Source organism: Methylocystis iwaonis (genome assembly GCF_027925385.1).
Classification (GTDB): domain Bacteria; phylum Pseudomonadota; class Alphaproteobacteria; order Rhizobiales; family Beijerinckiaceae; genus Methylocystis; species Methylocystis iwaonis.
In genome coordinates this window covers 172,468-230,138 of the sequence record NZ_AP027143.1, presented here as the reverse complement: position 1 = coordinate 230,138, position 57,671 = coordinate 172,468, and the positions used below count along the sequence as shown (strand labels likewise).

Here is a 57,671-nt window from a genome sequence, read left to right as displayed (position 1 = left end):
CCAAGCCAATCGAATGCGCTGCAAAGGAACGCCATCAAAGAGCAATCAGGCCCCTTTCTCAAGCTTCAATAACGCACGCTCATGCAGCCTTGACCCTGTTCTGGTAAATACAGAGATGAGCGTAGGCTGCGGAGAGGAGAGGCGCGTTGATCCCCACTTTTTTCCCACGACGCACCATGTCGCCGATAATCTCTTCCACCTCAATAGAGCGGCCACGCTCAATATCCCGATACATCGAAGAGGCCACCGACGAACCTTTGGCGATAATCTGTTGCCGTGTTGCCGTGAGGAAATTATCCGATGGGGCCTCACCCACCGCTCTGACAATCGCGACGATCTCATCTAGAATCTGGAGCGCAAAGGCTTTGCCCTCCGGGCAAGCTTCTACCTCGCCTATTAGCCCGCGCATTAGGCAAGTGACCGCTCCCAGGGCAGAAAGCAAAATCCATTTCTCCCACATTTCGCGACGGACGCAGCTCGAAAGCCGGGCTCCAATCTGAGCGCTTCGGAGGAACGCGTCCAGCGCCTGAATCCGCGGAGTCAGGCTGCCGTCGAGTTCGCCATAGGCCAATTCCTGCAGGAGCGAAAGCTGTATAATTCGGCCGTCCTCTTCGAGAACGGTCATAACTCTCAGAGCGCCGCCAATTACGTTGTGCGGAAATCGCTCCGACAAGATGTCCATATGACGCATTCCGTTGAGGACCGGCAGGATCATCGTGTTGCCGCCAACCGCCGGTGAAAACGCGTCAAGAGCGGCATCGAGCTGAAAGGCCTTTACGGTTACCAGGATGATATCGTAGGGCTTGGTAATAGTTTCCGCCGTAATGAATGTCGGGTGGAATATTGTATCGCCAAAGGGGCTGATAATCCGGAGCCCACTCTCTCTTATCTGTGCGGCGCGTTCAGGTCGCACAAGGAAGGTAACGTCACGCCCCGCCTGCGCCAACCGCGTTCCAAGATAGCCCCCCGTTGAACCGGCTCCGATGACAAGCAGCCGCATGATTCTCTCCTCCTCTCCTGCGCATGTCGGTGCGTTTGCTGTGCCTCACGGTCAGCAGCCAGCAACGAGCTTTTCGACCCGGCAAAGGAGATCCTTCTCTACTTGCGCGAATTTTGCCAAATCCGCACTCGCTTGCGCGCTCAATCGGCGCGCAGACGCCCCATATTCTGCAGCCATCGTTTCGACGACCCTGGGCGCGGCCCCACCGGCCGAGGACCGGCTGGCGACGATCTGTTTGGGATCGAGGATCGCCGCCAGCCTATCGGGATCGAGAGAAAGCTCCACGCCCGCCACTCGCTGCGCGGACAGATGAATCGTTTCTACATCAATATCTATCCCCCGTCGTCCGGCTCTGCTCGCCGCCTTAACCGCATCGCCGACGATTCGGTACGCTGTCCTGTAGTCGACGCCACATTCGAGCATGACGTGCTCGGCTAGGTCGGTCGCTTGGCTGAAACCATTTTCTAGCGCCTTCCATAGACGAGCCTCGTTGACCACCAGAGTGGCAACGACGCCTCTCGTTAGATCGCTCACCTTGCGCGCATACTCTAAGGCCCGCGGAATCTCACCGTAGGCGAAGATCAGGTTGTCGCTCCGAGCAGATGGGCTTTTAACGACCGCAAGGAAGCCAGCAAGACGCCCGATCAACATGCCACTTCCACCGCGTATGATCGAAAGCGCGTAGGGATTGCGCTTCTGTGGCATCAGCACTGACGAGCGCGTGTAGGGCCCGGCGAGATCGACATAGTCGAATTCCTGGCTTGACCAGATTTCCAAATCTTCGGCGAGCTTTGACTGGTTGGACAGTAGACTCACGCCCGTCCCCAAGAGATCGATAAACGTATCTGTCTGCCACATCGCGTCTCGCGTATGCTCGATCACCCTGTCGAAACCGAGAAGGTCTGCGACAAACGCGCGATCCCCAAGCAGACGGCTCCCGTTGACGCACCCAGCTCCCCCTGGGCTTTCATTGATTTGGCTAAGCGCCGTGCGCAACCGCTCGGCGTCACGCAGCGCCGGTGGAACGAAGCTTAGAAGATAATGGCCAAAGGTCGACGGCTGGGCCTGCTGCAGATACGTCTGATCGGCCATGAAGGTTTCGGCATGCCGCGCAGCTATATTGCTTGCAGTTTCAGCGAAATCGGCTGCGGATTTCAGCAACTCCGCGGTCAGGCGACGCAATGAAATGCGTAGAGCAACGCGCGCCGCCTCGCGGCGGGGTCTGCCCGCGTGGAGCCAGCCCGCGACATCTCCAAGCGAAGCTACTACGTATTGTTCGCGTGAGTTATATGCTTCGCCAAGCTGCGGATCGTAAGGAAACTCTGCAGCGTCCGTGTGATAGATTTTCAGCAGCACACCCAAAACCTGGCGCGCGACACTGTCCGAGATGATTCCGCGATGGTGCAGATCGATTACATGCCCGAAGTCCGCCATGTTGAGCCCGTGATGCAGAACCGCTGCATCTGCGATCTCCCAGGCGAAGCCAGCTTCGATCAGCTCCTGCGCCGGTCGATCAGAAGAAGGGCCTTCAATGCGGGCGTGGTAGTCGCGGGTCGGTGAGATCATATCATTCCATCTCGAGATTTGACGGGCGGTTGTGTGATTCGATTTGCGGCCCGGTCGGCGACAGCGAGAAATCCCCCCGTATGCCAGTAGACGACAGAGCCTGCCGGCCGGCTTAATGAATCTCCGAGCCAGATCATCGCCTTGCCGTTGTATGTCGTGTCGACCAGTAACCGGCTACGGCGCGTGATCTCGTCAATGAACATATCCTCGTGCCTGTCGCAGACTCCGAATCCCGCGCCGCGGCCGTCGACGAGTCGCCACTTGCAGTGAACGGATCGCAGTGCGCCTCGTCCACCTCCGCAAGCGGTCGCCATCGCGTTGATCACGGGCGACAACTCCTCAGGCGGTCGAGACACACAGACGCCGACGACTTCGATATTGAAAGCTCCAGCGTCATTTTCGTTTTCAAAATCGTGTGTGAACCCGGAGACAAGACCAGCAATCGTTCCGCCCGATCCCACCGGGATAACGACGGTAACGTCGCGCAACCCGACGTCCGCAAGTTGCCGTCTGAACTCTCCGGCCGCGTGGGCGTATCCCAACGCGCCGACGACGGTCGCGCCGCCACGAGGGACGAGATAAGGACGACGCCCTTTGACCCTGAGATCATTGACGCATTGTTTCGCGGCGTCATCCATGCTCGCACGGTTGGCCGATCCCGTGAACATCACTGTCGCGCCCGCGGCCAGGGAGAAAGCGAGCGCAATCGGTTCACGATGTGAAACCTCTCCGTAACACACTTGGTAGACCGCAATTCCATGCCTCGCGCATGCGGCCGCCATCAGCGCCGCAAAGTTGGATGTCGGTCCTCCACAAACCACCAGGCAGTCTGATTCCTGGGCAATGGCGTCTCCCAGGATGAACTCGATCGTCCTTACCTTGTTGCCGCCCCACGAGTAGCCCGTGAGATCGTCTCTCTTAATCCACAAATCGTCGATCCCGAGAATTTCCCCCAAATCCGAACCTCTCTCCAGCGGCGTGGGAAAGGCGCCGAGTTCGACCCGTGAAATTGGCCTCATTGCCAGCATTCCGATTCCAACGCCCTGCGGCGTCCCGCCGCCTCAACCACGCGATCGACCATCAACGCGCATGACCCAAAGTCTACCCTCGCAAGCCCCGAGAGTTCGTGTTGCGTTGCAAAGCCTTGCAGCAGGCTCGTGAGAGAAACTTTTTCCTCGGCACCCGCACGATAAGCCTCTTGAAGCAGCATTTGCGCACGGTGCTTGCCAAGACGAGCGGACATCACGCTCAGCAAATGCTCGGACGCGGGTACGTTGGACAGATTGCGTCGCATCGCGGCCATATCAATCTCGAGCCCGCAGACCAGCTCTCTGGACATGGCGGCTGCAGCCAGAACGGAGTGACATAACGTCGGAAAGACAGACCACTCGATTTTCCAGTGCCGCCCATCTCGCTCATGTTCATGGACGAGCGAGTCGGTAAGAATATTGGACTGGGCGCGTGCCAGTTGCGCGAGCGTCACGATCTGCTCGCTGCGTTCGGGATTACGCTTGTGCGGCATAGTGATACTCCCCACGGTCGCGTTTTGCGATCGTTCACGAAGCTCGCCGATTTCGCTACGCTGCAAGACGTAAATCTCATTGGCGATGCGAGCGAGGCTTGTCGCGGCCATGGCGGCTACGTGGGCGAATTCGGCAATGCGATCCCGACAAGATAGCCAGGAGATTGCCGGTTCGCGCAATGAGAGCCGACGGCAGAATGCGGCGCGCAGATCGAGCCCACGATTTCCGAAGAAAGCCAATGCTCCGACCGCGCCACCGAGCTGTCCGACGAGCCAGCGGCTCCGAGCGCCGCGCATGCGCTCGAGATGGCGGCCGATTTCGTCCGCCCATGAAGCGAGTTTGAACCCGAAGGAAATCGGCGCTCCCAACTGCCCATGCGTTCGGCCCGCCATGGGCGTCTCCCGATGTTGACGGGCGAGCTCTATCAGCGCGCCTTCCAGCATCCACAAGTCTCTCCAGAGCAACGCGCCGCCAGCTTTCATCTCCAGCACTTGCGCTGTGTCGGACACATCCTGCACCGTCGCGCCAAAATAGACATATTCAGACGACGTAGCGGGCAACAGCTCTCGCAGCGTTTGTATCATGCCAAGCGTAGAGTGACCCGTTGACCGCGTTCGCTCGGCGATGCGATCGAGTGGCAGCTCGGCGCCGCGAAGGGCGCCGATGTCTTCAGCCGCTGCAACCGGGATAATGCCGCATTCAGCCTGAGCCTCGGCAAGAGTCACGATCACTTCCAGCCATCGCGCTACCCGCGCGGTTTCACCGAAAATCTCATGGCTCTCGGGCGTGGACCACCGGTGACCGAAGATCTTGGAGTCGATCATGTGCGCGTCCATGGGACTCCGACCTTTCGCACGATCCGGTCGATCGCTTCCCGAACTTCCGCAAGAGACGCGCCCCACGGCACATATGTCGCTCGCGAACGCTCCTCGACGCCTTCTTGGATGAGGCAACATCGTGCGATTGTCTGCGCGCCGCCGAGTCGCCCATCCAAAAAGCGGTTCGGGCATATATCGACAATGGGCGCCGCGGAGCCATAAAACCAGCGATGGATCTGTTGGGAACGCTCGCAGCCGAGCAGTATCCAGTCTCGTTTAGAAGGCCTCTCATCGAGGAAGGAAGCATTTGCGCCGGTGATGTCTATGCCGGCCCCTCGGCAGGGCGCCAGCACTTCGGCGGGAAGTGGATTGCAAGCTCTCTCCAGCTCCTCTCGGCTGTCGACGAAACTGGGAACCGCCACGATGGGAGGTAAATCCTCCGCCATGTCCAGAACACGCTGGACCTGATCGAGCAATTTCGAGGGAAAGGGAGGGACAACATCGAAGACATTCAGCACGAGGGGCGCCGGATTCAGAAGGAAACTCACATGCGAATAGCGCCCCTCGACTACAATGCAGGATGCTCGGGGGTGCTCCATCGCCAGGCGCGCGAGCTGGGAAGGAACCGCCGTGTCGATCGCCGGCGCGACGACGTAACGGCAGGCGTTGGGAGGTGCGAGCACTCGCACCTCCCTAATTCTTGAGAAAAGCCCAGAATCCTCGGGGCGAGCAACCTCGAGGACAGCCGAGTCGCCGCCACATCGGGCGACGATGAAACGCGTCCGCATATAGGCTTCTCGGCCCGAAAAGTGTTTTATGAGCCAATCCGCGTCAAGGTTATCGACATTCGTGCTGAGCGCGACTTGGCGGTACCGTGTCGGCGTGACGTTGGGAGCAGACGGCTCAAATGCGAACATCTTTGCCTCTTTCCCCCTCGATTGCATAAGAGTTTGGAAGGATTCCCAGCGTGTCGGCGCGTAATCCTCGCCGAAGCGCCTCGAGGCTGATCAACTCGTCGACGAGAATATTGCCGAGATTGACGTCTGACCCGAACTGCCGAATAAGAAATGCCTGCTGTGCACGTTGCGGCGCCTCATAGATAAGGCGGTCCGCCCGGCGGCTTCGCGCGAGCGCGTGGAGCACATTGTGCCGGACCTTGCCGCAATCATCGTAGAGGCCGACTGTTCCGCTCTCTCGTCCTTCCACGACGATCCAGTCGGAACCGGCCATCAAGTCAGTTTCGATCTGGGAGATCCAGTCGACAGCCGATAGGATCTTACTGGGATCCTTGCTTCCAATCTCCGACATCACTTCGAACCCAAAAGACCGGGCGCGGGCGATAAGCATCTGCTTATCGCAGTATGGCATATCTGTCGCGCCGTCCGAGATTTCCACGCAATCGAAACCGATATCTTTTGCGAACGCGAAGAAGCTTTCAGTTCGCCCCTGAAGCCAGGCTGCTTCCAACAGCGTGCCACCGGTGCAAGTCTTGACTTGAGCAGCGCGCAGAACGGCGACTTTCGCTCGGGCGGTCGGATCGACGTAGGATGTGCCGAAGCCAAACTTCCAGACGTCGATGATCCGAGCCGCCGAAGAAAGGATGCTCTCCGTCGCCAGCAGCGTACAGCCTTTGTCGAGAACGTGCGTGATCCCTTTACAACGGGGTTTCGCCGAACGTGGGGGAAGATCAAGGAAGTTTGGAAGCTCACTACCAGGCATGACGCCGATCTCCCTGTGGCGACGCGTAGTATTATAGTGTATACGCTATGTCGCATCCGATAGAACGTCAAGGACGCGCGTGATCTCCCGCGCGATTCAGGGCGCCCCCGCAATGGAGGGCTCGCCTGCCGCGTCGACAGAAATTTCAACATCGGAGCGAAGAGTGTTGGTCACGTAGCACAGGCTCTCCGCACGACTGATTAGGGCATCGATCATCGAGGGGTCACATCCCATGCGAGCCGATATATGAATCGCGCGAAAGCGAGGGCCGTCGTAAGTCCCCGTCGCCGTCACCGCCAAGTGCTGCAACTCGACCGATAGCCTTTTGGCGCTAAAAGCGATTGCGAGCGTAAAGCAGGACGCCACAGCCGAAAGCAGAAGCTCCGTGGGTTGAGGCCCACTGCCATCTCCTCCGACGCTTTTCGGCTCATCCGCGACGAGAACGAAATTTCCTGCGCGTATGTCGCAGCGCAGCCCTCCGCGCCACGAACTCTCCACCGATCGTTTGAAACGCCCTGATGCCATACTAAAGACCCCCTATTGCATGAATTCATGAAGCGCATTGTCTCAGACAAACCCGACCCACGACAGATGCGCAGCAAGGGCCCCGAGGAGTGCTCTAAGGACGCATTCTCAAGGGTGGAGAAGCCCACTCCTTAGCAGATGCTGCCTTATCGCGGGCCGTTTTGCAAGATTTGTATCATACAATTTTTTATCTTGACCGGCAATTGAATGCATGATTGCATTGACACTGTAACCACATTGACTGGCACGATTAGAGTCAATCGAGGCCCGGCAACGAGTTGTAGCGCCGAAAATAAACCCGCGAGGAAGCGACGCCTCTCGGCAGGGAAGGAAAAGCGAATGGCTGAAAAACGAATTGTCAAAGTCGCCGCCGTGCAGATCGCTCCAGATCTGGACACCTCTGAAGGCACTCTAGATCGCGTGCTCGCGGCAATCGCGGAAGCTGCCCAAAAGGGCGTACAGTTCGCAGTGTTTCCAGAGACATTCGTTCCCTGGTACCCGTATTTCTCTTTCGTCCGTCCACCCGTTCTTAGCGGCGCGGACCACATGCGCCTCTATGAGGATGCTGTGGTTGTTCCAGGGCCGGTGACCGAGGCGGTAGCGCAGGCCGCTCGGCGGCACAAAATGGTGATCGTTCTCGGCGTCAACGAGCGCGATCACGGCTCGCTTTACAATGCTCAGATCATCTTCGACGCGGACGGGCGGATTCTGCTGAAGCGCCGTAAGCTGACGCCGACCTTCCACGAACGGATGATCTGGGGTCAGGGCGACGGGGCCGGGTTGAAGGTTGTTGACTCCGCAGTCGGCCGGATCGGCGCGCTCGCCTGCTGGGAGCACTACAATCCGCTGGCCCGCTATGCGCTGATGGCGCAGCACGAAGAGATTCATGCCGCGCAGTTCCCGGGTTCTCTCGTCGGCCAGCTTTTCGCCGACCAGATCGAGGTGACAATACGCCATCATGCGCTGGAGAGCGGCTGCTTTGTGGTCAACGCCACGGGGTGGCTGACGGAAGACCAGATCGCCTCCATATCGCCGGACGAAAATCTGCGCCGCGGTCTGCGCGGCGGCTGCATGACAGCTATTGTCTCGCCCGAGGGTAATCACGTCGTGCCGCCCCTGACCTCCGGCGAGGGTCTGCTCATCGCCGACCTCGACATGGGGCTGATCGTCAAACGCAAACGCATGATGGATTCGGTTGGCCACTATGCGCGGCCGGAGCTGCTGTCTCTGCTCATCGACGACCGCGTCGCGGCGCCGGTGCGCAGCATCAACGCCGCCCGCTTTTCATCCTCCGGCGAGTCATCCGAGGAAGCAGCCGAAATCTCGAGCGGGACGAACGATGATGGCGACTGAGCATCTTATCAATGAGCTGCAATCCTTCGGGATCCGGCTCGCAGCCCCCGGAAGCGCGGGCGTGACGAGACGCGGCGGCGCCGGACCATCGGACCATGTGCCGGTGACAATCGACGGGATGACGGTGATGGCGCCGGTGCATAATGCGCCGGCCTTCGAAAGCCCTTACCTGGCGGAAAAACCCAACGCACAGGGGCGCACCCGTCTGAGCCGCGACGGCGTTACGATCGGCGACATCTCATTTACCGCGCGTCCCCGGTTCTACGATCGCGTCACAGCCGACGGCGTCCCCTACTCCCACATCGCGACCTTGCATGGTCGCGATGTACTCGCCACGACAGTGCTGCAAACCTGCATCCGATACCAAAGCCGCGTAAAGACTTGCCAATTTTGCTCGATTGGCCACTCGCTCGCGGCCGGCCGTACCGTCGAGCGCAAGACGCCGTCACAACTTGCGGAGGTGGCAAAAGCTGCGGTCGAACTCGACGGCGTTCGCCACATGGTGATGACGACCGGCACGCCTCCCGGTCCCGACCGCGGCGCAGCAATTCTCGCCGAGAGCGCGCGTGCCGTAAAGGCCGCGGTCGACCTGCCGATCGAGGCGCAGTGCGAACCGCCGGATGACGACGCATGGTTTGTGCGCATGAAAGACGCCGGCGTCGACTCGCTCGGCATGCATCTCGAAGCGGTTTCGCCGGCGGTTCGTGCGCGCGTCATGCCAGGCAAGGCGCAAGTTCCAATCGAGCGCTACTTCTCAGCGTTCGAGGCCGCCGCGCCCATCTTCGGTCGCGGCCAGCTCTCGACCTTTATCCTCGCGGGATTGGGAGACAGCGCGGCGGAAATACTGGATATCTGCGAGCGTCTGACGTCGATCGGCGTTTATCCATTCGTAGTGCCTTTCGTGCCGATCTCGGGGACGCCACTCGAAAGTCACCCGGCGCCGACGCCTGATTTCATGCACGCCGTCCTCGAACCGCTGGCCGCCATGCTCGCCAAGACGGGTCTTCAGTCTAACGAAATCAAAGCCGGGTGCGGCAAATGCGGCGCGTGCTCGGCCCTCTCCACTTACGAGCGGAAAACCGGCAAATGACGGCTCCGCTCGACACTCCCCGCATCGCCTCGAGCCTTCAAATCAAATGGGCGACCGAGGAATGGGAAAAATCAGCCGCGATGGCGCTCCGGCGGCGCGTCTTCTGCGAAGAGCAACAAGTCTTCGAGCAGGACGACCGCGATGAGATCGATGTGCTGGCCATCCCGCTGGTCGCCGTTGCGCTCGTTCAGGACATTGCCGACGGAGTGGTCGGCGCCGTGCGCATCCATGAGGACGAAGCCCGGGATGGAACCTGGTGGGGGTCACGGCTCGCCGTCGAGAAGCGCTATCGCCGGTTCGGCGGCGTTGGCGTTGGCGCGGGGCTAATCCGCCTTGCGGTGTCCTCTGCGCATGCGCTTGGCTGCCGGCGTTTTCTCGCCAACGTGCAGAGCCAGAATGCGCCGCTGTTTCAGCGACTGCATTGGCGATCGCTCGGTGAGTTCGAATGCCACGGCCGACTCCATCACCAAATGGAAGCGGATCTCCGCTATTACCCGCCATGTGAGACGCCGACCATAGGCTTCTTCACCCGAGCGCGAGGCGCGGCATGACCATGTCAATCATCGCCAGCAAAGTCGCGCATACACTCAAGGAAAGCAAAAGTTTCGCGGCAAAAGCCGATATCGCCGACGTGATCGGCTTGCTTGGCGTTTCCGCCGAGGAAGCGATAGCGGTCGGCGACGACTGTGCGGCGATCCCAGACGGCGACAGTTATCTGTTAATTGCGATCGAAGGCTTCATGAATGAATTCGTCGCCGGAGATCCTTGGTTTGCGGGCTGGTGCGGCGTTATGGTCAATGTCTCCGACATCGCCGCGATGGGGGGCGCGCCGATCGCGGTCGTCAATGCCATCTGGTCGGACGGCGTGGGCTCGGCCTCGCCGGTCCTTGAAGGCTTGAGAGAGGCGTCACGCGCCTTCGGGGTACCTGTCGTGGGCGGGCACAGCAATCTCCGTACGGACCGCGCCCAGCTTGCGGTCGCAATACTCGGGCGCGCCAAAAAGCTTCTCACCAGTTTCGGCGCAGAGCCGGGCGACCAGCTTATTTCGGCGATCGATTTGCGCGGGCGCTTCCGAGAGCCGTTCTCGAATTGGGAAGCGGCAACGACCGCCCCACCTGAGCGCCTGCGAGGCGATCTCCAGCTCTTACCTGCAATCGCTGAAGCCGGGCTGTCGAAGGCCGCGAAGGATATCAGCCAAGGAGGCGTCGTCGGCACCGCGGCCATGCTGGCCGAATGCTCGAATGTTGCTGTCTCCATTGATCTCGCCGCAATTCCCAAGCCGGACTCGATCCCGTTAGAACGCTGGCTGACGAGCTTTCCCAGCTTCGGCTACCTGATCACGGCGCGTCCGAACAAGGTCGACGAAATCTTGGCACTGTTCCGAGCGCGCGACATCGCCGCGGCAGCGATAGGCGAGATCGCCTCGGGCGCCACCGTCGCAATTTGCAATCAAGGAAAGCGCGAAATCGTCTGGGACTTCTCCCAGAGAGCGCTGATCGGGTGCACCGCGCAGGGCGCGAATCGACGCTCGAATTGAGAGCTGCAACCAAGGCGAGTCTACAGGTCATATGACACACACCCCTTTTCTCTCAGGCTCATCATCCCGAGACCATCTCGGTTGTCCCATGAGCGCATTTCACCCGGCGCTCAGCGCCGCCGACACGCGGCGTGGGATCGAGATCGTCGCCGGACAACAATGCCGCTGGGGGCGTGCTGAAACGGATACGTATTTGCTGGGCATGCCCCAGCTTGGTCTGAACGGCCTCTCGGAAACCTGGCTCCTAAAAGAACTCGGCCATCGCCACTGGATGATGCTCGCGCGCCTCGCCGGGCAGGATGCGCCGCGTTTCACCGACGAGCGCGGCGCGCCCGTCTACGCAGCATTTTGTGCTCTGTCTATTTACGACGCCAGATTAGAAGCGGCGCGCGAGAACGATCATCTGGTTATCAGTTCAAAGCTGCGACGACTGTCCCGGACTCAGATGCTCAGCCGTCACGAGCTGAATCTGCCGGATGGCGACATTGGCGTGGTGGAAATGGTGTCCACCTTCGTGCGGCGCGGCGCTGAGGGCGGCAATCATTCGGTTTCACGCTTCGCCGCGCCGGGGTTGCCGCCGGTATCTCCCGGGCCGGAAAACCATTGGCTCGCCGCCCGCGCAGCAGCATTACGCGCCGGACGGGCGGATGCCCATATGGGCTTCTCGATTCATCAGGACCAACCGCGCACGGTGGCCTCCTTCGACCCCTGCCCTAGCCAGGATTTCAACGGCGCTGGCCTGCTCTACTTCAGCAGCTTCGTATCTTTCGCCGATCGCACGGAATGGTCGTTCGCGCGAGAAAAATCTCTCGGTGCGACAACGGTCAGGCGAGATGTGTTCTTCTCCGGCAACATAGATCCCGGCGAGACATTGGCGGTTAGCTTGGTTGAATTGCGGGACTATACGGAAACATTTGCTCATCACTGCCAGATCTTGCGCGAGCAAGACGGCGCTCCCTTGGCCCGCATTTTCACAGTCAGACGAGCGCCGACGAAACCAGAGCAATCCCGATGATTGTCGAGAGCTCGCAATGAATCCAAAGGCTTTTTTCCCTGTGAGGAGTCCAAGCCATGCCGAAGAGAGTACATGTGCCGCCTTTGTCGCCGTTACAGGCCGGTCTGCGGGGGCGATGCCCGCGTTGTGGACGAGGATCGCTCTTTAACGGCTTTCTTGAGCTTCATAAGCAGTGCGACGCCTGCGGCCTCGATTATTCCTTTGCGGACCCCGCGGATGGGCCGGCGTTTTTCGTCATGTGTTTCGCCTGCGTCCCCTCGGTCGCGCTCGCCCTGTGGCTGGAGGCCGTCTATTCCCTTCCGTATTGGGCGCACCTTTTCACAACACTTCCGTTCTTGTTAGTGACCTGTGTGCCGCCTCTGCGCCCGTTAAAGGGCTGGTTTGTCGCCCGCCAATATTACTATGACGCCGAAGAGGGCCGCCTTGCGCTCGAAGATGCGCGCGCCAAACATCAGACGACGTAACCGCGGCGATGGCGACGCATCGGCTTGGTTCTCAGAGTCCCCAATTGTAGGGTGGCAAAATGCGCCGTGAGGGCGCGCGTGGTTCGGCCTCATCAACAGATGGGGGACCGCCAACGCCCTCATCAGTCACGATTGCGACACGCTATCCAGATCAATTGAACCGGCATCTTGCTTTTGTTTTCCCAATGGTGCGGGAGGTTGCCATCGAATTGCAGTGAGTCTCCCGCTTTCAGGATGTAATCGCGGCTGTTGACTCGGAACGAGACCTCGCCTGACAAGACATGAACGAGTTCCTCGCCCGCGTGTCTCAGGGCCTTCTCGCCGCTGGAGGCGCCAGGCGCCATTCGAGCGATCGCGGCGGCCGTCTGAAATTTCTGATAGGAGCCCGTTATGCCCGAGAGGCTCAATCCCTTATGTGACGTATAGACGCGCGGTCGCTGGTCCGCCGGCGTGTAATGGACGGGCTCCGGCGGAGTCTCGCCTTCCTCGACAAAATAAGAGACTGAAACGCCCAGGGCCGCAGCGAGCTTGAGCAGCGTGGTGATCGTCGGCACCATGCCGCTACGTTCGATTTTGTGAATTGCGGCAGGCGACACGTCGCTGATCTCTGCGAGCTGCTGCAAAGACAAGCCTTTTGTTCGACGCAGATTCGCCACCTTTTGGCCAACCAAACTCACGATGTCGTCTACTTCGCGAGAGCGCGAGCCTGCAACCTCGCGGGGCGCGCCATCAGCCGCCCGCTTCCGCGGTTCAGCCTTCTTCTTCGTCTGCGTAACCAAGGTGTACTCCGGCTTATCGGCGTAAAATGGCGATTACCGATCTAGCGCTACAAGCGCCGTTTCGATCTTCATTTCGTAAGCAGATTCGATACGGTCGCGCAGGGCGTCTCTCGATTCCAGCGCAGGTCCGACTGCCTCATGTTCTTTCCAATCGTCTACGCCGGGGGCGATTTCTATCACTTCTCCAGACTCAGGATCAAACCGCGCAAGCGCCGTCACGAAAACGGTCGCTCCGTCCAGCGGATTTCGCTGAAGCATGGATATGATGGCCAATCCAGTTTCAATATGCATCTCGATCCCCTGAAAAGGCGCGGCCGCCCCCCGATCGAGTTCCCCACTCCCTTCGAGGGTGACCCAGGCATGCCCTGAACCGCGCGCCTTGTCTATGCGCGATCTTCTAATCCTGCGAGCGTCGAGTTCACATATCTCGCGCTCGCGGATAGCGAAGGCTGCGCCTAACAGTTGCTCCTTGGGAAAGGGTAATGCTTCCAAAGTAATTGCGAGCGTGGGGTCCCCTGACCATGCCGCCTCCAATTGTTCGAGCGCCTCGATATGGCGCAGCTCATCTGCCAGTTTGCGGACGGTTCCCAGAATTCCTTGGTAGCGCGATACGTCCGAAATAGCGCCCTCGTACAACTGGCGCTCAAACGCAGCCCAGCGTGCGCGCGGCGTATGATAATCCACCCTGCCGTCGATCATCCTTTCTCTCCCCCTGCCTCGGATCGCCACCATAGTTGGGCCATCCCTTTCTTTGCCTGACAACAATCATACTAGATATGAAATGAGAGTTCACTATAATAAACGCGCTTTGGACGCGCCCTGCTTCAACGCCGCAACCGTTCCCTCACAGGCCATCGCCTGCGACGAGAAGATGAGGAAAGCCCAGGTGACCAAAAGCGTCGTCGTCTCTGTGCATAGCAATTCGTATAAGGATAGCATTTGTTTGCTCGAGGCGACGCGGACCTTGCTCGAGTACCCCGGCGTCACGTGGGGCTGGGCGTTCATGGCGACCCCGGCGAATTTGGAGACCTTGTCCAAGGCGGGTTTTACCGAGGATCCGCTGAGAGCGGACGCAAATGACCTCGTGCTTGCCGTCCGCGCAACCGACGAGTCAGCCGCCGCGGCCGCGCTCGAAGCAGCATCGAGGCTTCTATTCAACTCGGAAAGGAGCAGCGTGGCCAGCGAGCCCGAGCAGATATTCGATTTGCGATCAGCGCTCAAGTTACATCCTACCGCCAATATCGCGATTATCTCGACGCCGGGACACTATGCAACGCTCGAAGCGCAAAAGGCGCTCACAGCAGGTCTCCATGTGCTTTTGTTCAGTGATAATGTTCCTCTTGAAGACGAAATCGCATTGAAGCGACGCGGCCTGCGCCTCGGGCGTCTGGTCATGGGACCTGGTGCGGGCACGGCGATGCTCGGCGGCGTGGGTCTTGGTTTTGCCAATCGCGTCAGCGCCGGGCCGGTTGGCATCGTCGCCGCATCGGGAACCGGGGCTCAGGAAGCCATGAGCCTTCTCGATCGTTGGGGCGTCGGCGTCTCTCATGTGATCGGTGTCGGCGGTCGAGATCTTTCCGCGGAAGTCGGGGGCCTCATGACGGAAATGGCGATCCGCGCCCTCGACGCCGACGCCGATACGCAAGCGATCCTGCTCATTTCGAAACCGCCGTCGCGAGACGTCGTAGCCCGCGTGCTCGAATTGCCGCAGAAGCCAACGGTTGCTTCGCTGATCGGCCTCACAGCGCCGTTGAAAGGTCACCCACAGCACGTGACGATTTGCGACACGCTGGAGGAGGGCGCATTCCGCACGCTGGCAGGGCTCGGCATGCCAGCGCCCGACAACGGCGTCGGCCGCCTGATCGAGAAGGTGGCGCGCGCAGCGGCGAGGCTGAATGCGGACCGCAAGCGGCTCGTTGGCCTCTATAGCGGAGGAACTCTTTGCCACGAGGCCATGATGGTCGCATCTCGGCGCCTCGGCCCGGTATTTTCCAACGCCCCCTTCGACGAAAATTGGACCATCGAGAGCGCCCCGCCGGGCGCGCATATCTGCCTCGACCTCGGTGAGGAAAGCTATACCCAGGGTCGCCCGCATCCCATGATAGACGCCCGCGCCAGAGCGGAGCTGCTTCGTCGGCAGGCGAGCGACCCGACCGTCGCGGCCGTGGTCTTCGACGTCGTGATCGGCGATGGCGCGCACCCTGATCCTGCAAGCGTGTTGGCCCCTCTCGCCGCCGAAGTGGTACGATCTGGCGCGGCGGTTGTCGTTTATGTGCTCGGGACGATGCGGGATCCGCAGGGCTTCGAAGAGCAACGCGCCCGCTTCGAACAGGCGGGATGCATTGTCGCCGATAGCGCCGCGCGCGCCGCGCGCGCAGCCACAGCGCTCGTCCTGAGAGACCCCTCGGTCGCCCTTGATAATCTTCCGCCTGGTTTCTCGCCGTTCCTCAAGATCAACCCGGAAAAAGAAATATGAGACCTGCGCCCACTCTGAATTCGCCGCGCGTTGCGCTGACCACCTATTCCACAAAGCCACGAGGAGGCGTCGTGCACACGCTGGAGCTTGCGGAAGCCCTGCAGGCTGCTGGACTCGACGTGACCGTGATCGCCATGGGCGAGCCTGGCTCACTGTTCAGGAAAGTTGCCGTTCCCGTGGAGATGATCGCGACCCCGCCCGCAAAGAATACGCTTGAAGAACGAGTGTTCGGCTGGATTGATGCCTTGACCGCCGGCCTCGCCCGCCTGCGAGACTCATTCGATATCGTCCACAGTCAAGACTGCATCTCAGCGCGCGCCGCCGCCCGTGTGAGAGATGCAGGGGCGCGCTTTCGGTTAGTGCGCACCGTGCATCATGTCGACGATTTTACGACACAGGCGCTCATGGATTGCCAACGCAACGCCATATTGGAGCCGGATCGCGTCCTGGTTGTCAGCAAGACATGGCAAGAACGGCTTCGGGTGGAATATGGAGTCGACTCATCGATCGTCACCAATGGCGTTAGAAGCGAAGCATTCGCAAATATGCTAACGCCGCAACGGCGCGCCGAGCTGCGGCGACAAATCGGAACGAAAGATCGCTTCCTTTATCTGACCATCGGCGGGGTCGAGCCCCGCAAGGGAACCGAATTCCTTGTCAGGGCGCTGGCCCAACTAAAAGCGGAAAGAGCAGATCCGCCCGTATTAGCGATCATCGGAGGCCATTCGTTTCAGGACTACCGTGATTATCGCGAGCAGGTTTTGACCTCGCTCTGGCCGCTTGGTCTGGAGTTAGGCAAAGACGTCGTTTTGTTGCAGACGCTCCCCCAGACTGAACTGGTTGAATGGCTGGCCGCCGCGGACGGATTTGTTTTCCCGTCCATCAAAGAAGGCTGGGGCTTGGTGATCATGGAGGCTGCCAGCGCAGGGCTGCCCGTCGTGGCGTCGGACATCGATGTTTTCCGGGAGTTCCTTGTGCATGACCGAGATGCGATTCTGACGGAAACATCCAATCCCGCGTCTCTTGCTCGGGGGATGGCAAGACTGATGGACGAGCCCCACACCGTCGAGCGCCTTGTTAAAAATGGGCTCGAAATGGCGGCGCGCCATAGCTGGGATCGAACAGCCGACCAGCACATTCGCATCTATAACCGAGTTATCGAAGAAGAGATGCAAGCCTCCACGCTTTTGAATGGCGCGTTTTCTACAACCTAAGGAAAAGCCTGCCACGGCGGCGCCCCTCACGCCGCAATGCGTTATCTAGCTTTGCTGGACAGGGCATGTTCACATAATTCTCTGGTCAAGATCCATCAACGCTTGGGTAAAACAGTCAATTGGAGCCGAAGCGACGCCGGCCCCAATTTGGCCGGCGCCGCTAAAAGCGTGAATGACGCCTGTGTTGACAGCCGGAGTGATCGCAAGCTCGACGACGCGTCGAACATCCACGCCGAGTGGGGCGCCTGCGTTCTCCAATATTGGTAGAAGGAAAGAACGACTCTCTCCCGCACAGATGCGCTGCATCTTGCGTGTCGCCGCGATCGCGTCGGCCATTCTGCCACCGAGGAAACCCGCGACCGCCGGAGAGTTTGCCGAAACCGCCCCTCCAAGGCCAATCAGCTCGAGTACGGCGCTGTCGCCGATGTCCGCAGTGCTCGCTTCCGGACCATAGCCGGGAAAATACAGCGCCTTCTGGATTGGCGGCGCGGCCGCAAGGAACCACCGCTCTAGGCCCGCCAGCCGAATGCCGTAGGTCACGCCATTGCGCGACATCGTCGTCACGATGCTCGAATTTTCGACTTTGGCGGCGGAGTCGACCAGCGATTTGGCCGCAGCCATCGCGATGTTGAGAAACATCGTGTGATTGCGGCTGAGAAAATCAGCGGCCTCTCCAGCGCCTGGCCGGGAGATTCTCATCAAAAACGGGAGGAGATCCCTCAGTAGGAGACACGTTGTCGCCTGTACCCGTATATGAACGTCGTCCCCCATGACGACGCCCTGCGCCGCCAGCGACAAAACGTCTATAGCGCCCCTCCTGGCGATCGCTTCCCCAATTACAGGGCCAATCACATCGCGAATAAAAAAAAGCCGATCGATCGCCAAGCTGCTGTCGACGCCGAACCATTGAGTTTCGCCCGCTCCCTGGTTGATGCTCGAAAAAGCGATCGTTCTTCCCATTTCATTTTCCACCACGTAAACCGGGGCGGACGGGCCGATTACAGTGGCCATGGGAACGACGGTCGAATGTTCGTTCGCCGGTCGTAGCTCGATTTCGCGAGAGGCAATGAGACGGGCCGCCGCCTCGATGTTTCCGGCCCACCCCTCCGCGACGATGGCTGCCTTGATCGAACGTCGCAGAGGATCGCACATATCCGCCCATGCTATGGCAGGCCCGCAATGGAGCAATGTGCGCTCGCTCATGCCGGGCACGACCGCACCGGCTCTCTCGACACCCTTGAGAAGGGGCGCGCCATTGTTCAAGCGCGCGACAACCTCTGCATTCGCAGCGTCGACAATGGATGATTTAGGCCCCATCAGCCGGGCTAACGCCGAAATGACGTCGCTCTCTCCTCCGCAGGGAATTTGCCAATCGACGCCTATGACGGGCGCCCCCTGGCCTCTAATCGATTCCTCGAACAGAGGCAGGCCGATGTTGATCACGTCGATTTTACGAGGAAGAGGGATTACTGAGGAAGGAGCCGGCATGAGCGTCATTCCTGCCTAGGATAAGCCAAACTGGTAAAGCCATTTCGCGGTCTGCGCGGGCAAAAAGAAAAGCAGCAAGCGGTTTCAAGGCTTGCTGCTTTTCACCGCACAACCGAAGGCCTGTTAAATCGTCCAGGTCGTCATCACGAGGGCGCGGTCTCGCCAAGCCTGGATGGTGAGGTCGAGGATGTCGAGTGGGTTCACTGGAATAACGCCGGGGATCAGATCGTCTTCCCGCATGCCGTACAATGCGCCCATGGCAAATCGGCAAGCGTAGATTTTGGCCCCCTCGTCCATCAACGTCTTGAGTTGACGATTATACGCTAGATTGCCAGGGAAGCCTTCGGCGCCGACGGACGGGTAACCGCGCGCGGCTGAAGCCATGAGGACACCCGGCCCATAGAGCACGAAGGACAGCTCGAACCCTTTCCGGGCTAGGCGCGTAGCCGTCAGCATGTTCACGAGTCCGACCGATCCCTCGAAGGGAACGGTGTGCATAAAGATATAAGCCTTGTCGCCGGGATTAGCCTTGTGATCCGGGAACACCTTCTCCTCGACGTTGAATAAAACATCGCCGGGCTGCGGAGCGGGGATTGTAACGGTCTTAGGCATTTTGTCTCCTTTTTGCTTGTGACAAACCGTGGGCTTCCTTCGCAAAGTTGCGAAGGATCGAATTCAACTAGTCGAACTTGGGAAATGCCCGCTGGGCGGGACGCGGTCGTTCGGCCTGTGCCGGCCAAGCGCGGTGATGGCTTCCAGGAAGCACGTAGAAAGCAAACCGCCGCAGGCCATCGGGAAGCACGCGATAAATCGGCACAAACACAAAGCGCCAAAAATAGTCCTTGAGACTGCGCGGCCTGAATGAAAACGCCATCCCATTTTGCGTTGCGATGCGCTCTTGCGCCGCGGCGAGCAGGTAGTATTCCGAATTGGATCGGAGCCATTGTGGGAAAGACATGATTATCGCCTCCCGAGTTTTTGCTGCACGGCCTGCGCCGCCATGGCGATTGGCTCGTTCAACGCCCCTATGGCCGGGGAATAGACGTTTTCCATCGTCGCCAGATCATCGATCGAAATGCCCGAGCGGACGGCCATGCCCAGGAAATCCGCTCGCTCCTTGACGCCTTCGCCCCCAACCATCTGCGCTCCGATGAGGCAGCGCGTAGCAGGATCTGCGAGCAGCTTCACCGTGATTGGACGCACCCCGGGATAGTACCGCGCCCTTGTGATACCGTTTGACGCGCCGCTCACGAATTTCACGCCAATCGCGGCGGCTGTCGTTTCACCAAAGGAAACACCCCCAATCATCCAGTCGCCTGCGAGCATCGCCCAGGGGACATAGACGGGCTGGTATTCGCGTCGTCCTCCCGCAGCATTGACGCCCGCGGCCTTGCCCTGCGCATAGGCATGGCTTCCCGAAAGGCCTTGAAGCGGAACATTGGTGACGCCATGCGGAATTTCCGTGCAGTCGCCGGCGGCAAACACGTCGCTCGCAGAGGTTTTCATGAAAGAATCGACGATAATGCCACCGGTGGCGCCGAGAGCGACGCCCGCTGCTCTTGCCAAAGCTGTATTCGGCGCCTTGCGCGTTCCGATGATGGCAAGCTGCGCCTCGACCCGCCCGGCTGTCGTCTCGGCATAAGCAAGGGCGCCCTGGCCGCCGAAGGCCGTAACGCGCTCTCCCCACAGCGTCACAACCCCAGCGTCGGCCCAGCTCTTTCGAACCGGCTCGATGATGTCGGGATCGACGACGCCGGCCATCGGCCAAGGGGCGGGATCGACAACGGTGACCTTGATGCCGCGATGAACGAGCGCCGACACCATTTCGACGGCGATCGGTCCGCACTCGACCACGACCGCTGATTTCACCGTGTCGATGAATTTGTCCCACTCCATCGCGCGACGAATATTCTTGACGCGGTAGATCCCCTCCAGATGATCGCCGGGAATTTGGGGATCCGAATAATTCCAGCCGGTCGCGAGCACCAGCCGGTCATATCTAATTTCGCCTTCTTCGCGGACCTTGATGGCATGACGCTTGACGTCGATGCTTTCGACCGTAGTCGTATAGTGAATATCTATGCCCTGATCGGCGTATTGCTGCTTCGTTGCAAGGAACAGTTTGTCGAAAGATTCAATTTCGCGACCGTGGACGAATGGAATGCCGCAGGGACTGTAAGCAACGTCCTCGAATTCCGTGTAATTCACGATGTCAGCCGACGGGTCCACTCCTTTTGCAGCCCCTGCGGCGCCGAGCCCGGAAGCGCCGCCTCCAATTACGACGATCTTCATCCCTCGTTCCTCCCGATTTGCCGCCATCTCGTATGAGACAAGCACATATCCTATCGTATACGACAGGAGCATTTCGTCAAGAGGCACGCGCAGCATTGTATGCATTTTGTGTGGCAACAAAGGAGGCCAACAACCAGAACAATTGCTATCGACCGATAACATAACTTATTATCAATATATTATGTAACATATGAGCTGCCATGGATTCGGGCTTTATGGCTTTCAGCGATTTTTTGCCGTCATTTTTTACGGCGATAAACAACCAATTTGACATATTTGTATGCATATTGTATCAGAAGCAATATCACTACAAACTCACTTGTGTGGCACCGAGAAGCAGAGGGGACGTCGATGCGGAGCGACATTCGGCCCACCGGCCAAGTTTCACAATTGGCGGAGATCTCCTCGATCACAGCCCAAGCGCTGCGAGCTTGCGCTGTGCGGACAGGCCCCCGGGCCAAACTATCGAACAGCGAGCGCGCGAGACTGAAGGAACTGGAACGCGAAGTGCGCGAGCTTCTCGGTTACTCAGCCAGGCTGCTGCAGGATCAAATGCCCGACGCGGATCACAATCGCGGGTCCACTCCCTGATCGCTGGCCGCAAGTCCTCCTAATCCAGCGCACGCATGGCAGCGCAACACGCAATAGAGGCCTAACGCGGGCTGCAACGCGCGGTCGTTCAGGTTTTGAAAGCCCACCCAAATGCACAAGGCCGTCAAAACCGCAGCCGTTCAGGCTGCGCCAATTTGCCACTGTCGAATTGGTCGCTTGTCCCGTCCAGGAGAAAAGACATGTTCGAATTAACGGCGCTCGATCTCGCCCGCGTCCAATTTGGATTCACAGTGTCCTTCCATATCATCTTCCCGACGATCACGATCGGGCTCGCCAGCTATCTGGCTGTGTTGGAAGGCTTGTGGCTCTGGAAGAAAGATTCCGTTTATCGGGACCTCTATCTCTTTTGGTCGCAGATATTCGCGGTGAATTTCGCGATGGGCGTCGTTTCAGGCCTGGTTATGGCTTATCAGTTCGGGACGAACTGGAGTTACTTCTCCACTTTCGCCGGCGGCATTACCGGCCCACTACTCACCTATGAGGTGCTCACCGCCTTCTTCCTCGAGGCAGGGTTCCTCGGCGTGATGCTATTTGGCTGGAATAAAGTGGGGCCGAGCTTGCATTTCTTTGCGACCGTGATGGTCGCAATAGGCACTCTCATATCTGCGACTTGGATTCTCGCCTCCAATAGCTGGATGCAAACGCCACAGGGCTTTGAGATAATCGACGGTCGCGTCGTACCGGTTGATTGGCTGAAGGTGATCTTCAACCCCTCCTTCCCCTACCGGCTCGCACACACTTCCATCGCGGCCTTTCTCGCCACCGCGCTGTTCGTCGGGGCTGCAGGAGCCTGGCATTTGCTGCGCGGGCGCGCGACGCCGGCAGTGCGCGCCATGCTCTCGATGGCGATGTGGATGATATTGATCGTAGCGCCGATTCAAATCGCCGTCGGCGATGCGCACGGTCTTAACACGCTTGAGCATCAACCAGCCAAGATTGCCGCCATGGAAGGTCACTGGCGCAACGAACCAGGCCAGGGCGTACCCCTCATCCTGTTCGGCTGGCCCGACATGGCGGCTGGGACCACACGCTACGTCATCGAAATTCCGAGACTAGCCAGCCTGATCCTGACCCATGATCTCGATGGCCAATTTCCAGGCTTGATGGATTTCCCGGCGCAGGACCGGCCCAACGCCACGATTGTTTTCTGGTCCTTCCGAGTGATGGTTGGTCTCGGCCTGCTGATGCTGTTGCTCGGGTTCCGGGGCCTGTGGCTGCGCTGGCGTGAGCGACTCTATGACGACCGCACATTCCTGCGGTTTACGACAATGATGGGACCAAGCGGCACGATCGCGATTCTTGCCGGCTGGTTCACCACAGAGGTCGGGCGGCAGCCTTGGGTGATTTACGGCGCGATGCGGACCGAGCACGCAGTCTCGAACCACTCGGCTTTGGCGCTATCCGCCACGTTGCTCATCTTCGTCGTCATGTATGCCTCCGTCTTCGGGACCGGCATCGGTTACATGCTGAAGCTGGTTGCGAAAGGGCCGCAGGAGGGGCTGGGCGTCGAGAATATGCCTAACCACGGACAGCCGCCGCATGCGGCCCGGCCGCTCCCCGCCGACCCCGACAATATCCGCCCAGCAATCCGCTAAGGAGCCGCAACCATGGGTATAGACCTTCCCCTCCTCTGGACCTTTGTCCTCACTTTCGGGCTCATGATGTATGTTGTCATGGATGGGTTCGACCTTGGCATCGGCATACTGTTCCCCTTTGTGCGCGACCGCTCCGAACGAGATACCATGGTCAATACGGTGGCGCCGGTCTGGGACGGCAACGAGACGTGGTTGGTGCTCGGCGGAGCTGCTTTACTTGCAGCCTTCCCGTTGACCTATTCGGTTCTCCTGAGCGCGCTCTATCTGCCGCTGGTCGCGATGCTTGCAGGCTTAATCTGGCGCGGGGCGGCCTTCGAGTTCAGATTCAAGGCCGACGAGGCGCACAAGCCTTTCTGGGACAAGGCGTTCGCTTGGGGCTCTTATATCGCGACCTTTTCACAAGGCATTGCGCTGGGAGCCTATATCAACGGCTTCGAAGTCAGGGATGGCGCCTATGCCGGCGGTCTGCTGGACTGGCTCACCCCTTTCGGTCTCTTTACCGGCCTTGGCCTTTTGATCGCCTATGCTTTGCTCGGCGCAACGTGGCTTGTGATGAAGACCGAAGGCCCTCTCCAACGCCGCATGCGCGCGCTCGCGCGGCCGGTCGCTATAGCTCTGCTCGGGGCCATCACGATCGTTAGCCTCTGGACGCCATACGCTCACGCGGAAGTGGCGGCCCGATGGTTCTCGCTGCCCAACTTCATATTCTTCGCCCCTGTGCCGATGCTCGTGCTGGCTACCACCTGTACGCTCCTGAAGACACTCGGCGACGACCGCGACGTTGCGCCCTTCCTGTTGACGCTGCTGCTACTGTTTCTGGGCTATACAGGCCTGATCATCAGCCTCTGGCCAAACATCATTCCACCGGCCGTCTCCATCTGGGATGCAGCGGCGCCGGCGCAGAGCATGGGCTTCGCGCTGGCTGGAGCGCTATTCATCATCCCCTGCACCCTCGCCTACACTGCATGGTCTTACTATGTCTTCCGCGGCAAAGTGCGGACTGGCGAGGGCTATCACTAATGCGAGCCCTTACGCTCTTTCGGATCGTGTGGGTCCGCCGTCTCGGCTGGCTCGTTGCCCTTTGGGTCGGGAGCGTAGTCGCACTCGCCGCCGTTGCGATGCTATTTCGGACCGTTATGAGTCTTGCCGGGTTGACGAGATGAACGGCGGCGTATCCAGCATCGCCCGCGCCGCCGGGCCCGTGCCGGTCGGATCATCCGTACAACAAGGAAGCGGACCTCGACCAATTACTCGATTCTTTTGCGGCTTGCCCGACACAATGACTGGAAATTGATCGAATGATTGAATATGTGAGGAGATCTAGCCCACGAATTGCAGGCATAGGCTAAAGCGTCGGCTACGGGTTTCGAAATCGAGAATGTTTGGCGCAGAGGCTCGAATGACTGGGAAGCAGCAGTACTGGCTGCCACAGATTGAGAACGCCGGAAAGCCGGTATATCTGGAGATTGCCGACGCAATCGAAAGGGACGTTGAGTCTGGCCGGCTTGCCGTGTCTGCGCGTTTGCCCCCGCAGCGCTATGTCGCGGATAAACTCGGGGTGAACCTCGCGACGGTGGCGCGGGCCTATACCGAAGCGCAGCAACGCGGTCTGATAGACTCCCGGGTCGGGCAAGGGACCTTTGTCCGCCGCCCCGCTGAACGACGGACTGCGACGCCGCCGCGTTCCCCCATCCGCGGCGACATGCTGATGAACATGCCTCCCGAACCCTACGCGCCTGCCCTCCTGGAAAGGATGCAAGCCGGGATAGAGGGGCTGGACGATCTACCGTCTCTCCTGCGCTACCAGGAATTCGGCGGCTCGCCGGAAGCCCGCGCAGCCGGTGCACGTTGGCTATCGCCGCGGCTGGGCGACCTAGCGCTCGAGCGTTTGCTCGTGTTCCCGGGCGCGCAGGCGTCTCTCCTTTGCGTGCTGTCGGGCTTTACGCAGCCGGGAGACGTGGTGTGTTGCGAAGAACTCACATATCCTGGCTTCAAAAGCTTGGCTCAGCAATTCGGGCTACGTCTCGTCGGCCTGCCCTTGGATGATGAAGGAATCGATGCGTCGGCCTTCGCGACGGCCTGTAATGATGCGGCCGTCAAATTGCTCTACATGAATCCCACGCTCTTGAACCCGACGACGACGACAACTTCGAAAAAACGGCGCGAAGCGTTGATCAAGGTGGCGAGGGCGCAAGGGGTGATGATTCTCGAGGATGACGCCTATGGCGCGTTGCCCCTCGAATCTCTGCCATCATTCGCTCGATTGGCCCCCGACATTACCTTTCACGTGTCGAGTCTCGCCAAATGCGTCGGCGCAGGATTACGCGTCGCTTATATGAGCGTGCCAGAAGGCAGACATGCCGCGAGGCTTATGTCCGCGTTGAGCATGACCAACGTGTTCGCCTCTCCCATTACCACCGCGATCGCCACCCGTTGGATCGAAGAAGGCGTTGCCAGCGCTGCTTTGGAAGGCATAAGGAGCGAGACGCGCGCGCGGCAGGAGCTGGTTGCTCGAACGCTTCCGGTCGGAAGCTATGTTTCGGATCCAGAGGCTTTCCACCTATGGCTTCGTCTGCCACAGGGCTGGAATCGGCACGCGTTCGAATCCCATTTGCGAGGACTTGGCGTCAGTGTTGCAGTGAGCGACGCGTTCGCTGTCACCTCCGCTCCGCCGGAGGCCGTACGCCTTTGTCTCGGCGGACCAGCCTCGCGATCGGACGTCCAGACCTCCCTTGCTATCCTAGCCGATAGCCTCGCTCCACGTCCATTGATGGCATCCATGGTAATTTGACCTGAGGTCCGTGGATGTATCGCAATGAAACCAGCGAGTCTTGGAGGATTTCCTTGGCTACGCTTTCAACGAAAGCGGTCGAAATCGGCTGTCGATCGTGGCGTCGCCGTCCTAGCACTACTTTGGCAGTCTGCGTCGGCTGCGGGGGATTCCGGTTTGGCATCGAAGCAGCTAGGCTGCGTCGTCATGAATCGCTGGAGGCGGGTCATGGCGACGATAGCTGCGCATTTGGGCGTTGATGCGTTGCGTGAGCGGTATGTTTCGAGTTCGAACGCGCGCGGGGCGCGGCATTTTCATGCGCCATAATGGCGCCGCGACGCCTGATTTCACGCTCTATCGTGCCCGTATGAAGACGGCTATAGATCGGGACGCCGAGACGGCCGCCGCGCAGATCGTATCCGAGGCGTAGTGGTAGACCGCTTGTCGGCGTAATTGTCGCCGTGACTGCGGCCGTCGGAAAATAATGTCGAGTCCGGCTCGCTCCTGATCAAGCGCAATGGCGCCGATCACGTTCTTCAACGCTTCACGATTCAGCGAATCCGGCGGCTAGCGGTTCCCTTCGAAATGGCGCGCGAATGACCCATCCCACCAACGCGGACTCGGATAATTTGGCCGCATGACTTCGCCTTTCGATTTGTCGCCGCTCTGGTCGGGCCTACGGCCCTCCCGACGCCGCGGCAAATCGAAGAACCCCGCGTTCAGCAAACCCCGGCAGAGATCCACTTAAAATCCGCGGGGAGCTGTCCAAACAACTGGAGCCAGCTCTCCGGCTCGAACGCACGCTCTGCACCCTCGACTGGATCAGCGACCCCGCTCTACGGCGGCGAACAAATGCAGGCCTCAACAAGGGCGAGGCGCGCAACGCGCTCATCAGGGCGGTGTTCTTTCATCGGCTTGGTGAGATCCGCGACCGCACCTTCGAAAATCAGCGCTACCGAGCCTCCGGCCTCAATCTCGTCGTCGCGGCGGTCATCCTTTGGAACACGGTCTATCTCAGCCACGCCGTCGCCGAACTGCGCGCCAATGGCGAACGAGTCCGTGACGATTTGCTTGCCCATATCGCGCTGCTTGGCTGGGAGCACATCACCCTCAATGGAGATTATGTTTGGCCGACCGAGCCGCTCCAGAACGCCTTCCGGCCCCTTAGAAACCCGCGATCCGAGCTGCTCGATGCGGCTTAGAGTACAATTTTGGGAAGATTCTGCGCTGACCCCTTGCTGTCGGTGTGATCATTGCTTCCGCGCGAGGTTTTCCCGTCTATGGCGATGAGTCCGGGATCCGGCCATATCTCGCGCACCCGGGCGGTGAACGCTGAAGAGACCAGCGTTGGATCGCCAACATAAAGGCCTGAACAACCGAGCGGAAAATTCGCATCAATCGACGTCGCCGACGAGAGAGGATCATGAAGCGGTTCAAATCGGCGCGACAAGCACAGCGCTTCCTGTCCATTCACGATCAACTCGCAATCTCTTCCGCTTTCCTCGTTCCGAACATCAGACGGCAACGCTCGCCGCGCTCATCGCGCGACAACGCTCGCGGCATGGCGTGAAATCACGGGAACGTCGATGGCGGCATGATCCAGGAGTCGCGCCCTCGCTGGTTTAATGCGACCTCCGGCTGTTAAGTTGACGGTGCCCTCCGGCAAGCCCGCGCGGTTCACTCGGTTTTCCAATGACTACGCGGCAACTTGCATGGGCTTTTAACACGCCTCTATTTCAGGCTCCGTGCTATTTATACGCAGCCCTGTCAGCCTTGGCATTACCGATCCCATTCTCCAAGAACCATCTGTAACTACTTGTTATCCCATCTTCGAGAGAGATTTCCGGCTTCCATCCTAGCTTCAGAATGCGGCTGGAATCCATCAATTTGCGAGGCGTGCCATCTGGCTTGCTAGAATCGAAGACCAGCCGGCCCGAAAAACCTATGGTGTGTGCCACCGTCTCAGCAAGCCCGCGAATAGAAATCTCCGCTCCTGCGCCACAATTGATGTGTTCATACTCGTTATAATTGTCAAGACAGAAGACGACGCCCTTGGCAAGATCGTCGACGTGTAAAAATTCGCGGAGCGGCGTCCCCGTACCCCACACCACTACTTCGTCGCGCCCCTCCACTTTCGCCTCGTGGAATTTCCTGATCAACGCGGGTAGCACATGGCTAGTCGTGAGATCGAAATTGTCGTTCGGGCCATAAAGATTGCAGGGCATGACGGCGATATAGCTTCGGCCGTATTGCTTGCGATAGGCTTGGCACAATTTGATGCCAGCGATCTTGGCGATCGCATACCATTCGTTCGTCGGCTCCAGAGGCCCGGTCAGAAGCGCTTCTTCCTTGATCGGTTGCGACGCGAATTTCGGATAGATGCAGGACGAGCCCAGAAACAAGAGCCTGTCTACTTCGGCCGTGTGCGCCGAATGGATAACGTTGGTTTGGATAGCTAGGTTGTCGTATATGAAATCCGCAGGGAAAGTGTCGTTCGCAAAAATGCCGCCAACTTTCGCCGCAGCGAATATGATGGCGTCAGGCCGATTCTGTTTCAGCCAGACCTCGACCGCAATTTGGTTGCGCAGATCAACAACTGAACGATCGACTTTGAGCACGGTGTCGCCGCGCATCTCAAGGTGCCGCACTACCGCCGATCCAACCATGCCCTTGTGGCCGGCCACCCAAATCCGCCGTTTATTCATGAGAATGTTCCTCGCTTTACTGTGGCCAACCCCTTCGCGGGTGATCCAAATGAGATTCTTACGACATAACTCACTGATACGCCACGTCTTGGTCTACTGGCGTGATTCAAATTTGGCCCACATTCGATTCGATCGAATGCCATTTCTATAAAGCTTTCAAGTGCGTTGTCCAACGCGACGAGAATTCTCCCTCATGCTCGCATAGGCGGCGTGTTCGCGGTAGGGACGCTCATTTCTGAGCGCCCCCCTGTACAGATCCGTACTCGCAGAATTCCCGCATAAGGCTCCTACGTCGGGTGTTTGACGGCGAAGCGTGTCCGTGGCCAAGGATGAAGAATGCGAGACGTCTGGAGCCATTCCGTGGCGATTTTCCCTATCCGATCCCAGGTGATTCCGCCCCTTTGGCTGCGTCGCGAAAGCGAGCGCCTCCAGAGCTTGGTCACACGGTCTCGGAACGTCTAAAGCGCCCGAAAATTCGTCGGCACCGCATGAAAGGCGAACCAGCCAGTGAGGACTTGCCACAGCCGTTTCCCCTGTTCGGCGATCGGCAGATGCATCATCCTCCGAGGCTCCCCTCTGATTTCCTTGAGCTGAACTCTCATGCGGTCTGCGCGCGGCTTCCTCATGACGAGGAAAGCAAGTAAAACGTTGGCGAGCAGAGGCAATATCACGGTGCCCTACCGGGTCCCCTTTTCCTCCACGGTGACAATCCCTTCGTCCAGGACCCCCGCCTTCAGCCATTTCTGGATCAGGCGGACGATGCGCTTGTCGCCGATCCGATGCTCGACGAAGCGACCAGCCATTCCTAACGACTGACTTCGTTGAAGAATGATCGGATGTCGGCGTCCAATATCCAGGTCACCTTCTTGCGCTCGATCCTCAGCACCATCGTCACCGCTCTTTGGACAATCTTGTCGTCCAGCGCGGCGACCGCAAGCGGTCGGGGGGGCATCCATAGTGCGCCGGAGACCGGCAAGGAGTAGTCGGATCAAGTCCGATAAGATGAATGAGTAGCGATCCACATCGAGGCCCCGAGCCGTACGTCGGCGTCCGCGAGGGAGCAGGCGAAGCGTCGGTTGGGGAGCGTATAGGCCAGCCGTCGAGCCACGAAACGCCGTGGTGCCAGACGTCATCACGAGCGCTTCGAAGGTCCGGCGTGGTCGTAGAACTTGGCATGTACGGAAGATCCTTGTACGGGAACCGGAAGGTCTCGAGTTCGGCCTGCGGATGGACATCGCAGGTCCGCATCGGGAAGGCGAGGAGTCGTAGCCGGTGATGAACTAGTTCGGGAAGTCTGACTCCGCTGCGGATTGAACGCACCCGCTACGCGGGAGGGGCGGCGAGGCTGCTGAAGTGAAGCCTCCTGTCTGAGAGGATGTGATTGCCAGATCAACGGGGGACTGTCAGGAATCTTGTGTGCGGGGCCATAGAACCGCTGGAGGCGGACTATGGCGATCAAGAAGGACACACTGGACCAACTTCTTTCAGGATCCCAAGGACGTTTTTTCCAAGGACGGGCTGTTTGACGAACTGAAGAAGGCGCTTGCCGAACGGGTTTTGAACGCCGAGCTGGACGAGCATCTCGACGGCGAAGCGGCGGCGGGCAAGTCCAATCACCGTAGCGGCTATTCGAAGAAGACCGTGCTGACCGAGACGTCGAAGATCGAGATCAAGGTTTCGCGCGATCGGGAGGGAACTTTCGATCCGAAGCTGATCGCCCGCTATCAGCGCCGTTTTCCCGGCTTCGGCGAGAAAATCGTCTCGATGTATGCGCGGGGCATGACCGTGCGCGAGATCCAAGGGCATCTCGTTGAACTTTATGGGCTCGAGGTCTCGCCGGACCTGATTTCGACCACACCGACGCCGTTCTGGAAACGGTGGCCGAATGGCAAAACGCCCGCTCGAAGCGACCTATCCGTTGGTGTTTTTCGACGCCCTGCGGGTGAAGATCCGCGACGAGGGCCTGGTGCGCAACAAGGCGGTTTATGTCGCGCTCGGCATCACAGCCGATGGAGCCAAGGATATTCTCGGTCTGTGGATCGAGCTCCGAGGGCGCCAAATTCTGGCTACCGGTCATGAACGAGCTGAAGAACCGCGGCGTCGAGGATTCTCATCGCGGTCGTCGACGGGCTGAAGGGCTTTCCGGAAGCGATCACCGCCGTTTTCCCGCAGACGATCGTACAGACCTGCATCGTGCATCTCATTCGGAATTCGATGGATTTTGCCTCCTGGAAAGACCGGCGCGTCATCGCCGCGGAGCTGAAAAAAGGTCTACCGCGCCAAAGACGCCGACGCCGGCCCTTGGGGCAAGAAATACCCCTTGATCGCGCAAGGATGGCGCAGGAACTGGGCGCAGGTCATCCCGTTTTTCGCCTTCCAAATTGCGACGCGCCATACGCACAAGGGGGCATTTTCCGACCGATGACTCCGCCATGAACCTGCTCTATCTCGTCTTGCGCCAGGTCGCCGGAGAATGGAAAATGCCGCCGCGCGAATGATGCGAGGCGAAAAACCAGTTTGCGATCATGTTCGAAGGACGCTTCCCCAGGGGCATGGTTATCAACCGGCCCTGCACACAAGATTCCTGACAGTCCCGATCAACCCGGGCCAACTCTATTAGCCGAAGCTTATAGTCAGCCGGCCCTATGAGGAAGCGACGATGCTCAGGCGCATGAACACCAATCGAAGCGCGAGACGGCGCAATTCAGTACCTTGGCCCATGGCCGACGGCGAAACGCACCAGTCATATTGAAATTCGACCCGTATCAACGATGTTGCCGTTTCTAACTTCGTCACGAGGGTGCTCATCGTCAGAGCGCCATCAATATGGCTGCCAAACACTACCTCTCCTGCGGGCCGACCCTGGATCCTCACCCTAACGCGGCCAAGAGGAGTGCCGCGCGGCATGTATTGCAGGCCGCTAACTTCAAGACGAATCGGGCCTGGCTGAAGCGTTTCGATTAACGGAATATCGACCAGAGAGCGAGGGGCATTAGACCAGACACCGGTTTCCTCCGGGGAGGACCATCCTTCTACTAAGCACTGGGCTGCTGGCGCCCGCTCGACGAAATGCAGTGTGTCGCCTAAATTGAATGCAGCCTTGTGAAGCAAGCTGTCGAACGGGCTCTCTTTACGAACGCAGAAATCCGGCGTCCAATGAGAATAATGAAGAGTCGCCACATCCGGACGGTTAGATAGGCATGCAACCATCAGGCAAGGCTTCAGATAGCCTATGTTAATTAAATCAAAATCTAATCGACCGATCATATCAATGTAATCCCGGTCGACTGGATCAGCGGGATCAAAATTATCCCCAAAATGACGACCGAATAGAGCAAACCCAATATTTCCTCCGGCAAAAAAGTACTCAAATTTGAAGCGGTTGATTAATTCTGGTAATATATCTTGAGCACGAATACCTTCATTATTTTCTCGAGAATTATCCCAGTTTCCATAAATTTTCTCGAATCTATTCAGACATCTATTGTGTTTGTATTTGTCTGGAAGGATCGCCCAAATCTTATCTACGACGGCAAGCGCTTCAGGCCATAACATATGCCCGTTGCGCCCGATCGTATCATTCGTCAAAAAGATTCCCGAGATTCCAATAATTTCGCTGATTTTATCGAACAAAGTCTCTAAGTCTGTGAAGTGGTGAAGACATTGGTTTGCAATAACAACCTCCGCGTACCCATTCAGTATCAACTCATTTTTGCCAATATTAAAGACAAAATTTCGTGACAGCCCGTGACGTTCTGCGTTTTCTCTTGCTCTAGCAATCGCGCCTTCTGCAATGTCAACACATTCGAATCTAACGTTGTTGTAACCGGCAGATACAAGCCGTTTACAGATCGCTATCTCTTCCAAACACTCACCTGCTCCAATGCATAGAATGCGGGCGGATTGCAGAGGGTTTGAAGCCAAAAGATCCGCAATGCGTGCAAATTGAAAGTCTGTACTTGAAGAAGTTCGGAAAACACTTTCTAAATAAGGCTTGTAGTAATGCTCACCCCAGTAATCACCTGATTTCGGGTTCGCGCCGTGCTGATTTTCGAGTGCGGAGAACGACACAGATTGAGCATGTAACGCGTAATCATCCATGAGCGTCCTCAACAATGTTCGTGGCCAAGGGAAAAGCGTGTTTTTTCTTAGCATACTTGTGGCGTTGGCACTAGGGTCCAGACTCATAACCAGTAGCTGACGGTGGCCGCGATGCAGACGGCGGCGAGGAAATTGGCCTCGCTCCTATTATAGCGTGTGGCGATGCGCCTGAAGTCTTTCAATCGGCATAACACGCGCTCGATGGCTTGTCGCCCTGCGGAGAGCTGACCTCGCAAATTCGGACAGTAGCATGAGTGGATTTTCTGCCTGACGGTGGCGAGGATTCTCTCCGCGAATCAGGAACATTCGATGACGAAGAGAAGCCGCCGGACGCATTCTCCGGCGTTCAAGGCGAAGGTGGCGTTGGCCGCCATCAAGGGCGAGAAGACGTTGGCCGAGCTGGCGCAGCAGTTCGACGTCCACCCGAACCAGATTACGACGTGGAGAAGCCAGTTGCTGGAAGGCGTGGCGGGCGTTTTCGGGCAAGATAAGGTTGAGCCGAAGGAAGCTGCCGTCGATTTGAAGGGGCAGGTCACGAAGAACGGCGAACGCTGGAGAACGATTTATTGTCCGGCGCGCTCACAAAAGCGGGATTGCTGAGCGCAAAAAGATGATCGACCGCGATCACGATCTTTCGATCGCCCGGCAGGCGAAGGCGCTGGGGGTCGCCCGCAGCTCCGTCTACTATAAGCCGCGGCCGGTTTCCGCCGAGGACCAGAAGCTGATGCGCCGCCTCGACGAATTGCATCTAGAACATCCCTTCGCCGGCGCACGGATGCTGCACGATCTGCTGCGGCGCGAGGGCGTCGCCGCGGGCCGCCGGCATGTCGCGACGCTGATGAAGCCGATGGGAATCGAGGCGATCTAATCGTCGGCCGAACACGAGCAAACCCGCGCGGGGACACAAAATTTACCCGTATCCGCTGCGCGGGGTGAAGATCGAACGGCCGAACCAGGTCTGGGCGACGGACATCAGTGTGCCGCAGCAAGCGGCGTAAGCGATGAGGGTAGGTCCCTCGCCATCGGCTTGCGGGAGCAGGTGGCAAACCACCGTGAGCGGCGTGGGTCAAAAGCCCGGGTCGTGAGCGTCACGGAAAAGGCGCCACGAGGCGTCAGGTGTGGAACAGGAAGGCGAACACAAGTGAACTGCCGTTCAAGTGTCGAAAGCGCTCAGACGACATCAAAAGTGGGGAGTGATGTTGCTCCACGATCAGTCTGGACGATACCTGCTTACGGTCCAGACGGTGTCCGGCATAGAGGCAGCGCCAGCCTGTTTCGGGCTCTTACGTTGAACTGCGGGAACCTTCGACGGCGATGGAAAGCGAAAGGCGCAAGCCCGCAAGCCCGCAAGCCCGCAAGGCGAGGTCGACAGTAGCGATGCGCCGTCAAGGGACGGAGCCGCTGTAATGGCGGCGGAGCGAAGGGGCGGCGTCATCCAGGGCCAGGGCGAGGCCAACCGTGCGAGCGGGAGGAGCTACGCGTGAAGCCCAAGTCATTCGACATTCCCAACGCTCTCGTATGGGAGGCGTATCAACATGTGAAAGCCAATGGCGGAGCCCCAGGGGTCGATCACGAGACGATCGAAAAGTTCGAGGAACGCTTTGGCGAAAGCTTTACAAGCTTTGGAATAGGATGTGCTCCGGCAGCTATTTCGCGCCGCCGGTGAGAGCCGTTCCGATTCCGAAGAAGACAGGCGGCGTTCGAGTGCTGGGCGGCCGACGATAGCCGATCGCGTGGCGCAGACGGTCGTGAAGCTGTGGCTCGAGCCACAGCTCGATCCTCTGTTCCATGCCGATTCCTACGGCTATCGACCGGAACGATCGGCGCATGACGCGATCGCCATCGCCCGTGTTGGGATTATCATTGGGTCGCCGAGTTCGACATCAAAGGTCTGTTCGACAACATCGATCATGAGCTCCTGATGTGGGCGTTGCGGAAGCACTGCCAGACGCCCTGGGTCTTGTTGTACGTGGAACGCTGGCTGAAAGCGCCGATGCAGACCTCGGATGGCAATATCCGAGCGCGAGACAAAGGCACTCCGCAAGGCGGAGTCGTTTCGCCGCTGCTGGCGAACTTGTTCCTGCACTATGCCTTCGACCAATGGGTGGATCGCCATCTGCGGAGCGTTCGGTTTTGCCGATACGCCGACGATGCGATTATTCATCGCAAGAGCCGAGCGCAGGCGCAGTTCGTCCTGCAACGGATCGATGAACACTTTCGGGAATGCGGAGTCGAACAGCATCAGTGCAAGACGCGTATCGTGTACTGCAAGGATATCAATCGCCGACAGGATCATACCCTCGATCGAGTTCACCTTCCTTGGTTATACGTTCAGACCGCGCAAAGCGCTGGACAAATATGGCCGGGTCTATGTGAACTTCTCCCCGGCGGTCAGTCGCGCGGCCTGCAAGGCTATGCGGCAGACGATTCGGGGCTGGCAGGCAATTGAAGTGCGACAAAGAACTGGCCGATCTTGCGGCCATGTTCGATCCGATCATCACAGGGTGGCAGCAATATTATGGCCGCTTCCATGGGTCGGCGATGTCGACGATCTGGAAGCACGTGAACGCCTATTTGACGCGTTGGCTGATGCGCAAATACAAAAAAGCTTCGCTCGACATAAGGTGCGAGCGATGCGCGCCCTCGGGCGATTGGCGAGGGCTGGCTCCAGTTGTTTGGACAGCTCCCCGCGGATTTTAAGTGGATCTCTGCCGGGGTTTGCTGAACGCGGGGTTCTTCGATTTGCCGCGGCGTCGGGAGGGCCGTAGGCCCGACCAGAGCGGCGACAAATCGAAAGGCGAAGTCATGCGGCCATCGCCGTTTCCTTGGCCCCAAAATAGGCCTCGTCCGGCGTGCGCCCGTCAAGCGACGAATGCGGGCGTCGCTCGTTGTAGAATTCCAAATACCGCCCGATCGACGCGCGCGCCTCGGAGACGCTGTCGTAGGCGTGCAGATAGACTTCCTCATATTTCACGCTGCGCCACAGTCGCTCGACAAAGACATTGTCGCGCCAAGCGCCCTTGCCGTCCATGCTGATGGCGACCTTGGCGTCGAGCAGCACGCGGGTGAAGTCCAGACTGGTGAACTGGCTCCCCTGATCCGTGTTGAAAATCTCAGGCTTGCCATGTTTCGCCAGCGCCTCTTCGAGCGCTTCGACGCAGAACGCCGCCTCCATCGTGATCGACACGCGATGCGACAGAACGCGGCGGCTGGCCACGTCGACGACTGCCGCGAGATAGACAAAGCCGCGCCGCATGGGGATGTAGCTGATGTCCATCGCCCAGACATGATCCGGCCGCTCGACCGTCACGCCGCGCAAAAGATACGTAGATCTTGTGGCCGGGCGCCGGCTTGCTCGTATTCGGCCGCCGGTAGATAGCCTCGATTCCCATTCGTTTCATCAGCGTCGTCACATGCCTGCGGCCGACGACGGCGCCCTCGCGCCGCACAGATCGCGCAGCATCCGCGCCCCCGCGAAGGGGTAATCGAGATGCAATTCGTCGAGGCGCCGCATCAGCTTCAGATCATCGCTCGAGACCGGCCGAGTCTTGTAATAGACCGCGCTGCGGGCGAGGCCGAGCATCTTTGCTTGCCCTTTGATCGGGAAGGCGTGGCTGCGATCGATCATCGCTTTGCGCTCAGCAGGCCGGATTTGCTGAGCGCGCCCTCTAAAAAATCATTGGCCAGGGTCAACTCGCCGATCTTGGCGTGAAGCGACTTCAAATCCACGGCTGCCTCTTTCGGCTCCGCCTTCTCCTGCCCGAACACGCCCGCCGCGCCTTCGAGCAACTGGCTCTCCCAGGTCGTGATCTGGTTCGGATGGACGTCGAACTGCTGCGCCAGTTCGGCCAGCGTCTTCTCGCCCTTGATCGCGGCCAAACCCACTTTCGACTTGAACGCCGGAGAATGCATCCGGCGGCATTCGCTTCGTCATCGAATGCTCCTGATTCGCGGTGAGAATGGCCTACGCCGGATGGCTACTGAAGTCGCCAAGCTGCGGGCGGAGCGCGACATCCTAAAAACGTATGGCCCGCCCCGTCCGCAAGAGTGCCGCTTCGATGGCATGCTCGGTCTGCATCAAAGTATCGGTCTCGGGGCTTTTCATGGCCAAGATGGATGTCCGCGGTCCTTATAAAGGCGACGGCGTCGAGCGCCGCATTTTGGACGCTCAGAAATGAGCTCCCTACCGGGATCATGATCCATGTGTTCCTGGACAATGCACGCTATCACCACGCCAAACTCGTGCGGGAATGGCTGGCGCAGCCGGGGCGACGCATCAAGCTGCATTTCGTTCCCGCCTACTGCCCGCATTTGAACCCGATCGAGCGACTATGGGGCGCAATGCACAAGCATTTGACGCACAACAAGACTTACGCCACACTAAGAATTCGCCGAAGCGGCGCTCACCTTCCTGCGCCAAAAAGTCCCCGAAGACTGGCCGGACATTTTGTGATTCGGTCGCCGACAACTTCCGCGTCATCAACCCGAAGGATTTTCGGGTTCTGCCGGGAGTAGGGTATATCTGACGACGGGCACCGCCTGTTAACCCTCATTTGATCCGCCGCCGACGATTCGCCTGCTGCTGCAAAACAAGCGGCGTTCGGGCGGAGGGACCGTTGCCGTGTTTTGATTTTTCACCCCAGTCCCTAGCAACGCCAGTCTTAAAGTGAATGCGTCGAACGCATCCAAGCGATTGTCCGCGCCAAACCTTCTCCAAAACCTATAAGTGGCCGCCATCCGGTTTCTCGCTGTATCAATTCGATATCCAAAATGTTCGTTGGCACATCGACCTTTCGTTCGTCCCTTCGATTAACTGAAAGGCTGCCCATGCCCAAGGCGCTTTCAACCCAATTAAGAACATCGGCGATGCTGCGCCCCTCTCCAGAGCCAACGTTCATCACTTTTTCGGTTCCGTCATATCGCGCGCCGATAATTAGGGCCTGAACTACGTCGTCGACAAATACATAGTCACGAATAATACTGCCGTCACCAAAAACGTCTATCGGCATACCATTTAATCCTCGGTGAATAACATTCGCGATCAGCCCTTGCGGTTTGAGCGGTGACTGATAAGGGCCATATGGATTGGCTATTCGAAGAACATGATAATCCAAACCGTATAAATGACGAAATAAGTAAAGATATTTTTCGACACAAACCTTGCTAATTCCATAGGCCGCGAGGGGATTTGTAGGCGCGAATTCCGCTATCGGAACTATATTTGGAATACCATAAACCGTTCCGCCCGACGAAGCAAAAACTATCTTGCGTACGCCTTGTTGTACACATGCCTTCAAGATCAAGAGAGAACCATTCACATTCTCAGAAACTTCTTTCACCGGATCAGTATTCGACTGACCTGGCATGGTAGTGTGCGCGAGGTGGAAAACTAAGTCATTTCCTGCGATAGCTTGTAAAAGAGTCCGCTCATCCGCCATCTCACCTATGGTCCACTGGGCGATACCTTCTAAGCTCGCGTCGGAAGGCTTAGTCCGGGCGAAGCAACTGACCCGCATACCCTCTCGCACCAAAGCGCGACGAAGCCCGGTTCCAAGGAAACCGCTCGCGCCTATCACCAAAGCATTCGTGCCACGTGGAATAGTCTTGAGCATGGTGCGCGACTGCATGTGGAAGAGACCCCTCGCGAAGGCTGTTGGAAAATCGTTGATGTGATATCTCCAGGGTGCCCAAAGTCAAAATATCCCTGCGTTGTAGCGCGGTAAGGGAGCCTGAATGATAGCGAAGAATACTATGAAGACGATGATTGTCGTCGTCAACATTTTGCTTTTCGATGATTGGGCTAATGCCATTGACGAGGCATCGCCGGCTTGACGATCAGGCGCGAACCGCGAGCCAATTAGCCGGCGCTAAGTGTCCGTCCTGAAGGATGTTGAATCGACTGAATCTGTTGTGATGGATGGAGTGTGGTCGGTCCGATTCGGAGGAGGCCGTCGATGTGGAGGTGCCGGGTGTACGCTTACGGACGGCAAGGGCGCCTGGCGCGACAATGTCTTTGTCGAGCGGCTGTGGCGCAGCGTCAAAGACGAGGAAGTCTATCTGCGCGCCTACGACAGCGTCTCTGAGGCGCGCGCGTCGATCGGTCGATATCCGGCGTTCTACAATGAGCGACGCCCGCATTCGTCGCTTGACGGGCGCACGCCGGACGAGGCCTATTTTGGGGCCAAGGAAGCGGCGACGGCTGCATGACTTCGCCTTATCGATTTGTCGCTGCTCTGGTCGGGCCTACAGCCCTCCCGCCGCCGCGACAAATCGAAAAACCCGCGTTCAGCAAACCACGGCAGAGATCCACTTAAAATCCTCGGGGAGCTATCCAAATAACCGGGGGCCACCTCTCTCTTCCGTCTAATTTTCACCACTAGTTGTTGGCTTGAGCAAGCCCCTCTGCCCTTTCAGATGCTCGACGACGCAACGCCTTTTATCACACGAAACTTGTCGACGCTTCGCAGAAAGCTACCAATTTTTTCATCAGTTCAGCCTCGACAGTCCCCTCGTACTTTGTCACGGCGTCAGATATTGCATGATCTCTATTGTGACGGCAGATTTCGCTTAGACGAAGATGTGCCCTTGATCCAGGCGAATCGACAATCTCTCGAATCGAAACTGCTGCCTCGATTAGTAGCGCAAGCCTGTCGGCGTAGCTCGTGGCCTCGTCGTAGCGCTCGTCAATGACGTTCCCAAAGGTTTGAAATCCCCAGGATCGGACGAACTCTAATGCTCGCGGATTTCCCGCGACGATCGTCGGATGACCAAGACAAATCGCCTTGATCGTCTTCTCAGTTATGCGATCGATATCACCAGATGAAGCCTCGGTCTCGCTGACAATCGAGACCTTTGTTAATGCAAATGTTTCCGGGCTTACATGGTTCGCTAAGTAATTCGAATCCTGCAAGGCATCGATTTTTACAGTTTCGTAACTAAAAACACGGGGGATTTTTGACATCACAAAGTCGATATCATCGTCGGTGATCCACCCAGCCTCTATAAGGTTGCGGAGCGCGCGAGCGGCTGCAGCGTTCGGATCGCCCTTTCCTGACACAGACCCAAGCATCGACCATTGGCAATCAGCGAGCAGCCCCCGCGCCCGCAGGGCAGCAAGCAGGCAGACTCTATTAGGCCGCGGCGTTCCGTTCATGCAAAGAAAGGTTTTGACTTCTCGCCTGTTCAGCGATTGGCGTTGCCGTGCGATTTCGGCAGAGAGACCCAGTCCTCTTTCGCGCATCATCAGTAGAAAGCGCTTGATATAGTAATCATGGAAAAAAAAAGAAATATTGCCCCCAGTGAATTGCCTGTATTGTGGCGGCAGCATGCGGTTTTGATTGATGAGCGCGATCCGCTCCTGTGGTATTCCTCTTTGTTCCAGCCAACAATGAAGGTGGTCAAAGCTACTTTTTATAAACGGATCGCCCTCGGAACCGGCATCGAAAACAAGCGCACAGCGACCCGCAGCTGCTGCGGCAATAACATGTTCAGGAATAAGATCCAAGACATGAAAATTCGCATCAATGAGGCGCGCATCTGGCATTAGCGCGTAGAGTGAGAGAAGCGGTACGAAGCACAAGTAAAATCTTGCGTCCACACATTCATGATGTCGACGCTGTGCGAATAGGGACCCTGCCGCACCGCCGACGGTTTCGAGAAACGGCGTAGTGTCCCGATTACATACAACAGTGGTAGGAATTGCTGCGCCAAACGACATAGGCTTGTCGAAACTCATAAGCGACCAGCCGAACTGAGCCGAAGCCGTTCCTGTAGCTCAGCGCGCTCTTCACAAAGAGCAAAGTCGTCGACGGAACAAAAAGTCGGAAGGAATGGAAAGAACCACAATAACTTGTCTTTCGCGCCAACATTCGGAAAATCAAGAGCCGTAGGATATAGTGTCCGAGAAGGAAATTTGTTGCAGACATTGTTGCGAACATACGACAACTCAAGCAGCGGCGAGACCGGAATGCCGGACACAATCGTCAGCCCATTTGGGCCGTCACAGTTATTCGCATGCACATGGAATAGGGTAAAGAGGCGATTTAGCTTGCGAAAGAAGAAGCAAAACTTTTCCCGATAGCCAGTATCCGTTATTGCATTGACGCCATGAACTTCGATTACGATTTGTTCGAATCGAGCGAGCACAGTATCGGGGGTCATACCGATCGCGTCCCACTCGGCTCCTTCAACATCCATCTTGAGGATTAGCCGATCGCCCTCGATTCCGAAGCGGGCAAGATGATCTTCAATCGAGTATAGACATTGCTCAGGAGATGATACACCTGCAACACCCTCCTTATAATAGAGCATATTTGGGTGGGTGGCGTTAATTCCATCGATAGTATGGTCAAACATGTAAACACGATGCCCTCGCGCGGCCATCTCCGCGTCGAAACGATACTCGAAGCTGATTCCGTAGCTCAGGATAGTCTGGGATGGATCGATATGATCCACGAACACATATCCGCCATCTGTCTCTGGCCCAATCCTCACCTTACGGCGGTCGATATCAAACGGTGTTAGGAGAGCCAGAGCTTCTACCAAGGGGTTCATAAGGAGATCTCGTGCACTTAGGGGATAGATTCTAGTTGTGCATGTTCATTAATCCCGCATGGCGTGGAAGGCAACCTTCGTTTCATAGCTAACCGCTCTTATTCATGAAGGCGCGATTTTTGTGTCGTCGGGCTGTTGGGCTCGCAGATCGCACGGGGGCGTTCGGCTTTTTGGTCGCTTCGAGAACCGCACTTTTGGAACGCGTTGGAGGGATAGGAGGGATGAGAAGGGCATGACGCCCCATCGTTCACGGCCCGCCAGCCATGAGCAGCGCCTCCGGCAGGGATACAGAAGAGATCGGCCTCGGGACTGGCGGCGGCGAAAGCAAGGCGCACGCGCTCGCGGTCTCGATCACGCGGGCGGCGATCTTTAACAGCCGCAGGCGCAACGTTCGAAAGCTCGGCTTTCGCCAGATCGCGCGGCTTAGGGATAGCGTCGCGGACGCCGAGCATCAGCCAAAAGGCGGCGGTGTGCAGGACGAGGCGAACCTGATTGGCGAGCGCCGAACGGCACGAAGGTCTGTCGGAGGAAAGCTGCCTCTTATGGAGCTTGATGAGGTACTCCGCCTGTCCGCGCGCGCAATAGAGGCTTCGTAGAGCCACTCCGGCGCGCCGTGCAGGAGCTTGGTGACGATGAAGCGGATGTCGAGGGCGAGCCGCGTCGCTTCGATGCGAGCGATCGCGCGGCGCTCCATGTCTCATGATTTGGCCCTGTGGCGCGTCTCCGCACAGCCGCGCACGACGTCCTTGTCGTCGAGGGCGCGCTCGCGCGGACAGCGTCCGCCGTCTCCTCGACCTTCTTCGACAAGGGGCGCAGCACGACGGCGACGGGCGGCTCTTCTCGGTGTCGTAGATATGGATCGGCAGAAAGCAGCGCTCGTCGTAATGGGCGTTGAACAGCGACAATTGCTGATGGCCATGCGCGATGTCGCAGGTGTCGTCGATGTCGAGTCTGACTGAGGACGGCGGCTTTTCATAGGGCGCCATCCATTGATCGATGAGCGCATAGGTCAGGCGGATCACGTTACGGAGGGCGGGCGCGTTCTCGAGGCGCGACAGTGTCGGCTGCGAACACAAATCGCTGCCCGTCTCGGGCAACCTGCCGCAAACGAGCTTGAACGCCGGGTCGGAGCGCAGGACGTCGAGATCGTCGGCGTCCTCATAGCCGGGCTGGTGTAAGCAACCGAAGCCTACGCCGTTTCAAGGCTCTATGCTACGCCCGCCAGCCTTCGAACAGCCGCGTCGCGAATAAGATGGGCTAGGATGATCAACCGTTGTTCAAGTCGGTGTTTGCCAACGAGTGCTCAGCACGGTATGCTGTTACGCAGAAAAATTTAGACCCGCGCTCACGCGCCATAGAGCCGAGGACATTGATGCCTTTGCCTTCCATATCAGTGGTGATACCATTGTACAATCACGAAAAATTTATCACTGCGGCGCTCTATAGCATCATAAATCAGACCCTTCCTCCGAAGGAAATTATCGTCATCGATGACGGTTCCTTGGATGGTTCTGGTGCTCTTGTGGAGGCTGTAGCCGAGGCAAGGCCGAAAATCATTTTCTGGAGTCACCCCAATCGTGGGGCCCACAATACGATCAATGCCGGGATCCATCGCGCCAGCGGCGATCTGGTTGCGATCCTGAACTCCGATGACGTTTACGAGCCAACGCGGTTGGAGCGCGCGGCAAAGGCGTTGTTAGCTAGACCAGAGGCAGATGTCCTTATGACTAGTCTCAAATTCATCAATGATGATGGTGCTGAAATCTCTAATCCGTGGTTCGATCGTGCGATTGGCTTCTACCATGAATGCAACGATCTTGGACTCGCCTTGGTGAACGGTAATTTTTTTATGACGACCTCCAACCTAGTAGCGAGGCGTAGCCTGTTCAGTGAAGTTGGTTATTTCGCGGATCTTCGCTATGCGCATGACTTGGACTTCTTTCTGAGGTTGGTCGGGCACGGTAAGATCATCGAGTACATTGACGAGAAGCTGCTAAGCTATCGGTTGCACGGAAATAATACGATCAGCGAAAACCATTCGAAGGTCAAAATCGAGTGGGCTGCTGCGGTGGCAATATACCTTCATTCTCGTTGGTCTATAAGTGTTTCGCCAATGCGGTGGAATCGGTCCGGGCACTATTTGGACATTCTGCGAAAGCACGAACTCACAGAACTCGTGCTCATGTTTCTCGCTTTTTTCGAGAGCAACAACGTCCAGACGCTCGAACGTAATACGTGGCAGCAAGATCCGTCATTCATGAGCGCGCTGCAGGCTGTGAAACAATGAAAATAGGCGTCGTGAGCAATCTATTTCCGCCTTTCAGCATTGGCGGATATGAGCAATTGTGCGGGAAGGTCTGCAATGAGCTTGCGGCCCTGGGACATGAAATTGTTGTTCTGACCAGCACCTATGGGGGGGCGGCTTCCGATACCAATGGCTACGTCGTTGAACGCCGGTTGAAGCTTCTTGCAAACGAATATGACATCTACCAGCCGTTCCGAGCTGATCCAGATGAGCGTGCTTCGATCACAAATGCAAACAGGCTTACGGTGTCGGACTTTCAGCGTCGTCACCAGCCCGACCTTTGGTTCTTGTGGAATTTGTTTTTCCTCGACGACGGTATAGTTGATGATTTGTCCTTGCTAGGCCAACCGGTTGTCCTGTTTCTTACGGACAATTGGCTGATCGCCGCCCGGCAGCCGAACGCGATGGGGCAGTTTTTTGCGCGTTGTGTTCACGGATCCGAACAGTTCAGCCCGGATGCCCAAAGGAAAGGCGACGGGGCTGTAATGAAACAGCGAGCAATTTTCGGATCACGGTTCATGCATGATCTCTATGAATCGTTTGGCTTCAACTTCGAGTATCGGGTCGTTGTCCATAATGGAGTTGACTTACCAACAGTCCCTCCCGAACTCTTCGTTCCGCGAACCGAGACACGCGAACCAGGCCGACTCAAAATTTTGTTCGCAGGTCGGGTCGTTGATATCAAGGGGCCGCAGCTTATTGTCGCGGCGCTACCCCTTATTCGGGCGCGTGCAAGCCAAACAGTGTCTCTCACTATTGTCGGAGACGTACAGGACAAAACGTTCGCATCCCGGCTTAACGAGGAAATCGCGGCGTCGGGTTGTGCTGATTTGATTAGCTTTCGCGAGCCAGTTAGCGAAGCGGTGTTGTTGCAGGTTTTTAACGATCACGATATTTACGTGTTTCCCTCGTTATACGAGCCGTTCTCGCTGACACTCATTCATGCCATCGGAGCGGGCATTCCGACGGTCGCGACGAATGTGGGTGGCAACGACGAGATCGTGATGGACGGTGAAACAGGGGTGCTGTTTCACAAGAATTCACCGAGCGAACTGGCTGATGCCGTAGTGCGATTAGCTGAAGATGGTCGCCTACGCTCGCGTATCTCGCACAAGGGGCGGCACGTGGCGCGGCGGTTCACCTTTCGGCGCATGATCAGGCGGATTGAGAATGAGCTCCTGAGGGCAATCCGATGAGCCGCGTGCGCCGTCGTCGGTCTGTTACATCCGACCATCTTGCTTCGCGCGAAAATGGGAACGACTTAATGTCCTCCGCCAAAGATAGCCAGGAAGCGACATTCCCTAAAGAAAGGTCTGGCTTTAACTCCTCCACCAAGGTGAAGAGGAAATTGGGCAAAACAATGATTGATCCGCATGCTCCTTTGGCCGAGTTCGGCAAATTGGACTTTGATCCACTTATCCTTCTGGAAGCACCGCAGCGTTGTGTCGCTCCGACGTCCTGGGTAGGCCACATACCTTTCGCTTTCTGGCTTGTGCGAATGGCGCGCCCAAAAATATTTGTTGAACTCGGAACGCATTCGGGCAATTCCTACTGCGCTTTTTGCCAGGCGGTCGCCGAAGACGAACTTCCGACTAGCTGTTACGCTGTGGACACTTGGCGCGGTGACGATCAAGCCGGACACTATGGGCCCGAGATTTTATTGGACCTTAGGCACCACCACGACAAGCGCTACAGTGCTTTCTCAACGCTGTTACAATCGACGTTTGATGATGCTTTATCTTCATTTGGGAATGGGACGGTCGACCTGTTGCATATTGACGGTTGCCATACTTATGAAGCCGTCAAACACGATTTTGAGGCATGGAAGCCAAAGCTCAGCTCTAGCGCGATTGTCCTTTTTCATGACACAGAAGTACGCGAGAGTTCATTCGGAGTGTGGCGATTTTGGGAGGAGTTACAGTCTAAGTATGCGAATTTCAATTTTCCACATTGTCACGGCTTGGGTGTAATTGCAATTGGTGAGATAAGGCCTGCCCTCACTCCACTTTTCAACGCCCGTAGGCGGCAAACCACAAAAATTAAGAAGCTTTTTGGCACCATTGGGGGTGCCCTTCGTGAGAACGCTGACGCTCGATTGCGACTTGATCGCGCTGTGGACGAGCGTGCCGCTGCGGTTGCAGAGGCAGTTGCTCTTCGTCATGACATAGCGACGTTAGAGCAGCGGTTCAGCAACGACGACATTGTGACGCAGCAGATGGATGGTTTTCAGGTCGATAAGATATTTCAAGTGGTGGCTGATCAACTTAAGGGCATGCGATCTGAATTTGATGCTCAAATTGAGACGATCGCCGCGCATGGTTCCACCTTGGCTACGGAAATCGCCGGCGTTCGAACTCAATTGGGCGGACTTTCGGATCGTATCGCCGCTTCGAGTCCTGATCATGATGTTCAAGTTCGGGCACTTGTTGGGATTCGGGAAGTGCTTATGGTCGTGCAATCAGTTCAAGAGCAAATTAAGACGGAGCTGGCTAACTTTCCGCAGCACTTAACTGCCGCCCTTGACCGCGGCGGTAGAATGCAGAACGAGCGCATTGAAGAATTGGCGGAGCTTGGGAGAAATACGCTGTCGAGGGTGTTGGACATTGCTTCAGCGTCCGAAGACATGCGCGCCAAAATGGCATTCGAACGCGAGAAGCAATCAAGCGAGATCACTGCGGTTTCTGAGGCAGTGGACACGCATCTGGCCAACTTGACGCAGAGCTTAACTGCCGCCCTTGACCGCGGCGGTAGAATGCAGAACGAGCGCATTGAAGAATTGGCGGACCTTGGGAGAAATACGCTGTCGAGGGTGTTGGACATTGCTTCGGCGTCCGAAGATATGCGCGCCAAAATGGCTTTCGAACGCGAGAAGCAATCAAGCGAGATCACTGCGGTTTCTGAGGCAGTGGACGCGCATGTGGCCAACTTGACGCAGCACCTAACTGCCGCCCTTGACCGCGGCGGTAGAATGCAGAACGAGCGCATTGAAGAACTGAAGGGTATCGGGGCGGAGGGGCTTGCGGTATTGGAGTCCCTTAAAACTGACATCATTAAGCGCCAATCGGCAGATGTTGAGCGCGTAGCCGAGCGTCTTAAGCAGACACAGGTAGAGGCCGCAAGCTTGCAGGAGCGGTTAAGCGGGCTTGTGCTCGATGCGGCTATTGCGTGGACGCGGTATTCAGATCTATTGAGGCATGTCGAACACCTTGCCAGCGCAAACGGGCGAGATGAAATCGCGGAACTTCGGGAAGTCATCGAGGAAGGACTACTGGACGCGCGCAAGCAAAAAGCGTCGGTGCTAAGCAGAAGATATGCACCGCCTCCCGTGTGCTTTGAAACTGACGCGCAGGACCGGACTATTTTCGGTGTCGCGGCGCTTCCAGTTCAACTGCCGACTCGCCCGGTTAAACCCGAAAATGCCGCAATGGTATTTGTAAGACTGATGGTCGGCGATGGACCGTCCGAGCGCCCTCGTTTCACTGTGGTTTGCGCGGCTGACGAGACTGATATTCATTTTGATGATCTCGTAGAGTCTATAAGAAAAGCTGCAATTCAAGACAGAGTGGAGATTTTTGCGCGCGTTTCAAACGAACGGCCAATTCCTAACTCCGAACCGTTGCAAACAAGCAAGCAGGGATTAATTTCAGAGCTTAATGAAATTATTCGCGACCGCGCACTTGGAGAAACTGTGGCACTACTGAGTGCGCCCGGCATCTTCGGTGAGGAATGGATGAGCGGCTTTGAAACCGTTTTTGAAAACAACCCCCTTGTAGCGGGTGCCAATGGCATCATCCTTAACGATACAACCAAGGTTTGTTGGTCGGGCGCTTCATTCAGTTTGGAACACGGCTGGCAGATCCCTGAATATCGGGTGGAATCGGATGATTATCACGTTTCGACCGCCGCCAAGCTAGAAGGTATTGTAACGGGTTTCGTCGCGTTGGTGCCAGATTTATTTCGTGAACTCGGAGGTCTTTCAGAAAATTGCGGCTCACTGGCGGCTGCCCTGCTCGAATTCTCAAATAGAGTTTTCGCGATGGGTTTTGAGATCTATCAGGCACCTGGCGCCAGGTATATTCTGGCAGCCGAGGGAGAAGGTAACGCGAGAAGCACGCTACAACGCTTCCAAATAGTTGCTCGAAATGTTCCTCTGCAAGGTTTTCGGCGTCGACCGCGCGTTCTCGTAGTAGACGCACTAACACCAACACCCGACAAGGACGCGGGGTCGGTTGATGCGTATTGGGGAATGCGCCTCCTCCAGTCATTGGGATATGAAGTCACATTCGTCCCGATGTACGCTACCGAGCACGCGGGCCGGTATACCGATATTCTTCGATCCAATGGCGTGTATTGCCCTGTCGCTCCGCAATTGATCACGCCTCTTCACTTCATTGAAAACCACGGAAAGGACTATGATCTAATAGTTCTTTACCGAGTGGTTGTTGCATATCTTCTGGTCGACCTTTGTCGGAGAGTCGCGCCGCAATCCAAAATTATATTCCATACGGTTGATTTGCACTTTCTTCGAGAAGAAAGACACGCGAACTTGTTGCAATCGCCGGAAGCCATTTCTCAGGCACAAAACACAAAGATCGAGGAATTGCGCTGCATCCGGTCGGTCGATGCGACGATCTTGGTTAGCCGCCACGAGCAGGATCTCGTAGGACAACTTGTCCCTGCTGCTAAGCTGTTCCTTGTGCCTGTAATGTATCCCGTTCCCGGGCGGCTCGCTCCACGGCGAGGTCGTAACGCGGTTATATTCGTTGGCGGGTTTGGTCATGGGCCGAACGCCGATGCTGCGATCTTCTTAATCGACGAGATTTGGGGCTTAATTAGACGCCAAATGCCCGAACTGACACTCATCATCGCAGGTTCGAATCCTCCCGATGATATCCTTAAACGCCACGACCCCGCAAAGGGGGTCGAGATCCTTGGCTTTGTCCCTGACCTTGGACCGCTTTATTCACGATCCTTGGTGAACCTCGCCCCGTTGAGATTTGGAGCGGGGATTAAGGGTAAGATAATTGCCGCTATGGCGGTAGGCGTGCCCACAGTCGCTACGTCTATCGCTGCAGAGGGTATGGGATTGACAAACGAGAAGGACGTCTTGATCAGAGATGATCCGCATGCAATAGCTGAGAGCGTGGTGCGTCTGTGCCGTGACGAGGGGTTATGGGGCAGAATCTCTGATAACGCTTTTATCACCGCTCAAGCAGAGTTTTCGGTTGATGCGCAAGTAACGCGCTGGCGCAAAATTCTCCGTTGGTTGTCTTTGCCAAATTGACGCGGTGCGCAGGCGATGGACTTAGTTACACCAAAAACTACTAGCCGAGGGCTTCTATGGTTTTCGATTTCTTAGCCCTCGTACAAAGTAAGAACCGGCAAGGCGGCTCGCGAGCTAAGCGAGCCGTCTCGGCAGTTTTCGATGCTCGCTGGTACACCTCTCAATACCCGGACGTAGCTGAAGCAAACATGGAGCCGCTAAAGCACTACCTTCATCACGGATGGCGTGAGGGCCGAAACCCGCACTTATTATTCAACACATTGTGGTACCTCGAACGTAATCCCGATGTGACTGAGGCGGGACTTGAACCCTTCGGGCACTTCCTTCTACACGGCGGGGGGGAAGCTCGATCGCCGCATCCCCTTTTCGACACGAAGTGGTATATGGATGTCAATCAGGATGTCGTAAAATCTGGCCTCAATCCGCTCATCTATTACATCACTCGGGCATCGCAGAACGATCCATCTCCTCATCCTCTCTTTGATGCACGGTGGTATCTCAAGGCCAATCAGGACGTTTCGAGAGCTGGTCTCAAACCCCTTGATCATTACCTCATAGCAGGTAGCTCTGAGGGAAGAGATCCTCACCCATTGTTCGATGTTAAGTATTATCTACTGATGAACGGAGACATTTCTGAGCAAGATCAAAAAAACCCATTACTGCATTACCTGTCCAGCAACCCGCGAGAGTTAAGGCGTGTGCACCCATTTTTTGATAGTTCTTACTACTTTTCTCAATATCCAGACGCCGCTCAATCTAAGATGTTACCGCTTATTCATTTTTTGACCTGCGATGGCCGTGACACGCGAAATCCACACCCCAACTTCAATACTCAGTGGTATATCCTATGCAATCCTTCCGTGAAGCGAAACAAAATGAATCCGCTAGTTCATTATATTTTGATTGGCGCGCGATACAATGCTTCAAGAAGCCCGTCAGAGTACATTGCCTGCCGAAGCGCACGATCCGAATCATCAGATACAATCGGTTCGCTCATGCAAGTACAATGAGTTCCTGATGGTCGTGTGTAACGTGTTGCGACGCGCGATTTGGCATGGCGGTGTCGCCGCAGGGCGGGATATGTGTACCGGCTCCGCAAATTTCTACGGGTGCATAAATCTCGCGTCCTGCGGCGTCTCACTTTAGGCATCGTCTTCTGGCGACGATTTCAACCCCGAGCTTGGTTGCAGTTTCGATTGACGATGTCATTGGAGTCTTTCAATACCTTGCTTTCTACCTCTTGAGGAACTGATATTATACGCAATATCCTGCCGGTGATCATGTGCGGCGGCGCCGGGACACGGGTTTGGCCCGAGTCGCTGGAGACGCTTCCGAAGCAATTCATCCCCCTTGTCGGCGAACGTTCGACGCTCCAGACGACGATGGCGTGCTCGTGGATCCGGCTTTCGAGACCCCGATCGTCATCTCCAATGTCGATTATCGTTTCCTCACCGCCGATCAGCTTCGCGAGATCGGTGCGCGGGCCGACATTGTTCTGGAGCCCTCCCGCCGCGATTCGGGTCCGGCGGTTGCGGTCGCCGCGGGACTCGCGGCGCGGCGCGGTAGCCCGATACGACCGTTGTGGTTCTCGCGGCCGACCATGTGGTCACGATCGCGCCGGACTCGTTGCGCTTTGCAAGAAGCGCCGGGGAGGCGGCGGCCGAGGGCTATATCCTCCCCGCGGATTTTAAGTGGATCTCTGCCGGGGTTTGCTGAACGCGGGGTTCTTCGATTTGCCGCGGCGTCGGGAGGGCCGTAGGCCCGACCAGAGCGGCGACAAATCGAAAGGCGAAGTCATGCGGCCATCGCCGTTTCCTTGGCCCCAAAATAGGCCTCGTCCGGCGTGCGCCCGTCAAGCGACGAATGCGGGCGTCGCTCGTTGTAGAATTCCAAATACCGCCCGATCGACGCGCGCGCCTCGGAGACGCTGTCGTAGGCGTGCAGATAGACTTCCTCATATTTCACGCTGCGCCACAGTCGCTCGACAAAGACATTGTCGCGCCAAGCGCCCTTGCCGTCCATGCTGATGGCGACCTTGGCGTCGAGCAGCACGCGGGTGAAGTCCAGACTGGTGAACTGGCTCCCCTGATCCGTGTTGAAAATCTCAGGCTTGCCATGTTTCGCCAGCGCCTCTTCGAGCGCTTCGACGCAGAACGCCGCCTCCATCGTGATCGACACGCGATGCGACAGAACGCGGCGGCTGGCCACGTCGACGACTGCCGCGAGATAGACAAAGCCGCGCCGCATGGGGATGTAGCTGATGTCCATCGCCCAGACATGATCCGGCCGCTCGACCGTCACGCCGCGCAAAAGATACGTAGATCTTGTGGCCGGGCGCCGGCTTGCTCGTATTCGGCCGCCGGTAGATAGCCTCGATTCCCATTCGTTTCATCAGCGTCGTCACATGCCTGCGGCCGACGACGGCGCCCTCGCGCCGCACAGATCGCGCAGCATCCGCGCCCCCGCGAAGGGGTAATCGAGATGCAATTCGTCGAGGCGCCGCATCAGCTTCAGATCATCGCTCGAGACCGGCCGAGTCTTGTAATAGACCGCGCTGCGGGCGAGGCCGAGCATCTTTGCTTGCCCTTTGATCGGGAAGGCGTGGCTGCGATCGATCATCGCTTTGCGCTCAGCAGGCCGGATTTGCTGAGCGCGCCCTCTAAAAAATCATTGGCCAGGGTCAACTCGCCGATCTTGGCGTGAAGCGACTTCAAATCCACGGCTGCCTCTTTCGGCTCCGCCTTCTCCTGCCCGAACACGCCCGCCGCGCCTTCGAGCAACTGGCTCTCCCAGGTCGTGATCTGGTTCGGATGGACGTCGAACTGCTGCGCCAGTTCGGCCAGCGTCTTCTCGCCCTTGATCGCGGCCAAACCCACTTTCGACTTGAACGCCGGAGAATGCATCCGGCGGCATTCGCTTCGTCATCGAATGCTCCTGATTCGCGGCGAGAATCCTCGCCGCCCTCAGGCAGAAAATCCACTCAAGCTACTGTCCGAATTTGCGGGGCCAGCTCTCATTAATGTCGTCGTCACGGCGTTGTCGAGCAAGCTTGCGCGGATCGCCTGGGTGGTAATTCGCACCGCGAGAACCTCTCGTTGCAGGAGGCAAAAGCGGCCGTGTAACAGATTCTGCCATTCAGCGTTCGGGAGCCCGAACGGCTGATGTTTGCGAGTAGTTGAAGTCGAAGATCGCCCAACAGTCGAAGGGCGTCCGGGTAATCTGGTTGAGAGGATGGCGCAAGACGCCGACCCCATTATGAGGAACCCGAACGCGCGTATCTCCATCTTCGCCGGATCAACTCAGCATCCAGGCCGGATACGTTGACGCAGACTGATAAAGGGCGCTCTCGATCACGCTGCTTGCAGACGGGGGCCATACGTCCTCTCAAGGGTTGGGGCCTCCGGCAAATCCGGGCCGGTTCAATCCGACACATCATTCCGAGTGGATAGAGCTGGGCTTCCGCCACCATACTCCGGTCCAGTCTACCAGTTCTATTGGGGTATTGACACCATGATTACGACGGAAATCCGTAACAGCTAATTTGCAAGCAGGGACCGCGCCATAGTCGTCAACTATTACATACCCACCATCCGATAACTTCGGATACAAAGCCTCCAACGCCACCATGGTCGACCCATACATATCGCCGTCAAGCCGAATTATCGCCAGGGGGCCAGTATCCAGTTTCGGTAGGGTGTCTTCGAAGAACCCCTCGATGAAAACTACGTTTTCCTTCAGCAAACCGTAACGATGAAAGTTTGACCTAACCTGCTCCGAACTGACCGCGAGCTCTGGAAACGTATGATGGATGTCTCCTGCGTCAGCAGCGTAACGGGCCGGATCGGGGGGGGGCAATCCTTGAAAAGAGTCGGCGACAAAGATCTTACGGTGTGTTTCGCCAAATGTTTCGAGAATACCTTGCATGAGAATACAGCATCCACCTCGCCATACGCCTGTTTCAATGAGATCCCCCGGAATTCCGTCCTGTATGACGCTAGACACCAAGCTGATTAGATTGTTCAGGCGCTTAACGCCGACCATCGTGTGCGCGGCGCGAGGCCAGTCCTGCCCATTAACTCGTTTATCCGCGCTGTACTTCGGGTCCGCAGCCCAAGGCTCCATAGTTGGATCCTCATAAATAGTATTCGCGAGAATTCGAACGAGTAAATCTAGATAGAGATCTTGCGGCGACATAGGCACTTCTCCCTCCGTGACATCCAACTTCGCCAACTTGCACATTCGCGTTGAGTGTGGCCACAATGAACTGCCTTGCGTAATCACGTTTGCAGTAGGATTGCCTAGCGATCGGCTCGATCTTCAGCAAGGGGAATCTCTCGATCTTGCTCCCTGGATGCCCTCTTTCATTAACCAGACTCTGTTCCGCGTCTGATCCTTTTGTGTCCTCGCGGCGAAGCTTTGGGCATGAGACTGCTGAGGGTCGTGTGAGGTTCGGTTGGCATTAGAATCGATCTGCAAATCTTTGAAGATTTTCCTGGCGGCCCGCAAGTCCCTGAACTGAACCGCGCCGGAATTGCCGGAGGCTCCAACTCTTGAGAGATTGGGGTCATCGAAACGAAGCGAGCAGCTGCCGGTTTCGTGGACGCCGAGAAACGGTGTTTCATGAGGCCGGATGTTATTGTGGGGAGACGGATATTTCAGTCGCGAGTTCAAGGTTGAGGCGGTTCGGTTGGTCAAGGAGCGCGGCGTCACGGTCGCCCAGGCCTGTCCGATCTGGACGTGCACGAGAATGTGTTGCGGCTGGATTCGGGAGCTGACGGCAGATCCCGCACAGGCCTTCTCCGGCCACGACCAGCAGAAGCCGGAGCACCTGGAGATCGAAAAGCTGCGCCGTGAAGTCGGTATCCCTTCTGCGGGGACCGCCTGACATTGATCGCGGTGTTTGAGATAGCTGTCTGAAGAGTGGCGCGATAATCGTGTCCATTTCAGATACAAGCGGACACTATCGGGCATGTCGGGCAGCAACGATGAAGATTCTGCGCCTCTCAGGCGCAAGCATGGACTCTGGAAGAGAAGCGCCGGATCGTTGACGAGAGCCTGGAGGACGGAGCTTCGATTGTCGAGGTTGCGCGGCGCTACGACCTCAACGCCAACCGACTCTTCGCCTGGCGCCGGCAGTTCGGCGCCGAGCCGGCCGCGCCGGAGGAACTCGCTCCGATCCTGCCCGTAACGATAGCGCCGGACACGACGGAGGGATATTCCGATCCAGGGTCGACCGGCCAGATGGAGATCGCGCTCGCCGAGGGCGATCGGATCATCGTGTGGGCGGATGTCGAGACGGCAGCGCTGTCGCGGGTCCTGAAGGCGCTGGCGCGCCGATGATTCCGGTTCCGAGCGGAGTCAGGGTCTGGATTGCGACTTCGACGTCCATCCGAACCAGATCACGACCTGGGAGAGCCAGTTGCTCGAAGGCGCGGCGGGCGTGTTCGGGCAGGAGAAGGCGGAGCCGAAAGAGGCAGCCGTGGATTTGAAGTCGCTTCACGCCAAGATCGGCGAGTTGACCCTGGCCAATGATTTTTTAGAGGGCGCGCTCAGCAAATCCGGCCTGCTGAGCGCAAAGCGATGATCGATCGCAGCCACGCCTTCCCGATCAAAGGGCAAGCAAAGATGCTCGGCCTCGCCCGCAGCGCGGTCTATTACAAGACTCGGCCGGTCTCGAGCGATGATCTGAAGCTGATGCGGCGCCTCGACGAATTGCATCTCGATTACCCCTTCGCGGGGGCGCGGATGCTGCGCGATCTGTGCGGCGCGAGGGCGCCGTCGTCGGCCGCAGGCATGTGACGACGCTGATGAAACGAATGGGAATCGAGGCTATCTACCGGCGGCCGAATACGAGCAAGCCGGCGCCCGGCCACAAGATCTACGTATCTTTTGCGCGGCGTGACGGTCGAGCGGCCGGATCATGTCTGGGCGATGGACATCAGCTACATCCCCATGCGGCGCGGCTTTGTCTATCTCGCGGCAGTCGTCGACGTGGCCAGCCGCCGCGTTCTGTCGCATCGCGTGTCGATCACGATGGAGGCGGCGTTCTGCGTCGAAGCGCTCGAAGAGGCGCTGGCGAAACATGGCAAGCCTGAGATTTTCAACACGGATCAGGGGAGCCAGTTCACCAGTCTGGACTTCACCCGCGTGCTGCTCGACGCCAAGGTCGCCATCAGCATGGACGGCAAGGGCGCTTGGCGCGACAATGTCTTTGTCGAGCGACTGTGGCGCAGCGTGAAATATGAGGAAGTCTATCTGCACGCCTACGACAGCGTCTCCGAGGCGCGCGCGTCGATCGGGCGGTATTTGGAATTCTACAACGAGCGACGCCCGCATTCGTCGCTTGACGGGCGCACGCCGGACGAGGCCTATTTTGGGGCCAAGGAAACGGCGATGGCCGCATGACTTCGCCTTTCGATTTGTCACCGCTCTGGTCGGGCCTACGGCCCTCCCGACGCCGCGGCAAATCGGAGAACCCCGCGTTCAGCAAACCCCGGCAGAGATCCACTTAAAATCCGCGGGGAGCTGTCCAAGCGACCGGGGCCAGCTCTCTTCTACCTCGCCTATTAGCCCGCGCATTAGGCAAGTGACCGCTCCCAGGGCAGAAAGCAAAATCCATTTCTCCCACATTTCGCGACGGACGCAGCTCGAAAGCCGGGCTCCTATCTGAGCGCTTCGGAGGAATCCGTCCAGCGCATGAATCCGCGGAGTCAGGCTGCCGTCGAGTTCGCCATAGGCCAATTCTTGCAGGAGCGAAAGCTGTATAATGCGGCCGTCCTCTTCGAGAACGGTCATAACTCTCAAAGCGCCGCCAATAACATTGTGTGGAAATCGCCCCGACAAGATGTCCATATGACGCATTCCGTTGAGGACCGGCAGGATCATAGTGTTGCGGCCAACCGCCGGTGAAAACGCGTCAAGAGCGGCATCGAGCTGAAATGCCTTTACCGTTACCAGGATGATATCGTAGGGCTGGCTAATCCTTTCCGCCGTAATAAATGTAGGGTGGAATATCGTATCGCCATAAGGGCTGACAATCCGGAGCCCCCTCTCTCTTATTTGCGCCGCGCGTTCAGGTCGCACAAGGAAGGCAACATCACGCCACGCCTGCGCCGCCCGAGGAAAATATCGGGCTGATGACGGCGTTGCTCGCGGACGCCACCAATCTCGGCTTCACCAGAATGGCGCGCAGCTCCAGGATATTCAGCCATTCGAAATTGCTCTGGATCGCGGAATGGCGCATTCGCGATGAAACCTATCAGGCGGCGCTGGCATGCCTGACCGAGGCGATACATGCGCAACCATTCACAAGAGTATGGGGCGACGGTGGCGCGTCGTCGTCGGATGGACAATTTTTCAAGGCGGGCGGGCATGGGGAAGCGCCTGCCGACTATAACGCCAAATACGGGTCCGAGCCGGGCGTCAAGTTCTATACGCATATCTCCGATCGCTACGCGCCGTTTCACACCAAGGTCATCGCGGCTAACGCCAGTGAGGCCGCGCATATTCTGGACGGGTTGCTTCATCACGAATGCTCGCTGGATATCCGTGAGCACTATACGGACACGGCAGGCGCCGTCGATCACGTGTTCGGTCTCTGCCATCTGACGGGGTTTAGATTCGCGCCGCGCATTCGCGATCTTGCCGATCGCCGCCCTCTATGTCGCGGACGCTCCTGCGACCTACGCATCTCTCAACCCGATGTTCGGCGGCGCTATCGACTTTCGCATCATTGGCGAAAACTGGGATGAGACGTTACGCCTCGCGGCGTCAATCAAAGCTGGGACCGTCGCACCGTCCACCCAGATGCGTCGGCTCGCGGCTTACCCCAAACAGAATGCGCTGGCGAAGGCCCTACTCCGAGAGATAGGCCGGCTCGAACGCACGCTCTGCACCCTCGACTGGATCAGCGACCCCGCTCTACGGCGGCGAACAAATGCAGGCCTCAACAAGGGCGAGGCGCGCAACGCGCTCGCCAGGGCGGTGTTCTTTCATCGGCTTGGCGAGATCCGCGACCGGACCTTCGAAAATCAACGCTGCCGGGCCTCAGGCCTCAATCTCGTCGTCTCGGCCGTCATCCTTTGGAATACGGTCTATCTCAGCCACGCCGTTGCCGAACTGCGCTCCAGCGGCGAACGAGTCCGTAACGATTTGCTCGCTCATGTCGCGCCACTCGGCTGGGAGCACATCACCTTCAACGGCGATTATGTTTGGCCGACCGAGCCTCTCCAGAACGCCTTCCGGCCCCTTAGAAACCCGCAACAATTTTGGGAAGATTCTGCGCTGACCCCTTTCCTGCGTCCAATGCTTTCTGACTCAGCCCTGCCCAGCGCCGGGCTTTTTTCTTTAGCCTCATGCCGAGCCCTTCGCAGACGCTCAGAGATAATCGGATGCAGCCGCTTGTCAGTGTGTCCCGGACAGAGCTTGGGCTCAAGAGCGAGAAGCGTGGAGAGGCTCGCGGAGCTTTGGCGGCTTCTCGTCCCGAGCGCGAGGATAAGCGCGCGGCCGCGCGCTCAACCTCCGGATGAGTTTGGATTGCCTTTGAGGCGATTACCTGAAACAGCGGAGCGTGCCGTTCGGCATGCGAGTGGCAGGATGGCCCGTCCTTCTCAGGCACCAGTCCTGATTTTGACCGCCGAACACGCAAAAACCCCGCCCATTCCGATGCCCGTTTGGGCCGCAACCGCCCAACGCGAAAGCAGGCGTAGCCACAGAAGACACCGCGGCGGAAAGAATAGCAGCGCACAATGCAAAGGAAAGTCTATTCATCATTCAACCCCGACTCTTATCGCCATCCGAATAAGTGGCGCGTCGATCTTAGCGCCTGAGAGTAACTTAGGCAGGTCCCGCAAGACTTTGAATTAGGCTATGCCTACCGCCGTCTTAC

The 57,671-nt window shown here is 57.7% G+C and carries 42 protein-coding genes and 13 pseudogenes; 27 read left to right on the top strand and 28 right to left on the bottom strand.

The genetic code is table 11. From position 1 onward, the window contains the following. Nucleotides 1–79 precede the first annotated feature (79 nt). The 7 genes from QMG84_RS18840 to QMG84_RS21480 all read right to left on the bottom strand — a co-directional run bounded on the left by QMG84_RS18840 (nt 80) and on the right by QMG84_RS21480 (nt 7,151). Nucleotides 80–1,000, bottom strand: a complete 921-nt coding sequence (locus tag QMG84_RS18840) for a ketopantoate reductase family protein (protein WP_281932178.1) — start codon at nt 998–1,000, stop codon at nt 80–82. Nucleotides 1,001–1,051: 51 nt separating this feature from the next. After that, nucleotides 1,052–2,566 carry an argininosuccinate lyase gene (locus QMG84_RS18835; RefSeq protein ID WP_281932176.1) on the bottom strand — a complete coding sequence of 505 codons (1,515 nt, stop codon included), beginning with the start codon at nt 2,564–2,566 and terminating at the stop codon, nt 1,052–1,054. Beyond that, complete coding sequence (locus QMG84_RS18830; protein WP_281932174.1) at nt 2,563–3,594, bottom strand: 1-aminocyclopropane-1-carboxylate deaminase/D-cysteine desulfhydrase; 1,032 nt, start codon at nt 3,592–3,594, stop codon at nt 2,563–2,565. The genes QMG84_RS18835 and QMG84_RS18830 overlap by 4 nt, the downstream gene beginning before the upstream one ends. Next, nucleotides 3,582–4,913: a class-II fumarase/aspartase family protein gene (locus tag QMG84_RS18825; RefSeq protein ID WP_281932172.1), complete on the bottom strand. Its 1,332-nt coding sequence runs from the start codon at nt 4,911–4,913 to the stop codon at nt 3,582–3,584. The genes QMG84_RS18830 and QMG84_RS18825 overlap by 13 nt, the downstream gene beginning before the upstream one ends. Further along, on the bottom strand, nt 4,910–5,824 hold the full coding sequence (locus tag QMG84_RS18820) for an XcbA family protein (protein ID WP_434085995.1): 915 nt from the start codon (nt 5,822–5,824) through the stop codon (nt 4,910–4,912). The genes QMG84_RS18825 and QMG84_RS18820 overlap by 4 nt, the downstream gene beginning before the upstream one ends. Beyond that, a complete protein-coding gene (locus QMG84_RS18815; RefSeq protein ID WP_281932168.1) occupies nt 5,811–6,626 on the bottom strand; it encodes a phosphosulfolactate synthase in 816 nt (271 codons plus the stop codon). The genes QMG84_RS18820 and QMG84_RS18815 overlap by 14 nt, the downstream gene beginning before the upstream one ends. Nucleotides 6,627–6,722: 96 nt before the next feature. Then, nucleotides 6,723–7,151 carry an OsmC family protein gene (locus tag QMG84_RS21480; RefSeq protein ID WP_350356519.1) on the bottom strand — a complete coding sequence of 143 codons (429 nt, stop codon included), beginning with the start codon at nt 7,149–7,151 and terminating at the stop codon, nt 6,723–6,725. Nucleotides 7,152–7,490: 339 nt separating this feature from the next. On the opposite strand from QMG84_RS21480, the gene QMG84_RS18810 reads away from it, so the two are divergent. From QMG84_RS18810 to QMG84_RS18785, 6 genes are all read left to right on the top strand, one after another. Then, nucleotides 7,491–8,504: a Nit6803 family nitrilase gene (locus QMG84_RS18810; RefSeq protein WP_281932166.1), complete on the top strand. Its 1,014-nt coding sequence runs from the start codon at nt 7,491–7,493 to the stop codon at nt 8,502–8,504. Then, entirely contained in the window at nt 8,494–9,594 is a 1,101-nt protein-coding gene (locus QMG84_RS18805) for an MSMEG_0568 family radical SAM protein (RefSeq protein WP_281932500.1), read from the top strand. Before QMG84_RS18810 ends, QMG84_RS18805 begins: the two co-directional genes overlap by 11 nt. After that, complete coding sequence (locus QMG84_RS18800; RefSeq protein WP_281932164.1) at nt 9,591–10,145, top strand: MSMEG_0567/Sll0786 family nitrogen starvation N-acetyltransferase; 555 nt, start codon at nt 9,591–9,593, stop codon at nt 10,143–10,145. Before QMG84_RS18805 ends, QMG84_RS18800 begins: the two co-directional genes overlap by 4 nt. A gap of 2 nt (nt 10,146–10,147) precedes the next feature. Then, on the top strand, nt 10,148–11,131 hold the full coding sequence (locus QMG84_RS18795) for a sll0787 family AIR synthase-like protein (RefSeq protein ID WP_281932162.1): 984 nt from the start codon (nt 10,148–10,150) through the stop codon (nt 11,129–11,131). Nucleotides 11,132–11,219: 88 nt separating this feature from the next. After that, nucleotides 11,220–12,146, top strand: a complete 927-nt coding sequence (locus QMG84_RS18790) for a Pnap_2097 family protein (protein WP_281932160.1) — start codon at nt 11,220–11,222, stop codon at nt 12,144–12,146. Between the two features lie 56 nt (nt 12,147–12,202). Then, on the top strand, nt 12,203–12,610 hold the full coding sequence (locus QMG84_RS18785) for a DUF983 domain-containing protein (protein WP_281932158.1): 408 nt from the start codon (nt 12,203–12,205) through the stop codon (nt 12,608–12,610). 122 nt (nt 12,611–12,732) lie between these two features. Here the strand turns inward: QMG84_RS18785 and QMG84_RS18780 are convergent, their stop codons facing one another. Together QMG84_RS18780 and QMG84_RS18775 are read right to left on the bottom strand one after the other, a co-directional pair. Then, a complete protein-coding gene (locus tag QMG84_RS18780) occupies nt 12,733–13,233 on the bottom strand; it encodes a cupin domain-containing protein (RefSeq protein ID WP_281932156.1) in 501 nt (166 codons plus the stop codon). Nucleotides 13,234–13,422: 189 nt separating this feature from the next. Then, nucleotides 13,423–14,088, bottom strand: coding sequence for a hypothetical protein (locus QMG84_RS18775; protein ID WP_281932154.1), 666 nt, complete (start codon nt 14,086–14,088; stop codon nt 13,423–13,425). Nucleotides 14,089–14,140: 52 nt separating this feature from the next. On the opposite strand from QMG84_RS18775, the gene QMG84_RS18770 reads away from it, so the two are divergent. Both QMG84_RS18770 and QMG84_RS18765 read left to right on the top strand, forming a co-directional pair. Further along, a complete protein-coding gene (locus QMG84_RS18770) occupies nt 14,141–15,865 on the top strand; it encodes an AllF/FdrA family protein (RefSeq protein WP_281932152.1) in 1,725 nt (574 codons plus the stop codon). Between the two features lie 71 nt (nt 15,866–15,936). Next, entirely contained in the window at nt 15,937–17,079 is a 1,143-nt protein-coding gene (locus QMG84_RS18765; protein WP_281932150.1) for an MSMEG_0565 family glycosyltransferase, read from the top strand. A gap of 69 nt (nt 17,080–17,148) precedes the next feature. Here the strand turns inward: QMG84_RS18765 and QMG84_RS18760 are convergent, their stop codons facing one another. From QMG84_RS18760 to QMG84_RS18745, 4 genes are all read right to left on the bottom strand, one after another. Further along, nucleotides 17,149–18,567: a YlbE family protein gene (locus QMG84_RS18760; protein WP_281932148.1), complete on the bottom strand. Its 1,419-nt coding sequence runs from the start codon at nt 18,565–18,567 to the stop codon at nt 17,149–17,151. Nucleotides 18,568–18,690: 123 nt separating this feature from the next. Further along, nucleotides 18,691–19,179 carry an MSMEG_0572/Sll0783 family nitrogen starvation response protein gene (locus tag QMG84_RS18755; protein ID WP_202073253.1) on the bottom strand — a complete coding sequence of 163 codons (489 nt, stop codon included), beginning with the start codon at nt 19,177–19,179 and terminating at the stop codon, nt 18,691–18,693. 67 nt (nt 19,180–19,246) lie between these two features. Next, nucleotides 19,247–19,525, bottom strand: coding sequence for a hypothetical protein (locus QMG84_RS18750; protein WP_281932146.1), 279 nt, complete (start codon nt 19,523–19,525; stop codon nt 19,247–19,249). A gap of 2 nt (nt 19,526–19,527) precedes the next feature. Further along, complete coding sequence (locus QMG84_RS18745; RefSeq protein WP_281932144.1) at nt 19,528–21,021, bottom strand: FAD-dependent oxidoreductase; 1,494 nt, start codon at nt 21,019–21,021, stop codon at nt 19,528–19,530. Nucleotides 21,022–21,650: 629 nt separating this feature from the next. Here QMG84_RS18745 and QMG84_RS18740 point away from each other — a divergent pair. The 6 genes and pseudogenes from QMG84_RS18740 to QMG84_RS18715 form a co-directional block, all read left to right on the top strand. Then, complete coding sequence (locus QMG84_RS18740) at nt 21,651–23,066, top strand: cytochrome ubiquinol oxidase subunit I (RefSeq protein WP_281932142.1); 1,416 nt, start codon at nt 21,651–21,653, stop codon at nt 23,064–23,066. 12 nt (nt 23,067–23,078) lie between these two features. After that, nucleotides 23,079–24,086, top strand: coding sequence for a cytochrome d ubiquinol oxidase subunit II (cydB, locus tag QMG84_RS18735; protein WP_202073257.1), 1,008 nt, complete (start codon nt 23,079–23,081; stop codon nt 24,084–24,086). After that, nucleotides 24,032–24,229: a DUF2474 domain-containing protein gene (locus QMG84_RS18730; RefSeq protein ID WP_434085994.1), complete on the top strand. Its 198-nt coding sequence runs from the start codon at nt 24,032–24,034 to the stop codon at nt 24,227–24,229. Before cydB ends, QMG84_RS18730 begins: the two co-directional genes overlap by 55 nt. Before the next feature lie 236 nt (nt 24,230–24,465). Continuing rightward, complete coding sequence (locus QMG84_RS18725) at nt 24,466–25,857, top strand: aminotransferase-like domain-containing protein (protein ID WP_281932137.1); 1,392 nt, start codon at nt 24,466–24,468, stop codon at nt 25,855–25,857. Nucleotides 25,858–26,624: 767 nt separating this feature from the next. Further along, a pseudogene (locus QMG84_RS18720) lies at nt 26,625–27,038 on the top strand (Tn3 family transposase); the annotation flags it as partial. A 139-nt stretch (nt 27,039–27,177) separates the two neighbouring features. Then, nucleotides 27,178–27,406 (top strand): annotated as a pseudogene (locus QMG84_RS18715) (hypothetical protein); the annotation flags it as partial. Between the two features lie 178 nt (nt 27,407–27,584). On the opposite strand, the gene fcl reads toward QMG84_RS18715, so the two are convergent. The 3 genes from fcl to QMG84_RS18700 form a co-directional block, all read right to left on the bottom strand. Continuing rightward, nucleotides 27,585–28,541 carry a GDP-L-fucose synthase gene (gene fcl, locus QMG84_RS18710; RefSeq protein WP_281932135.1) on the bottom strand — a complete coding sequence of 319 codons (957 nt, stop codon included), beginning with the start codon at nt 28,539–28,541 and terminating at the stop codon, nt 27,585–27,587. Between the two features lie 677 nt (nt 28,542–29,218). Next, a complete protein-coding gene (locus QMG84_RS18705; protein WP_281932133.1) occupies nt 29,219–29,344 on the bottom strand; it encodes a hypothetical protein in 126 nt (41 codons plus the stop codon). Nucleotides 29,345–29,346: 2 nt separating this feature from the next. Continuing rightward, a complete protein-coding gene (locus QMG84_RS18700; RefSeq protein WP_281932131.1) occupies nt 29,347–29,493 on the bottom strand; it encodes a hypothetical protein in 147 nt (48 codons plus the stop codon). Between the two features lie 496 nt (nt 29,494–29,989). On the opposite strand from QMG84_RS18700, the pseudogene QMG84_RS18695 reads away from it, so the two are divergent. Continuing rightward, a pseudogene (locus QMG84_RS18695) lies at nt 29,990–31,129 on the top strand (IS256 family transposase). 55 nt (nt 31,130–31,184) lie between these two features. On the opposite strand, the gene QMG84_RS18690 reads toward QMG84_RS18695, so the two are convergent. Both QMG84_RS18690 and QMG84_RS18685 read right to left on the bottom strand, forming a co-directional pair. Then, entirely contained in the window at nt 31,185–32,642 is a 1,458-nt protein-coding gene (locus QMG84_RS18690; RefSeq protein ID WP_281932129.1) for a class I SAM-dependent methyltransferase, read from the bottom strand. A gap of 83 nt (nt 32,643–32,725) precedes the next feature. Continuing rightward, nucleotides 32,726–32,857: pseudogene (locus QMG84_RS18685) on the bottom strand (IS5/IS1182 family transposase); the annotation flags it as partial. Between the two features lie 94 nt (nt 32,858–32,951). Here QMG84_RS18685 and QMG84_RS18680 point away from each other — a divergent pair. Beyond that, a pseudogene (locus tag QMG84_RS18680) lies at nt 32,952–33,619 on the top strand (IS3 family transposase); the annotation flags it as partial. A gap of 503 nt (nt 33,620–34,122) precedes the next feature. After that, a pseudogene (gene ltrA, locus QMG84_RS18675) lies at nt 34,123–35,410 on the top strand (group II intron reverse transcriptase/maturase). A gap of 35 nt (nt 35,411–35,445) precedes the next feature. Here the strand turns inward: ltrA and QMG84_RS18670 are convergent. Next, nucleotides 35,446–36,554, bottom strand: a pseudogene (locus tag QMG84_RS18670) (IS3 family transposase). A 204-nt stretch (nt 36,555–36,758) separates the two neighbouring features. Between QMG84_RS18670 and QMG84_RS18665 the strand changes: the two are divergent. After that, on the top strand, nt 36,759–37,157 hold the full coding sequence (locus QMG84_RS18665; RefSeq protein ID WP_434085993.1) for a transposase: 399 nt from the start codon (nt 36,759–36,761) through the stop codon (nt 37,155–37,157). Nucleotides 37,158–37,303: 146 nt separating this feature from the next. Here the strand turns inward: QMG84_RS18665 and QMG84_RS18660 are convergent, their stop codons facing one another. Further along, complete coding sequence (locus tag QMG84_RS18660; RefSeq protein ID WP_281932127.1) at nt 37,304–38,269, bottom strand: NAD-dependent epimerase/dehydratase family protein; 966 nt, start codon at nt 38,267–38,269, stop codon at nt 37,304–37,306. A 355-nt stretch (nt 38,270–38,624) separates the two neighbouring features. On the opposite strand from QMG84_RS18660, the pseudogene QMG84_RS18655 reads away from it, so the two are divergent. Beyond that, nucleotides 38,625–38,849: pseudogene (locus QMG84_RS18655) on the top strand (integrase core domain-containing protein); the annotation flags it as partial. Nucleotides 38,850–39,081: 232 nt separating this feature from the next. On the opposite strand, the gene QMG84_RS18650 reads toward QMG84_RS18655, so the two are convergent. The 4 genes and pseudogenes from QMG84_RS18650 to QMG84_RS21590 form a co-directional block, all read right to left on the bottom strand. Continuing rightward, nucleotides 39,082–40,377: a hypothetical protein gene (locus QMG84_RS18650; protein WP_281932125.1), complete on the bottom strand. Its 1,296-nt coding sequence runs from the start codon at nt 40,375–40,377 to the stop codon at nt 39,082–39,084. Continuing rightward, on the bottom strand, nt 40,374–41,195 hold the full coding sequence (locus tag QMG84_RS18645; protein WP_281932123.1) for a class I SAM-dependent methyltransferase: 822 nt from the start codon (nt 41,193–41,195) through the stop codon (nt 40,374–40,376). The genes QMG84_RS18650 and QMG84_RS18645 overlap by 4 nt, the downstream gene beginning before the upstream one ends. A 98-nt stretch (nt 41,196–41,293) precedes the next feature. After that, the gene (locus tag QMG84_RS21595) at nt 41,294–41,896 is read right to left on the bottom strand and encodes a transposase (protein ID WP_434085992.1); all 603 of its coding nucleotides are present in this window, start codon (nt 41,894–41,896) and stop codon (nt 41,294–41,296) included. 90 nt (nt 41,897–41,986) lie between these two features. Further along, nucleotides 41,987–42,361, bottom strand: a pseudogene (locus QMG84_RS21590) (transposase); the annotation flags it as partial. Between the two features lie 107 nt (nt 42,362–42,468). Here QMG84_RS21590 and QMG84_RS18635 point away from each other — a divergent pair. The 4 genes from QMG84_RS18635 (at nt 42,469) to QMG84_RS18620 (ending at nt 49,794) form a co-directional block, all read left to right on the top strand. After that, nucleotides 42,469–43,482: a glycosyltransferase gene (locus QMG84_RS18635; RefSeq protein ID WP_281932121.1), complete on the top strand. Its 1,014-nt coding sequence runs from the start codon at nt 42,469–42,471 to the stop codon at nt 43,480–43,482. Beyond that, entirely contained in the window at nt 43,479–44,696 is a 1,218-nt protein-coding gene (locus tag QMG84_RS18630) for a glycosyltransferase family 4 protein (protein ID WP_281932120.1), read from the top strand. The genes QMG84_RS18635 and QMG84_RS18630 overlap by 4 nt, the downstream gene beginning before the upstream one ends. A 68-nt stretch (nt 44,697–44,764) precedes the next feature. Beyond that, nucleotides 44,765–48,784: a class I SAM-dependent methyltransferase gene (locus QMG84_RS18625; RefSeq protein ID WP_281932118.1), complete on the top strand. Its 4,020-nt coding sequence runs from the start codon at nt 44,765–44,767 to the stop codon at nt 48,782–48,784. Nucleotides 48,785–48,840: 56 nt separating this feature from the next. Next, a complete protein-coding gene (locus QMG84_RS18620) occupies nt 48,841–49,794 on the top strand; it encodes a hypothetical protein (protein ID WP_281932117.1) in 954 nt (317 codons plus the stop codon). 784 nt (nt 49,795–50,578) lie between these two features. Here QMG84_RS18620 and QMG84_RS18610 read toward each other — a convergent pair. Both QMG84_RS18610 and QMG84_RS18605 read right to left on the bottom strand, forming a co-directional pair. Beyond that, nucleotides 50,579–51,687 (bottom strand): annotated as a pseudogene (locus QMG84_RS18610) (IS3 family transposase). A 529-nt stretch (nt 51,688–52,216) separates the two neighbouring features. Continuing rightward, nucleotides 52,217–52,978 (bottom strand): TylF/MycF family methyltransferase, encoded by a 762-nt coding sequence (locus QMG84_RS18605; protein WP_281932115.1) that lies wholly within the window; start codon nt 52,976–52,978, stop codon nt 52,217–52,219. Between the two features lie 436 nt (nt 52,979–53,414). On the opposite strand from QMG84_RS18605, the pseudogene QMG84_RS18600 reads away from it, so the two are divergent. The 3 genes and pseudogenes from QMG84_RS18600 to QMG84_RS18595 form a co-directional block, all read left to right on the top strand. Continuing rightward, nucleotides 53,415–53,642: pseudogene (locus QMG84_RS18600) on the top strand (transposase); the annotation flags it as partial. Nucleotides 53,643–53,806: 164 nt separating this feature from the next. After that, the gene (gene tnpA / locus QMG84_RS21585; RefSeq protein WP_434085999.1) at nt 53,807–54,124 is read left to right on the top strand and encodes an IS66-like element accessory protein TnpA; all 318 of its coding nucleotides are present in this window, start codon (nt 53,807–53,809) and stop codon (nt 54,122–54,124) included. A gap of 37 nt (nt 54,125–54,161) precedes the next feature. Further along, nucleotides 54,162–55,189, top strand: a pseudogene (locus QMG84_RS18595) (IS3 family transposase); the annotation flags it as partial. A gap of 78 nt (nt 55,190–55,267) precedes the next feature. On the opposite strand, the gene QMG84_RS21470 reads toward QMG84_RS18595, so the two are convergent. Beyond that, a complete protein-coding gene (locus tag QMG84_RS21470; RefSeq protein ID WP_350356518.1) occupies nt 55,268–55,867 on the bottom strand; it encodes a ketopantoate reductase family protein in 600 nt (199 codons plus the stop codon). 11 nt (nt 55,868–55,878) lie between these two features. Here QMG84_RS21470 and QMG84_RS18590 point away from each other — a divergent pair. Continuing rightward, a pseudogene (locus QMG84_RS18590) lies at nt 55,879–57,037 on the top strand (Tn3 family transposase); the annotation flags it as partial. 297 nt (nt 57,038–57,334) lie between these two features. Here the strand turns inward: QMG84_RS18590 and QMG84_RS21580 are convergent. Further along, on the bottom strand, nt 57,335–57,553 hold the full coding sequence (locus tag QMG84_RS21580) for a GCG_CRPN prefix-to-repeats domain-containing protein (RefSeq protein WP_413661930.1): 219 nt from the start codon (nt 57,551–57,553) through the stop codon (nt 57,335–57,337). Nucleotides 57,554–57,671 lie beyond the last annotated feature (118 nt).

Bases quoted from the DNA above. Each gene is read 5' to 3' on its own strand.
- QMG84_RS18815 (WP_281932168.1), bottom strand. From the start codon at position 6,626: ATGCCTGGTAGTGAGCTTCCAAACTTCCTTGATCTTCCCCCACGTTCG.
- QMG84_RS18740 (WP_281932142.1), top strand. From the start codon at position 21,651: ATGTTCGAATTAACGGCGCTCGATCTCGCCCGCGTCCAATTTGGATTC.
- QMG84_RS18605 (WP_281932115.1), bottom strand. From the start codon at position 52,978: ATGTCGCCGCAAGATCTCTATCTAGATTTACTCGTTCGAATTCTCGCG.
- QMG84_RS18760 (WP_281932148.1), bottom strand. From the start codon at position 18,567: ATGCCGGCTCCTTCCTCAGTAATCCCTCTTCCTCGTAAAATCGACGTG.
- QMG84_RS18825 (WP_281932172.1), bottom strand. From the start codon at position 4,913: ATGATCGACTCCAAGATCTTCGGTCACCGGTGGTCCACGCCCGAGAGC.
- QMG84_RS18745 (WP_281932144.1), bottom strand. From the start codon at position 21,021: ATGTTATCGGTCGATAGCAATTGTTCTGGTTGTTGGCCTCCTTTGTTG.
- QMG84_RS18625 (WP_281932118.1), top strand. From the start codon at position 44,765: ATGTCCTCCGCCAAAGATAGCCAGGAAGCGACATTCCCTAAAGAAAGG.
- QMG84_RS18630 (WP_281932120.1), top strand. From the start codon at position 43,479: ATGAAAATAGGCGTCGTGAGCAATCTATTTCCGCCTTTCAGCATTGGC.
- QMG84_RS18620 (WP_281932117.1), top strand. From the start codon at position 48,841: ATGGTTTTCGATTTCTTAGCCCTCGTACAAAGTAAGAACCGGCAAGGC.
- cydB (WP_202073257.1), top strand. From the start codon at position 23,079: ATGGGTATAGACCTTCCCCTCCTCTGGACCTTTGTCCTCACTTTCGGG.
- QMG84_RS18755 (WP_202073253.1), bottom strand. From the start codon at position 19,179: ATGCCTAAGACCGTTACAATCCCCGCTCCGCAGCCCGGCGATGTTTTA.
- QMG84_RS18790 (WP_281932160.1), top strand. From the start codon at position 11,220: ATGAGCGCATTTCACCCGGCGCTCAGCGCCGCCGACACGCGGCGTGGG.
- fcl (WP_281932135.1), bottom strand. From the start codon at position 28,541: ATGAATAAACGGCGGATTTGGGTGGCCGGCCACAAGGGCATGGTTGGA.
- QMG84_RS18660 (WP_281932127.1), bottom strand. From the start codon at position 38,269: ATGCAGTCGCGCACCATGCTCAAGACTATTCCACGTGGCACGAATGCT.
- QMG84_RS18820 (WP_434085995.1), bottom strand. From the start codon at position 5,824: ATGTTCGCATTTGAGCCGTCTGCTCCCAACGTCACGCCGACACGGTAC.
- QMG84_RS18800 (WP_281932164.1), top strand. From the start codon at position 9,591: ATGACGGCTCCGCTCGACACTCCCCGCATCGCCTCGAGCCTTCAAATC.
- QMG84_RS18650 (WP_281932125.1), bottom strand. From the start codon at position 40,377: ATGAGTTTCGACAAGCCTATGTCGTTTGGCGCAGCAATTCCTACCACT.
- QMG84_RS21595 (WP_434085992.1), bottom strand. From the start codon at position 41,896: ATGAGACATGGAGCGCCGCGCGATCGCTCGCATCGAAGCGACGCGGCT.
- QMG84_RS21480 (WP_350356519.1), bottom strand. From the start codon at position 7,151: ATGGCATCAGGGCGTTTCAAACGATCGGTGGAGAGTTCGTGGCGCGGA.
- QMG84_RS18840 (WP_281932178.1), bottom strand. From the start codon at position 1,000: ATGCGGCTGCTTGTCATCGGAGCCGGTTCAACGGGGGGCTATCTTGGA.
- QMG84_RS18705 (WP_281932133.1), bottom strand. From the start codon at position 29,344: ATGGCTGGTCGCTTCGTCGAGCATCGGATCGGCGACAAGCGCATCGTC.
- QMG84_RS18730 (WP_434085994.1), top strand. From the start codon at position 24,032: ATGGTCTTACTATGTCTTCCGCGGCAAAGTGCGGACTGGCGAGGGCTA.
- QMG84_RS21580 (WP_413661930.1), bottom strand. From the start codon at position 57,553: ATGAATAGACTTTCCTTTGCATTGTGCGCTGCTATTCTTTCCGCCGCG.
- QMG84_RS18805 (WP_281932500.1), top strand. From the start codon at position 8,494: ATGGCGACTGAGCATCTTATCAATGAGCTGCAATCCTTCGGGATCCGG.
- QMG84_RS18700 (WP_281932131.1), bottom strand. From the start codon at position 29,493: ATGCCCCCCCGACCGCTTGCGGTCGCCGCGCTGGACGACAAGATTGTC.
- QMG84_RS18665 (WP_434085993.1), top strand. From the start codon at position 36,759: ATGTCCGCGGTCCTTATAAAGGCGACGGCGTCGAGCGCCGCATTTTGG.
- QMG84_RS18835 (WP_281932176.1), bottom strand. From the start codon at position 2,566: ATGATCTCACCGACCCGCGACTACCACGCCCGCATTGAAGGCCCTTCT.
- QMG84_RS18830 (WP_281932174.1), bottom strand. From the start codon at position 3,594: ATGCTGGCAATGAGGCCAATTTCACGGGTCGAACTCGGCGCCTTTCCC.
- QMG84_RS18750 (WP_281932146.1), bottom strand. From the start codon at position 19,525: ATGTCTTTCCCACAATGGCTCCGATCCAATTCGGAATACTACCTGCTC.
- QMG84_RS18785 (WP_281932158.1), top strand. From the start codon at position 12,203: ATGCCGAAGAGAGTACATGTGCCGCCTTTGTCGCCGTTACAGGCCGGT.
- QMG84_RS18810 (WP_281932166.1), top strand. From the start codon at position 7,491: ATGGCTGAAAAACGAATTGTCAAAGTCGCCGCCGTGCAGATCGCTCCA.
- QMG84_RS18690 (WP_281932129.1), bottom strand. From the start codon at position 32,642: ATGGATGATTACGCGTTACATGCTCAATCTGTGTCGTTCTCCGCACTC.
- QMG84_RS18725 (WP_281932137.1), top strand. From the start codon at position 24,466: ATGACTGGGAAGCAGCAGTACTGGCTGCCACAGATTGAGAACGCCGGA.
- QMG84_RS18795 (WP_281932162.1), top strand. From the start codon at position 10,148: ATGTCAATCATCGCCAGCAAAGTCGCGCATACACTCAAGGAAAGCAAA.
- QMG84_RS18645 (WP_281932123.1), bottom strand. From the start codon at position 41,195: ATGAACCCCTTGGTAGAAGCTCTGGCTCTCCTAACACCGTTTGATATC.
- QMG84_RS18775 (WP_281932154.1), bottom strand. From the start codon at position 14,088: ATGATCGACGGCAGGGTGGATTATCATACGCCGCGCGCACGCTGGGCT.